50 protein-coding genes and 2 riboswitches (2 of these 52 cut by a window edge) are annotated in these 57,671 nt (G+C 58.2%); all 50 genes read right to left on the minus strand.

The window, feature by feature from the left end; all coding sequences use genetic code 11:
• Positions 1-226 carry the start of a glutamine--tRNA ligase/YqeY domain fusion protein gene (locus tag AXE86_RS01850; protein ID WP_061944059.1) on the minus strand. The gene continues 1,442 nt to the left of window position 1, outside the view, so the window shows 226 of its 1,668 coding nt (coding positions 1-226); it begins with the start codon at positions 224-226; its stop codon lies beyond the left edge, outside the window.
• A gap of 30 nt (positions 227-256) precedes the next feature.
• Positions 257-1,042: an HD domain-containing protein gene (locus tag AXE86_RS01855; RefSeq protein ID WP_061946913.1), complete on the minus strand. Its 786-nt coding sequence runs from the start codon at positions 1,040-1,042 to the stop codon at positions 257-259.
• Between the two features lie 32 nt (positions 1,043-1,074).
• Positions 1,075-2,055 carry a cell division protein FtsZ gene (locus tag AXE86_RS01860; protein ID WP_061944062.1) on the minus strand — a complete coding sequence of 327 codons (981 nt, stop codon included), beginning with the start codon at positions 2,053-2,055 and terminating at the stop codon, positions 1,075-1,077.
• An 11-nt stretch (positions 2,056-2,066) separates the two neighbouring features.
• Positions 2,067-2,945: a DMT family transporter gene (locus AXE86_RS01865; RefSeq protein WP_061944065.1), complete on the minus strand. Its 879-nt coding sequence runs from the start codon at positions 2,943-2,945 to the stop codon at positions 2,067-2,069.
• Position 2,946: 1 nt separating this feature from the next.
• Complete coding sequence (locus AXE86_RS01870; RefSeq protein ID WP_061944066.1) at positions 2,947-3,666, minus strand: amino acid ABC transporter ATP-binding protein; 720 nt, start codon at positions 3,664-3,666, stop codon at positions 2,947-2,949.
• The gene (locus tag AXE86_RS01875; RefSeq protein WP_198145302.1) at positions 3,659-4,318 is read right to left on the minus strand and encodes an amino acid ABC transporter permease; all 660 of its coding nucleotides are present in this window, start codon (positions 4,316-4,318) and stop codon (positions 3,659-3,661) included. The genes AXE86_RS01870 and AXE86_RS01875 overlap by 8 nt, the downstream gene beginning before the upstream one ends.
• Before the next feature lie 271 nt (positions 4,319-4,589).
• Positions 4,590-5,078, minus strand: a complete 489-nt coding sequence (locus tag AXE86_RS01880; RefSeq protein WP_061944069.1) for a GNAT family N-acetyltransferase — start codon at positions 5,076-5,078, stop codon at positions 4,590-4,592.
• A gap of 119 nt (positions 5,079-5,197) precedes the next feature.
• Positions 5,198-6,301 (minus strand): methyl-accepting chemotaxis protein, encoded by a 1,104-nt coding sequence (locus AXE86_RS01885; protein WP_061944072.1) that lies wholly within the window; start codon positions 6,299-6,301, stop codon positions 5,198-5,200.
• A 265-nt stretch (positions 6,302-6,566) separates the two neighbouring features.
• Positions 6,567-7,553: an ABC transporter substrate-binding protein gene (locus AXE86_RS01890; protein WP_442983640.1), complete on the minus strand. Its 987-nt coding sequence runs from the start codon at positions 7,551-7,553 to the stop codon at positions 6,567-6,569.
• A 151-nt stretch (positions 7,554-7,704) separates the two neighbouring features.
• Positions 7,705-9,627, minus strand: a complete 1,923-nt coding sequence (locus AXE86_RS01895) for a TonB-dependent receptor plug domain-containing protein (RefSeq protein ID WP_061944075.1) — start codon at positions 9,625-9,627, stop codon at positions 7,705-7,707.
• Positions 9,628-9,913: 286 nt separating this feature from the next.
• Positions 9,914-10,149: riboswitch (cobalamin riboswitch) on the minus strand.
• 159 nt (positions 10,150-10,308) lie between these two features.
• Complete coding sequence (locus AXE86_RS01900) at positions 10,309-11,280, minus strand: TIM barrel protein (protein ID WP_061944078.1); 972 nt, start codon at positions 11,278-11,280, stop codon at positions 10,309-10,311.
• A 2-nt stretch (positions 11,281-11,282) separates the two neighbouring features.
• A complete protein-coding gene (locus AXE86_RS01905) occupies positions 11,283-13,280 on the minus strand; it encodes a TonB-dependent receptor plug domain-containing protein (protein WP_198145279.1) in 1,998 nt (665 codons plus the stop codon).
• 166 nt (positions 13,281-13,446) lie between these two features.
• Positions 13,447-15,423 carry a TonB-dependent receptor plug domain-containing protein gene (locus AXE86_RS01910; protein WP_061944084.1) on the minus strand — a complete coding sequence of 659 codons (1,977 nt, stop codon included), beginning with the start codon at positions 15,421-15,423 and terminating at the stop codon, positions 13,447-13,449.
• Positions 15,424-15,468: 45 nt separating this feature from the next.
• Positions 15,469-16,194 (minus strand): energy transducer TonB, encoded by a 726-nt coding sequence (locus tag AXE86_RS01915; RefSeq protein WP_061944087.1) that lies wholly within the window; start codon positions 16,192-16,194, stop codon positions 15,469-15,471.
• A 1-nt stretch (position 16,195) separates the two neighbouring features.
• The gene (locus tag AXE86_RS01920) at positions 16,196-17,218 is read right to left on the minus strand and encodes a FecCD family ABC transporter permease (protein ID WP_061944090.1); all 1,023 of its coding nucleotides are present in this window, start codon (positions 17,216-17,218) and stop codon (positions 16,196-16,198) included.
• Entirely contained in the window at positions 17,215-18,069 is an 855-nt protein-coding gene (locus AXE86_RS01925; protein ID WP_061944093.1) for an ABC transporter ATP-binding protein, read from the minus strand. The genes AXE86_RS01920 and AXE86_RS01925 overlap by 4 nt, the downstream gene beginning before the upstream one ends.
• 15 nt (positions 18,070-18,084) lie before the next feature.
• Entirely contained in the window at positions 18,085-19,050 is a 966-nt protein-coding gene (locus tag AXE86_RS01930; protein ID WP_061944096.1) for an ABC transporter substrate-binding protein, read from the minus strand.
• 93 nt (positions 19,051-19,143) lie between these two features.
• Positions 19,144-20,421 carry a nitrogenase component 1 gene (locus tag AXE86_RS01935; protein WP_061944099.1) on the minus strand — a complete coding sequence of 426 codons (1,278 nt, stop codon included), beginning with the start codon at positions 20,419-20,421 and terminating at the stop codon, positions 19,144-19,146.
• The gene (locus AXE86_RS01940) at positions 20,414-21,718 is read right to left on the minus strand and encodes a nitrogenase component 1 (protein ID WP_061944102.1); all 1,305 of its coding nucleotides are present in this window, start codon (positions 21,716-21,718) and stop codon (positions 20,414-20,416) included. Before AXE86_RS01940 ends, AXE86_RS01935 begins: the two co-directional genes overlap by 8 nt.
• On the minus strand, positions 21,708-22,520 hold the full coding sequence (locus AXE86_RS01945; RefSeq protein ID WP_061944105.1) for a nucleotide-binding protein: 813 nt from the start codon (positions 22,518-22,520) through the stop codon (positions 21,708-21,710). The genes AXE86_RS01940 and AXE86_RS01945 overlap by 11 nt, the downstream gene beginning before the upstream one ends.
• Positions 22,521-22,524: 4 nt before the next feature.
• Complete coding sequence (gene cobN / locus AXE86_RS01950; RefSeq protein WP_061944108.1) at positions 22,525-26,223, minus strand: cobaltochelatase subunit CobN; 3,699 nt, start codon at positions 26,221-26,223, stop codon at positions 22,525-22,527.
• 18 nt (positions 26,224-26,241) lie between these two features.
• A complete protein-coding gene (locus AXE86_RS01955) occupies positions 26,242-28,149 on the minus strand; it encodes a VWA domain-containing protein (protein ID WP_061944111.1) in 1,908 nt (635 codons plus the stop codon).
• A 22-nt stretch (positions 28,150-28,171) separates the two neighbouring features.
• Positions 28,172-29,200, minus strand: coding sequence for an ATP-binding protein (locus AXE86_RS01960; protein ID WP_061944115.1), 1,029 nt, complete (start codon positions 29,198-29,200; stop codon positions 28,172-28,174).
• The gene (locus AXE86_RS01965) at positions 29,197-30,279 is read right to left on the minus strand and encodes a radical SAM/SPASM domain-containing protein (protein WP_061944118.1); all 1,083 of its coding nucleotides are present in this window, start codon (positions 30,277-30,279) and stop codon (positions 29,197-29,199) included. The genes AXE86_RS01960 and AXE86_RS01965 overlap by 4 nt, the downstream gene beginning before the upstream one ends.
• Positions 30,269-31,231: an ABC transporter substrate-binding protein gene (locus tag AXE86_RS01970; protein ID WP_061944121.1), complete on the minus strand. Its 963-nt coding sequence runs from the start codon at positions 31,229-31,231 to the stop codon at positions 30,269-30,271. The genes AXE86_RS01965 and AXE86_RS01970 overlap by 11 nt, the downstream gene beginning before the upstream one ends.
• A gap of 203 nt (positions 31,232-31,434) precedes the next feature.
• A riboswitch (cobalamin riboswitch) is annotated at positions 31,435-31,674 on the minus strand.
• A 102-nt stretch (positions 31,675-31,776) separates the two neighbouring features.
• Positions 31,777-32,895, minus strand: coding sequence for a peptide-methionine (R)-S-oxide reductase MsrB (msrB, locus tag AXE86_RS01975; RefSeq protein WP_061944123.1), 1,119 nt, complete (start codon positions 32,893-32,895; stop codon positions 31,777-31,779).
• 29 nt (positions 32,896-32,924) lie between these two features.
• Positions 32,925-33,620, minus strand: a complete 696-nt coding sequence (locus AXE86_RS01980) for a uracil-DNA glycosylase (protein WP_061944124.1) — start codon at positions 33,618-33,620, stop codon at positions 32,925-32,927.
• 1 nt (position 33,621) lies between these two features.
• Positions 33,622-34,590 (minus strand): 2-amino-4-hydroxy-6-hydroxymethyldihydropteridine diphosphokinase, encoded by a 969-nt coding sequence (gene folK, locus AXE86_RS01985; RefSeq protein ID WP_061944126.1) that lies wholly within the window; start codon positions 34,588-34,590, stop codon positions 33,622-33,624.
• Positions 34,590-34,955: a dihydroneopterin aldolase gene (gene folB / locus AXE86_RS01990; protein ID WP_009442827.1), complete on the minus strand. Its 366-nt coding sequence runs from the start codon at positions 34,953-34,955 to the stop codon at positions 34,590-34,592. The genes folK and folB overlap by 1 nt, the downstream gene beginning before the upstream one ends.
• 1 nt (position 34,956) lies before the next feature.
• Positions 34,957-35,805: a dihydropteroate synthase gene (gene folP, locus AXE86_RS01995; RefSeq protein ID WP_061944127.1), complete on the minus strand. Its 849-nt coding sequence runs from the start codon at positions 35,803-35,805 to the stop codon at positions 34,957-34,959.
• A complete protein-coding gene (gene folE, locus AXE86_RS02000; RefSeq protein WP_061944129.1) occupies positions 35,774-36,394 on the minus strand; it encodes a GTP cyclohydrolase I in 621 nt (206 codons plus the stop codon). The genes folP and folE overlap by 32 nt, the downstream gene beginning before the upstream one ends.
• Positions 36,342-37,340: a homocysteine S-methyltransferase gene (gene mmuM, locus AXE86_RS02005; RefSeq protein ID WP_061944131.1), complete on the minus strand. Its 999-nt coding sequence runs from the start codon at positions 37,338-37,340 to the stop codon at positions 36,342-36,344. The genes folE and mmuM overlap by 53 nt, the downstream gene beginning before the upstream one ends.
• A gap of 241 nt (positions 37,341-37,581) precedes the next feature.
• Positions 37,582-38,469, minus strand: coding sequence for a 4-hydroxy-tetrahydrodipicolinate synthase (gene dapA, locus AXE86_RS02010; RefSeq protein ID WP_061944132.1), 888 nt, complete (start codon positions 38,467-38,469; stop codon positions 37,582-37,584).
• Between the two features lie 76 nt (positions 38,470-38,545).
• Positions 38,546-41,467, minus strand: a complete 2,922-nt coding sequence (locus AXE86_RS02015; RefSeq protein ID WP_061944135.1) for an insulinase family protein — start codon at positions 41,465-41,467, stop codon at positions 38,546-38,548.
• Between the two features lie 205 nt (positions 41,468-41,672).
• Positions 41,673-42,545, minus strand: a complete 873-nt coding sequence (truB, locus tag AXE86_RS02020; RefSeq protein WP_061944137.1) for a tRNA pseudouridine(55) synthase TruB — start codon at positions 42,543-42,545, stop codon at positions 41,673-41,675.
• Positions 42,546-42,548: 3 nt separating this feature from the next.
• Complete coding sequence (locus AXE86_RS02025; RefSeq protein WP_061944140.1) at positions 42,549-43,496, minus strand: DHH family phosphoesterase; 948 nt, start codon at positions 43,494-43,496, stop codon at positions 42,549-42,551.
• Positions 43,493-43,864: a 30S ribosome-binding factor RbfA gene (gene rbfA / locus AXE86_RS02030; protein ID WP_050343159.1), complete on the minus strand. Its 372-nt coding sequence runs from the start codon at positions 43,862-43,864 to the stop codon at positions 43,493-43,495. The genes AXE86_RS02025 and rbfA overlap by 4 nt, the downstream gene beginning before the upstream one ends.
• Before the next feature lie 91 nt (positions 43,865-43,955).
• Entirely contained in the window at positions 43,956-46,541 is a 2,586-nt protein-coding gene (gene infB, locus AXE86_RS02035) for a translation initiation factor IF-2 (protein WP_061944143.1), read from the minus strand.
• Entirely contained in the window at positions 46,541-46,873 is a 333-nt protein-coding gene (locus AXE86_RS02040) for a L7Ae/L30e/S12e/Gadd45 family ribosomal protein (protein WP_061944145.1), read from the minus strand. Before AXE86_RS02040 ends, infB begins: the two co-directional genes overlap by 1 nt.
• Positions 46,857-47,147, minus strand: coding sequence for an RNase P modulator RnpM (gene rnpM / locus AXE86_RS02045; RefSeq protein ID WP_061944148.1), 291 nt, complete (start codon positions 47,145-47,147; stop codon positions 46,857-46,859). Before rnpM ends, AXE86_RS02040 begins: the two co-directional genes overlap by 17 nt.
• Positions 47,148-48,281 carry a transcription termination factor NusA gene (gene nusA / locus AXE86_RS02050; protein ID WP_061944150.1) on the minus strand — a complete coding sequence of 378 codons (1,134 nt, stop codon included), beginning with the start codon at positions 48,279-48,281 and terminating at the stop codon, positions 47,148-47,150. It lies immediately after the preceding gene.
• Positions 48,282-48,293: 12 nt separating this feature from the next.
• Positions 48,294-48,743, minus strand: coding sequence for a ribosome maturation factor RimP (rimP, locus tag AXE86_RS02055; RefSeq protein WP_050749694.1), 450 nt, complete (start codon positions 48,741-48,743; stop codon positions 48,294-48,296).
• A 123-nt stretch (positions 48,744-48,866) separates the two neighbouring features.
• Positions 48,867-49,628, minus strand: a complete 762-nt coding sequence (locus AXE86_RS02060) for a zinc ribbon domain-containing protein (protein ID WP_061944153.1) — start codon at positions 49,626-49,628, stop codon at positions 48,867-48,869.
• Between the two features lie 13 nt (positions 49,629-49,641).
• Positions 49,642-50,001, minus strand: a complete 360-nt coding sequence (locus AXE86_RS02065; RefSeq protein ID WP_061944156.1) for a hypothetical protein — start codon at positions 49,999-50,001, stop codon at positions 49,642-49,644.
• 14 nt (positions 50,002-50,015) lie between these two features.
• Positions 50,016-51,581, minus strand: a complete 1,566-nt coding sequence (locus AXE86_RS02070; RefSeq protein ID WP_061944158.1) for a hypothetical protein — start codon at positions 51,579-51,581, stop codon at positions 50,016-50,018.
• Positions 51,582-51,709: 128 nt separating this feature from the next.
• On the minus strand, positions 51,710-52,858 hold the full coding sequence (gene dnaJ / locus AXE86_RS02075; protein WP_061944162.1) for a molecular chaperone DnaJ: 1,149 nt from the start codon (positions 52,856-52,858) through the stop codon (positions 51,710-51,712).
• 9 nt (positions 52,859-52,867) lie between these two features.
• Positions 52,868-54,733: a molecular chaperone DnaK gene (gene dnaK / locus AXE86_RS02080; RefSeq protein ID WP_061944164.1), complete on the minus strand. Its 1,866-nt coding sequence runs from the start codon at positions 54,731-54,733 to the stop codon at positions 52,868-52,870.
• A gap of 37 nt (positions 54,734-54,770) precedes the next feature.
• On the minus strand, positions 54,771-55,361 hold the full coding sequence (gene grpE, locus AXE86_RS02085; RefSeq protein ID WP_009442846.1) for a nucleotide exchange factor GrpE: 591 nt from the start codon (positions 55,359-55,361) through the stop codon (positions 54,771-54,773).
• Positions 55,355-56,389, minus strand: coding sequence for a heat-inducible transcriptional repressor HrcA (hrcA, locus tag AXE86_RS02090; RefSeq protein ID WP_061944167.1), 1,035 nt, complete (start codon positions 56,387-56,389; stop codon positions 55,355-55,357). Before hrcA ends, grpE begins: the two co-directional genes overlap by 7 nt.
• A gap of 253 nt (positions 56,390-56,642) precedes the next feature.
• A protein-coding gene (locus AXE86_RS02095; RefSeq protein WP_061944170.1) for a filamentous hemagglutinin N-terminal domain-containing protein crosses the window boundary here: on the minus strand, positions 56,643-57,671 show its end. 11,838 nt of this gene lie beyond the right edge of the window; only the last 1,029 of its 12,867 coding nucleotides appear in the window; the start codon falls outside the window, past its right edge — the gene reads right to left on this strand; it ends in the stop codon at positions 56,643-56,645.

Genomic DNA, 57,671 nt, shown 5'->3' on the forward strand with positions numbered 1-57,671 from the left:
CGACGTCCTCCTTCGTCGGGTTCGTATCGTCAAAGCGCAGATTGCAGAGACCATTGTAGTCCTCAGCAACACCGAAGTTAAGGCAGATGGACTTTGCGTGTCCGATGTGCAGATAGCCGTTCGGCTCGGGCGGAAACCGCGTGTGAATTCCTGCCGTATGCCGGCCTTCGCGCAGATCTTCGTCGATGATATTTCGGATAAAATTCGATGTCTTTACGTCCGCCATGTTCCTATCCCTCTGTCCGTATAATTCCAATCAATCGTTCTGTGCGCAGCGTCGTTCGATATAGGCGCGCAGACGTGCGACCCCCTCGGCAATCCCCGCCTGCGCAGGAAGGCTCGCAATAAAAGTGTCCACATAGCCACGTTCTACAATGCGGCGCAGCGTCCACATAAAGTTGATATCGTAAATCCACATGAGACGTACGATCTTGCGGTCTCCATTCGTACGCAGACGGTAGTAGTCCGCCTGTCGTCCTGCGGCAAAGTCCGCCACGAAATCGGGGCTGACCTCCTGCGCTGCGTCCGACGGGACGAAGTTCGGTGCCTTCTCCGCGCCCTCCGGCGTGAGGAACGGGAGGAGAACGCGATAGATGTCAAGCTTGTCCGCATCACGGATCACCTTGGCAAAAAACAGCTTGCGCTCATCTCTGGTCGGAGCAATTTCCTTTTTGTTGTGATATTTGATCGCAAAACGCACTGCCTCTGCATCCACATCGCTAAGCGGCGCGAGGATATTCTCCTCTGCGAGTACCTTCAGTCCGAGTTCCGCATGATCCTCCGACGCAGCATCGTTGAACGTCCGATAGCGGGCATACTGCCGAAACCGTCCAACATCGTGAAAGAGTCCGATAATCTCAGCAATAGCCATATCGTGCGCATGGCATCCAAGATGCTTGGCAAGTGCGCGGGCATGTGCCGTCACATAGCCGGTATGAATCTCCTTGAGCTGAATGCCGCGCATGACCTCGGGGTCATTCGTTCGGAAGGAACGCATATAGGCATTCATCCATGTGTGCATTTCATGCAGGAGTTTTTCCATCTGCGTTCCTCCTTTCACGTACATCGCCCCGATCATCCCTCCTCGGGCGGAACATAGCTCTCGTCAAAGTCCGTCGCGACCAGCGTCGCCTGTACCTTGTCTGCCATGCTCTCCTGCACGACCAGTCCTGCAATGATATTCACGGCAGGATGTGCATGCCCATGGATATAGCGTACGGCCTCATCCACATCACGCAGACTCATCGCGGGACCTCCCGTAAGATTGAGGACGACGCCGCGTGCGCCCGCCGTACTGCGGTCGAGCAGCGGACTCTCCATCGCCTTTCGCACCGCCTTCTGCGGCGTCTCATCGGTACCGATGGCGAGCAGTGTTTCGCTCGATGCACTCTGGCGAAAGATCGTCGTCACATCGGCAAAATCAACATTGATGACCCCCGTGGTCAAAATCAGCTCTGCCACGCAGCCAACGGTCTGCCGCAGCACCTCATCGGCAAGGGCGAAAGCATCGACAAACGACATCTTGCGGTCGGGGGCAATCTTCAGAAGGTTGTCGTTGCGCATCGTGATGAAGGCATCCGTCATGCCCTGCATCCGTGCGATCCCCGCCTGCGCCGTCTGCATCTTGCGCGACATCTCGAAGTGAAAGGGCGTCGTCACCACGCCGATGGAGAGGATCCCCATATCGTGTGCGATCTCCGCCACAACAGGTGCCGCCCCTGTCCCGAGGCCACCACCCATCGTTGCCGTGATGATGACGAGATCCGTCCCCTCAAGCATCTGACGAATCGCCTTTTCCTCGCTGCGCGCTGCCTCCTCACCGACCTCGACTCTGCCGCCCGTGCCGCGCCCCTGCGTCAGTTTTTCGCCGATGGGCAACACGGTGATCCCCTGTTTTTCGAGTGCATGCAGCTGACGAAGATCCGAGTTGAGCCCAACGAGTGTCATATCGAGATTGTAGTTCTCACGCACACTGCGCAGGATATTTCCACCGCCGCCGCCAACGCCGACCACCTTGATGGCAATTTTCGCCTGAATAATCCCCTCCGTCGGCATATCGCGCCTCCTTATTCTCTACACGCTTTCGATGCCGTCTGTGCCATGACCGCGCCCGCGAGCAACAGCGCGCAGCCCAGCACCTGCACTGCGCTCATCGTCTCCCCTAGGACTGCCCAGCCTGCCATGGCGGCAAATACGGCCTCCATCGCCATGAGAATCGCCGCCTGTGTCGGCTCGACATGCGCCTGCCCCAAAATCTGACACGTATAGGCGACACCGCAGGAGAGAATGCCCGCATAGCCGATCGGGAGTGCGGCGGCCGAGAGTGCCGCCCACGTGCAGGTCTCAAAGCATACGGCGAGGAGGGTGCTGCCGAGCGTACAGATCAGCATCTCCATGAGGCAGAGCTCGATGGCGTCCACCATGCGGGCAAAGAGGTCAATGAGCAGAATCTGAGCCATCCAGAAGAATGCACAGATAAAAACAAGCACATCGCCTTGGTTCAGCGTCGTTTCCCCGTAGGCGGAAAGAAAGTACACCCCTAGAAAAGCAAGCAATGCCCCGCCCCACTGCAGCCGTCCGATACGGCGTCCGAGAAGGACGGCGGCAAGCGGCACGAGTACGATGTAGAGCGTCGTGATAAACGCCGTCTTACCCGCTGTTGTCGAGAGCAGCGCCACCTGCTGCAGCGTCACGCCAACGAACATCGCCAGCCCGACGGGAATCCCGGCGCGAAAGCCCGAATGGAACGTGCCCGCGCGCCGCTGCGCCTTACGCTGTCCGCGATAGAGCAGCCAGAGCGCCGTCATGAACAGTGTCCCGAGGGCAAAGCGCGCTGCTGCATAGGTATAGGGACCAAGCCCCTCCATCCCGAGAATCTGTGCGACGAACGTCGTCCCCCAGAAGAACGCTGCCGTCAGCAGCATCAAACTCCCGCGCAGACGCACCTCAGAGCACCTTCGACAGGAAGCTGCGCGTACGCTCCTCCTGCGGATGCTCGAACACCTCGCGCGGCGGCCCTGACTCAATGATGCGGCCCTCGTCCACGAAGAGCAGACGATCGCCGACCTCCCGGGCGAAGCCCATCTCATGTGTCACAATGACCATCGTCATCCCCTCATTGGCGAGGGCACGCATGACATCAAGCACCTCGCCGACCATCTCGGGATCGAGTGCCGACGTCGGCTCATCGAAGAGCATCACCTTCGGATGCATCGCGAGGGCACGTGCAATGGCAACACGCTGCTGCTGTCCACCCGAGAGATTGTCGGGATAGGCATCCGCCTTCTCCGCCAGCCCCACACGGGCAAGCAGCTCACACGCCGTTTTCTCAGCATCGGCGCGTGCGATATGCTTCACCTTCATCGGGGCGAGCATGATGTTATCGAGCACCGTCATGTGCGGGAACAGATTGAACCGCTGGAACACCATGCCGACCTCTTCGCGTACTTTATTGATATTTGCCTCGCCCGAAAGTGTGATGCCGTCGATGGTGACCTCACCCGCCGTCGGCTCCTCAAGATGATTCATGCAGCGTAAAAGCGTGCTCTTGCCTGACCCCGAGGGGCCGATGATGACAACGACCTCCTTCTCCGCAATGGAGAGATCAATCCCCTTCAGCACCTCATCCGCGCCGAACGACTTGCACAGTTCTTTAATCTCAATCATGGACGCGGCACCTCCGTTCCAGATACGCGACAAAGCGCGAGATCGTCAGCGTCATCACGAGGTAGATCACGGCGACGCTCATCCAGATTTCAAACGACCCGTAAGTCTTCGCGATGATGAGCTGACCGCGCCGCGTCAACTCCTCAAAGCCGATGACGGAGACAAGGGACGAATCCTTCAGCATCGCAATAAACTCGTTGCCGAGCGGCGGAATGACGCGCTTGAACGCCTGCGGCACAATGATGTAGCGCATGGTCTGCAGCCACGTCATACCAAGCGAGCGCCCAGCCTCCATCTGCCCCTCATCGACCGACTGTATCCCCGCACGAAAAATCTCCGCCACGTACGCGCCGGAGTTGATGCCGCAGGCGGAGATCGCTGCGATGAACGGATCGATGCGCTGCCCCGTGATCACAGGAAGGGCAAAGTAAAAGAGGAAAATCTGCACGAGCAGCGGCGTGCCGCGGAAGAACTCCACATAGACCTCCGCCAGCATCCGCAGCGGGCGCAGATGCGAGATGCGCGCCACGCCCACGATCAGACCGATCACAAAACCGATCGCTGTCGAGAGCACCGTGATCTGAATCGTCACTCCAGCACCGACAAGCAGGAGCGGGAACGAATTAACCACGAGATTCATATCGAAATTCATAAACTCATCCATTCCATAGCGTAGGGTGGCTGCATAAATAGCCGTCTTAAGAAAGTACTGATCAATTCAGCGCCATCATCTTGATGCATCTTTTTGCTTGCACTTCGGCGGGAAATTCTCCACAGAACACCATTCTGCCTCCGGTTTTCCACCTCGTTCGAACGAAAAATCTATGCTAATCTGACGAACTTCTTTTTTTCAGTGATTCCTTAATATTATATTTCAATCCCCCTGTGCTGTCAATAAATTCACGCTCTTTACAGCTGTTGTATTACGTTAATTCACATTCCCAAATCTCACGGCACATTTCTCTGTTTTTGTCCCATTCATTGTAAGGTTCACTCTTCGTTCGATGAAATCCAAATTTATCATAAAGATGGCGTGCAGGCTTTAAGAGATCGAGTGTCCCCAGAAAGAGCTGGCGGTAGCCTTTTCTGCGGCAAAAAGAAATCGCCTCCGCCAGCAGACGATTTCCAAGCCCATGTCCCTGCACATCCATATCTACGCCGAGCCAGCGCAGCTGCGCCCGATTCGCCCCCTTTTTGATGACTGCGATATCACCGACCATCTTCCCATCCAGTTCGGCAATCCACATCTGACTGCCCTCCACGTCATCGTAGAGCTCCGCCATCCCGCGCAGCATCTCCTGTTCATAAAATCCGTTAAAGCCATACTGACGCTTATAGAGCTCGTATTGAAAATAACAGACCTTGCTTGGATCTCCCGGCTGATAGGTACGAAGTATGATGTCACTTGGCATCTTCTCATCCCCTTTTTATTTGAATAGATAAACTAAATTTTCCCCATAAGCACACGAAAGATGCTGCTTATGGGGGACTGCGGTCGTTTACAAGTCAATATTGACCCATGGATATATGGTTACAGCTTCTTGGACAATGCCTCGATGTTGTCCGACATTGCCTTTGCCTCCTCAACCGAGGCACTGATCTCCTTCATGTTCGCCGCCTGATTCTCAATCAGTCCGTTGATGGACTTAATGCGCTCGGCGATATGACTTGCCGCCTTCTCCATGGATTCGAGTGCCTCGAAGATCTTGCTTGCGGCATCGCGGCTGCTGTCGGCAAGTTTTCTGACCTCCTCCGCCACAACGGAGAAGCCGCGCCCTGCCTCGCCTGCGCGTGCCGCCTCGATAGAGGCATTCAGTGAGAGAAGGTTCGTCTGTTTTGAGATCGTCATAACGAGCTCGGACATCTTGAGCGTGTTCTCCGTCTGTCCGCGCGTATCCTCTGCAGCCTTCGTGATCTCCTCCTGTACGTTTGAGATCTCCATCGTGCGCTCCATCGTCTGACTCACGCTCTCCGTGATCGTATCAATCGACGCATATAGGCTGCTGAGCATCGTCTCAAGCTCGCCGTAGAACTTTTCCTTCTTCTGTGCGGTCTGATCCAGCACCTCCGATTTCCGCTTTTCCTCGTCGATATCGACAAAGACACCGATGATCTCCTCCGGATGCCCGCTCTTGTCGCGTACAACATTGCCGGACGCATGGTACCAACGATAGCTGCCGTCATGAACCTTGAGACGATAGTCTGCATTGTACTGCGTATGACCCGTGAGATCCCGAATGCAGGCGTTGAAGGAGGAAAACGTTCCCTCCACATCGTCCGGGTGCAGACGCGAACTCCACGACTCGATTGTGTTTGGGAAGTCCGACGCGTCACGGAAGCCGATCATACGGCGGAACTCATCCGACCAGATGGCATAGGCAATGCTGAAATCCGGATTGATCTTCATGTACCACATACCGGATTTGATTACCTCGTTGACCGTACGCAGACGAAAGCGCTGATACTCAAGCTCCTCGTTCACACAGTCGATCAGTGCATTCAGCTCTGCGGCATATGGTTCGCTGTCATGCAGCTTTGAGAACAGCTCATTCTTCTCATGCCCTGCAATAATCCCCTGAATCTTCCCTGCAAAATTCTGTGTATCACCGGCAGCGGCACTATTCTTGTCCAACATTGCATTCCCTCCAAAAACATTTCTCAACCTTAGATTTATTGTACCATATCATCCTATATATGCAAGCAAAAAGGCTTCGGCCTGATGCACCGCCCTAAGTTAAAATGGCCGCCGATAAAATGACATTCGCCAGATCGGTGTCGTTTTTTCGTCTGAACGTGTGGTACTCCGAATGCAGCGTGGTGCTCTGTGGAGGATTTTCCGTCAAAGTACGAGCAGCAAAAACTACGTCACGGGGGTAGCATCGAATGTATCAGAACCTCCTTTACTCCACAGCCGTCAAAAACTCCTGTCGCGACAGTCGGAATTCATCGCCATAAAGAATCCATGCAGTCTCTTGTATGCCAAATACAATATCTTGAGAAATATTGTAGACATATCGTGCCCACGGATGTCCAATGTGCTTTTCCCGTATGCCCGTCATCTGCGCCAGCGAAGGGTCTTCTAAGTACTGCTTGCCAAACCCTTCTTCCCGCGACCCCGCGTTTTCATGGCTGGGGAAGAAGAGGTAGTCAGGATTCGCAGCAATGAGCTGCTCTTTTGTCATCTCCTGTCCCATATGATTCCCTGCGGCAGCCTTTGCATTGATGGACTCCGTATAACGACAGAGTTCATCAAAGGTAGACCCCGCGCCGCCATAATTTGGCATAATGGAAATAAGCGCAATACGCTTGTGTTTCTTCTCCTCCGGCACTAAGGCAATTTTCTCTTGGAGCTCAGCAAGTTTGTCTTCCATTTTCTTAATGAGCTTCTCCCCGCGCTCCGATTCTCCAACAGCCGCAGCAAGCAAGCGTATATTTTCATGGATATCGTCGATGGTGGCTGCTGACCTAAAGACAACAACAGGTATATTCAGGTCTCGTATTGCATCGACATTCTCTTTCGGCAGCCATTCCGGAACAGCAACGAGATCCGGCCGCAAAGCAGCGATTTCCTCCACTGATGGGTTGCGAGAAATAACGTTTGAGATTTTTTCACGTACCCATGGAATATTCGTATCCTCTGTATTGGCAAGAGTCTCATTGATGGCAGCCATGCGCTTCGACTCCACAAGGCCAAGCATCATCTCATCACTGCTCGCGCCAATCGTCAGGATCCGTTGGGGCTTATGCAAAATAGACACAACCGTCCCATCCGCATCAGTAACATTGTAGGTGTTCTGAGCCTGCCTGTCCGAAATACCACAGCCCGTCAAAGAGAATAACAGCATGAATATGCACGGCAGCATCACTGCACGCAGCCATCTGCTCATAGTTCCACAACCCCTTTTATCCCTCTCATGAAACTTGCCTCATTATTTTGTAAACTCCCCTCTCTACAGCGCAGAAAGGGGAGTTACTGTGTTATAAAGTTATGAAATACCTCGGCGGCGCACCACACGGGAACGCTGCCAGAGGGAAACGTTAGAAGCTCTGCTCCACGCCGATCATGAAGTTGCGTCCGGGTGCCGTCCACCACTGTCCGGGAGCGCCCCACTTTACATTCGAATGCTCGGCATAGAACTGGTTGAAAATGTTGTTCGCCTTGAGATATACCTTTGTTGCGTCGGCAATCTGATAGTTCATCGCAAGATCGACGACCCAGTAATTATCCGTCGGGAAAGCACCGCGTACCGGTCCCGGGCGTCCAACGATCCCGCGGGCAAGCAGCGACGCATCGAATGCACGGTTGCGGTAGTCGACACCGATGTTCCACTGATCCTCGGGCAGATAACCGTCTGCATTCACGCCTCTCTGCTCCGTCTTGCCGACATGCGTCCGTGTATAACCGAGGCGCGCGCGCAGATGCGAGTCAACGCGCTTCGCGAGCTGCAGCGACCAGCCATGGGCATCCTCATCGCCGACATTGATGTTCACGTATGTCACAGGATGGTAACCGATACGATCCTTCGAGTGGCGCTTGAAGTAGCTCGCCGTGAGGCTGAGACCTCTGCCAAAGTCACGGGCAATACCGATCTCCTTCGTGTTGCCGGACTCGGGCTTGAGGTTTGGATTGCCGTATGTCGGCGCATAAAGTTCATTCGGCGTCGGCGTGATGAAGTACGCACTGTAAGAAGCATAGGCGTGCGTCATCGGATCAATGTCATAGCCGAGGCTGACACTCGGGCTGTTGTGACTGCCAAAGGACGAGTTGCTGTCATGACGAATACCCGCTGTGAGTTTCAGCGTCGGAAGGATGCTCCACTGATCCTGCAAATAGAAGGAGCGGTTGATGAGCGTACGATCATCGATGCTCACAATGCCGCCGTTCTTGATCGTCGTATCATCCTTTATGAATTCGAAGCCAGCCGTCAGCAGATGGTTGCCGAGCTTCTTGTCGAATTGGTCGCTGAATCTCCATGTCGAATCACTAAAATCATAACTGGATCCCGCAGGAGTCCACATGCCATGGGTGAAAGTATCATAATCATATTTGCTGCGCGAGATACTCATTTGGTTCTTGGTCGTGTCATTGATTTTCACATTCCAAATCAAATCGCCATCCAAATAATCATAGTTCCCGCGATTGACATTGAGCCCCTGCTGCTTTTCATAGAGTGCCTGATAGCGATCCGAGTCCTTGTATGAGCGCAGATTGAAGGCAAGATAGGATGCCTTGCTCAGATCCTTGCCGAGGTGAAGATTGACCGAGTCCGCATCCAGATGAGACGGCACCGTATTGCCGTGCGCATCCGAAAAGTCTCCGCTCTTATCCTTCTGGTACTTGATGCGCCAGTCCCATCCGTGCTCACCGCCCGCATTCGCGATGCTGTACTGCTGACGTCCATAACTGCCGTAGCCGATGCCGAGCGTCGTCTTCATCCCCGATGCCTTCTTCGTGATGATGTTGATAACGCCGCCCTTCGCATCCGATCCATAGAGCGTTGACGCCGAGCCGTGCAGCACCTCGATGCGGTCGATGCCGCTAAGATCCTTCATCGCAGATGCCAAAGAGGCCGAAAAGCCCCCCGCATAGTTCTGGCGGACACCATCGATCAGAAAGACCACATGTTCCGACCCGTTGATGTAGAATTTGCTGCTGTTGTTATATCCCGCCGGTGCATACGCATTGACCGTAACGCCTGGCACATCGCGCAGCGCCTGCGTGAGGTCGGTGTAGTGGCGGCGCTCGATATCCTTGCCTGTAATCACCGTGATATTTGCATCCGTCTTGAGTTCCTTGTTCGGGGTTCTTGTCGCCGTGACGACCGTCTCCCCCAGAGCATGTTCATCTGCCGTATCACTCACATCGGCTGCGAATGCATGACCGCCCAGGGACAGCACGCTTACACTGAGGGCTGCTGTCAGAGCTGCTCCTAGCTTCTTCCTTGACCCCAATCTCTTCATCTCGTAATCTCCTCCTAAAACATTACACATTACTGCAGGGCAATACACCATCTATTCATCTGCTGCGAAGGGATGCACTTCGTCAGTCAGAGAAAAGTATATTCCGGAAGCACTGATAAATTCGGCACAAGCATCTTGACGCATCTTTTTGATGCATGGCATGAATCATGGAAATAAAAATCCCCTTCCTGCGATACAGAAAGGGGATAGACTCACGAAAAAATATGATTTGGGCGCACAATATACGCTCACGATAGAATCCCTTCCCCGTCACTCGCAGGTACAAGCAGTGATTCATAACTAGGCAGTTCTCCTGGCTCCAGGTCATCGTTCACCTGCTCCTTCCCAGAGGACATTCCTCCAGTGGCAAATCGGGGCGGCAGATCATCTCTGCACGCCCTGCAGGCTCGCTCGCTGATACAGTGGCGGGACCGCTTCGGCATCGGTCTGCATGGCATACTGCCATAGAGCCTTCACCGAATTCTCTATTAAGTCTTTGACACCTAATTCGATAATATTCAGTTTTCCAGCAATTCGACATATCGTACTATAATACGAATTTATTGTCCTGTCAAGCGCAAATATACTAACAACTCCAAACACCAATATAGAGCACTACGAATACATGACAAAGCAGTGCTCGATAAAAGGGAAAAGACACACCATGCAGTGAACCTGAATCTATCGGTCGTGCGCTGCGGCGCGCTGCTGTATGCGCAGCTTACTCGCCAGATCATCACGGGAACGATGCTGGAACTCGTGAACGAGATACATTGGCTGGACAGTCTCGACGATACGGCGTGCCGCATCGGTATGAAACGGCTGATGCTGATCGACATGCATGACGTAGTCCATCGCCGCCTGCCAGTCGAGCGATGTCTTCCATCCTACATGCCGACGCATCATCTCCCGCGTATATGCCCCTGAGAGGGATTGGTGCAGGTGAATGCCATAGACGCGCTTACCCAATGCTCCAAGCTCGTGGTAGACCTTTTGCACATATGCCGCACCCTCCGCCTCGCTCTGCAGATCCAAGTTCGTGTTCATCAGATGCCCCGTGTCGAGCATAAAGCCCGTGTCGGGATAGCTGACGCGCTCCAAGAGCTCAGCGGCGAGCTGCGGTTTTTGAAAGGTCAGTCCCGGCCACCAGAGATTTTCAAAAAGGAGTTTGCAGCCCCTCGGTATCTCGCCGGCAATCGCATTGACAAGCTCGATGGCCGCGCGAACGACGTCCTCATCCGTGACAGAAAACATGCGCGTATACATCTCCGATGTGCAGTTATGTGCAACGTGGAAGACGAGATACTGCGGCTGACACTCTGCCGCCCGCCGCAGATTCTCCCGCCAGCCCTCCACCCAGTCGGCAACATCCAACGAGCCGTAGTAGCCTCGGATATTGTCCTCACTGCCGAACTCCGCCATGAGTGCAAAATGGTCCCCACGCCAAAAGTCAACCCACGTCGGCCAAAACAGGAGATGTACCCCCTTGATGTACGCGGGTGGAAACAGCGTGCGATCCCATGGCGCACAGAGCATGAACTCGATGCCGTCAAGCCCCGGTTCCTGCAGGATGGCAGGAAGGGCACCAGCATCGCCGTGAAGGATATGCTCCACATCGCAGTCCGCATTAGAGAGATTGGTTAAGGTAAGCATGGTCAGAACTTGTAACTGTAGCTCAGGAGGCAGTTGATCGGTGCAACATAATATTTTGTCCCTGAGTGCCCCACTGTATCATCACGGTTGAGCACGTTGTCAATGCGCAGATTGATCTCGCTGTGCTCATCGGGTGCATAGGCTGTGTTCCATGTCGTGAGCAGATACGGTTTAGAACGAAATGCGGGCTTGCTGTTTGGCGTCTGTACACGATCAGCAAGATAAGAAGCAGTGAGCGCAGATGTCAATTTTCCTTTGTGGTAGTTCACGCCTCCTGTCAGCTGAACTTTTCCAAATGTACGCACCCATCCAAGGTTATTCTCAGTATTCTTTGTCATCGGATTCTGCCACGTTACACCCCAGTTGTAGGAGAAGCCATTTGCTCCCCGAATCTCATTGGAGAGCTCCACCCCAACGTTCCGCATCTCCTCATTCGTATAGTAGCGCACTGGATTTGACAGATCGTCAACGTGTGGCATGATATTATCCTTAACACGTATATGGAATATTGCAGCTTTCCATGTATGTCTATCATGATTCTGCTTCCAACCAATTTCATAATTGATGCCTTTCTGTGGGCGCAGATTCGGTGAAGGCAGCTGTGAAGCATTATCGTTATACATTTGTGCAAAGGTTGGCATGACGAAGGATTGGCTGATATTCAGGTATAGGCTGTTCTCACGATCGAGCTTGTGCAGCCACTGCCCAGATGCGCTGAGGTTGCTGTAGTTCTGACTGCGTGCAGCCCCCGTTGTCCACGTTCCACGCAATCCGAAAATACCAGTATTTCTCTTATCGAAGCGCTGCTCCCACTGTCCAAAGATCCCCCAGTTATTACGAGAATAACGTTCATTTCGAGTGCTGGCAGAGGTGGGAAGCGCCGCATACATTTCGTGCACAAGGTCAAAGCCCAATATCGCGGTGGATTTTGGACTCATCTTCCAAGTGCGCTGTACATCCATACCGTATGAACTGTTCTTTTCACGCGTATGGTACCAACTATTCCTTCTCTGCCATGAATTTGTGATATATGTAGGTCCCTCATATGCCAAATTCCCCGTATTATAGAACAAACTCCCCTTCCAATCGGCATCCTGATAATTCAATTGCGTAATATACTGTTTTGTTTCATATTTACGGGCTTGAATTACATCCCCCACACGCAAGCCTGAAGTGCCTCCCCGTGCCTGAGATACCTCACTCGTATATTTTCCCTCCGTTTCATAGTAACCAAAAAGGAAATTCAGTCTGGGGTTCACTTGATAAGAAAGCCCTACATTCTGTCTAATGATATCTCTGACATCCAGACGCGTCTCTCCTCTAAAACGAGCCGTCGATGCACTTGCATAGTTAAGGCCATCTCTGCTGCCCCATTTATCGTAGTTATAGTAGAAGCTAACGCGCTCATCCCCGACGCTGACACCGTAGCTGCGCTGTCCATAGTTGCCGAAGCCCACATGAACCTCGTTTGTACCCTTTTTCTTTGTGATGATATTGACAACACCGCTGACTGCCTCACTGCCGTAGAGGACAGACCCACTCCCTTTGACAATTTCAATACGTTCGATGCTGCTTGCAGGGATTTGGTCGAGGTTATACTTTCCGCGCCATGCAATCGGATTCCCGTTCATAAGAACGAGCGCGCCTCCCTTAATCCCACGCAGATTTACTTCATTCGTCATTGCCCCCATCGCTGCACCATTGGGGCCAAAGGACTTATAGGCGAAGCCGTCGACTTTCGCAAGCACATCCGACGCGTTTGCTGCCCCGCTGTCCTTGATTTCCTGCGCCGTGATAATCGTTGTCGCAGCAGGTACATCGAGATCCCGCTTCTTCGTCCGCGTCGCTGTCACCACGGTCTCACCGAGGGCATGTGTCGCGACCTCCTCACCAGCGGGCACATCGGCATCCGCCGTCTCCGCCGCATAGACCTGTCCCGTCGTTGCAGAAAGTGCAATCGCCGCTGCCAAAAGTCGTTTGTTCCACATTTGCATTACCATTCTCCTTCTTTAAGGAAACACTGATAAGCCACATCCATAAGATTGTGACTATATTTATGATCACTGCCCAAATCCATGGGCGAAGTGATTTCATGATTGTTGTATCTGTCTCCCGCTGTGCTGTTGCGCTGCCTGCACGCCGCTCCTACCATGGCGCGGTAGGGCATCAGAACTTGTAGCTGTAGCTCAGGAGGTAGTTGATCGGTGCCGTATAGTACTCCGACCCAGCATGGGACGTGCTGTCATGTCGATCCAGTACGTTGTCGATGCGCAGACGGATCTCACTGTTCTCATCGGGTGCATAGACCGTATTCCATGTGGTGAGCAGGTACGGCTTCGTCTCATAGGCAGCCTCTTTGGACGGCAGCTGGACGCGCTCTGCCAGATAGGACGCAGAGAGATCGGACGTCCACTTCCCACGCTGATAGGAGATACCGCCCGTGAGCTGAACTCGCCCGAAGCTTCGTTCCCAGCCGCGATTCTTCATGGTGTTCTTCACCTGAGGGTTCTGCAGTGTCACGCCCCAGCGATAGGAAAGCCCATTCTTGGCTTGGATGCGATCTGAGAGTTCAACCCCCGTATTGCGGAAGTCCTCATTGGTATACTGATACTGCCCCGACCTAAGTGCGCGTGCAGAGATATTGTCCGTGACGTCCATGTGAAACAGTGCCGCCTTCCACGCATGACCGCCGTGCGTCTTCTTCCAGCCGATCTCATAGTTGATCCCCTTCTGCGGCCGCAGATCGGGCGCTGCCTTCTGCCGGCCGTTATCCGTATACATCTGGGAGAACGTCGGCATGACAAAAGACTGCGTGATGTTCAGATAGGCACTGCTCTTCGCGTCGAGCTTATGCAGCCACTGTGCTGAGGCGCTGAGATTGCTGTAGTTCTGGCCGCGTGCCGCCCCTGTCGTCCACGTCTCGCGCAGACCGATGATCCCCGTATTGCGTGCATCAAAACGCTGCTCCCACTGACCGAACAGTCCCCAGTTATTGCGTGCGTACCGCTTGTCCTCCCTGTTGGCAGATGTCGGCAGCTTCGCATAGATCTCATGTACGAGATCCATGCCGACGACCGCCGTGGCTCTCGGATGAATCTCCCACGTACGCTGCGCATCGACCCCGTAAGACGTATTCTTTTCACGCGTATGATAGAGTTGATTTGGTGTGGCACTGGAAAATGCCTCAGGGAAATGAACGACACCGGCATAATCCAGCGTCCCCGTGTTGAAGAACAGATTCGCCTTCCATACATGGTCGTGATAGTTCAGCTGCGTGATGTACTGCTTCGTCTCGTACTTGCGCCGATTCATCGGATCACCCACATGGATGTGATAGGTGTTATGCGCCGGATCAACAGCGGTAAAGGTACGCGCATACATCCCCTCTGTCTCGTAATAGCCGAGCTGGAAATCCAAGCGCGGATTGATGCGGTAGGTCAGTCCCGTATTGCGCTTGATGACGTTGCTGATGTCCGTCCGCGATGCCCCATGAAAGTGCGTGACGGCATAGTCTGTATTGGTGACGCCGCTCTGCCGTCCCCACTTATCGTAGTTATAGTAGAAACCGAATTTCTCATCGCCGACGCTCACGCCATAGCTGCGCTGCCCATAGTTGCCGACGCCGACATGCACCTCGTTGGGCATTGTTTTTTTCGTGATGATGTTGACGACACCGCTCACTGCATCACTGCCGTAGAGAACGGATCCGCTGCCCTTGACGACCTCGACGCGCTCGATCGTGCTCGCAGGGATCTGATCCAGATTGTACTTGCCGCGCCATGCAATCGGATTGCCGTTCATGAGAACGAGCGCACCGCCCTTCAGGCCGCGGATGTTCAGCTCGTTTGTCATGCTGGCCATCGCCGCACCGTTCGGTCCAAAGGAGGTATACGTAAACCCATCCGCCTTTGCCAGCACATCCGATGCCGTTGCCGCGCCGCTCCGTGCAATCTCCTCTGCCGTAATGGTGGCCGTCGCAGCCGGCACATCGACATCACGCTTCGTCGTCCGCGTCGCCGTGACAATGGTCTCGCCGAGCGTGTGATCGTCTGTCGCCGCTGCGGGCTCTTCCGCATAGACCTGCCCTGTCAGTGCGGAGAGCAGGACTGCCGTCGTCAGTATTTTCTTTTTCCACCGTCTCATGATAATATCTCCCCCAAAAAGATAGCAATTCTCATATTCCAGTCCTTATTCCAAACGGAAGTAAAATGTCCACGGAAAAACCCCCTTGCGTCCATTGTCCCCCGGGTTGAACTGAAAGCGATAGCCCGCCGCGATCGCCGCGCGATCCATCGCACTGTAGCCGGAGGAGGAGACGAGCTTGACAGACTCGACCGAGCCGTCTGCGGCAACGAGAATCTTGACCGTCACCGAGCCCTCGACATCATCCTCGATGAGTTCTTGCGGGTACTCAGGTGTTGCCTCTGCCCGCAGGCTCGCCGCAACGCGCTCTGCCGGCGGAGCGGGAGGTGCGGCGGGAGCTGCATCTCCGCCGCCCGATGTGCCGGACGTTCCGCCCTTCGTCCCTGTCCCCGCTGTGTCACCGCCGCCGCTGCTGCCCGTCGTCCCCGTCTGTGTGCCGTCTGACGGTTTTGACGGCGCGGCGGCAGACGTTTGGGGATTGCTCGTCTGCTCCGGTGTCTCCTGCGGCGTTTCGGGCGGCAATGTCTTATCGACGATCACGACGTCGCTCACCGCACTCACTGCCGGAGCCGGTGCTGCATCACCTGCGGCAGCCGCAGCGGGCGATCCCGCATCGTAGAGTGTGACCTCCACGGGCGTATCCCCCGTCTGCGGCACGGCGATCGAGAACAGACCCAATGCCCCCGCCGCCAAGAGGAGGATCACATGCAGAGCCAGTGACAGGCTGAGCGCGGTGTATGTCCCCCGTTTTTCCTCCATTACCGTATCCATTTCACCCCTCCAGTTTCACACGACGCCGCAGCAGATACAGGAAGTACGGCGTACCGATAAATGCCGTCATGATGCCGACGCGTATCTCCATCCCGTGAAGAAGGATCCGCCCGATGGAGTCGCAGAGCACGAGAAATACCGCACCCGCAAGAAGGCTCGCAGGAAGCAGGCGCCGATGATCGGGTCCGACGAGCAAGCGCATCATGTGCGGGACAACCAGTCCGACGAATCCGATGTTGCCGCTGATGCAGACCCCCGTCGCCGTGGTGAGTGCCGCAAGCACGAGGAACAGCAGGCGGAACGGCGTCACAGACATCCCCGCCGTGCGCGCCTCCACCTCGCCGAAGGCGAGGAGATTCAGATGGCGCGCGAGGAGCAGCATCACCGACGCGCCGACTCCAATTGGCCCAATCCCCAAGAGAACATGATCCCAGCGGCGATAGTCGAGCCCGCCGATCGTCCAGAAGAGGTACTGCTGCATCTTCTGTTCGTTGAGAACCGTGAGGATGGCCGCCGTACACGCGGCGAGGAACATCCCCACCACAACGCCCGAGAGGAGCAGTGTCATGACCGGGATTCGTCCGTGGCGCATGGAGAGTGATACGGTCAGCCCCACGGCGAGCATCGCTCCGACAAAGGCAAAGGCAGGGAGCAGGAGCACGCTCGATGCACCGACACCGAGACCGATGGCGAGCACGGCACCGACCGATGCCCCGCTCGACACGCCGATGATGCCGGGATCGGCGAGTGGATTGCTGAAAATCCCCTGGAGCACCGCCCCCGATATGCCCAGCCCGGCGCCGACCATCAGGCCGACGAGCGTGCGCGGCAGACGGATGTGCAGAAGAACGGCCTCCTGTTCCGGTGTGAGAACGATATGCGGAAGGATGGGCAGTCCCACGGCATGAGCGAAGTACGCGACGATGTACTCCGCACTGATGTCATACTGTCCCGAGCACAGAGACAGAACGACAACCGCAGCGAGTGCTCCAACGAGCCCCGCGAAAAAAACACGCTGTTTCATTGTGCCGTCTCCCCCTCTGCCGAAGTCCCAAGGATCACGCGGAGGAGTGCCTCTTTCTCCGCGCGGTTTTCATCTGCCTCCGTATAGACCTCCATGTGATGCGTCAGCGGATTTTCGGCGACCCGTACAGGCGCACCGTACGCATGGGTCAAGAGCGCGTCCGTCAGTACGTCCTGCGGCCGCCCGTCCGCGAGCAGCCCGCCGCCCCCGATGAGAAGGAGGCGCGAGCAGAACCGCGCCGCGAGGCTCAGCTCATGTGCAACGAGAAGCACGGTCTTGCCCGCTGCGCAAAGCTCACGGCAAAAGCGGAAGATTTCCTCCTGATAGATCACATCCAGCCCCGTTGCCGGCTCGTCGAGAAAGAGCACGGGGGTCTGCTGTGCGAGCACCTTTGCGAGCAAGACGCGCTGGCGCTGTCCGCCCGACATGGCGTGGAGGGGCTTGTCAGCAAGTTCCGAGACCCCCGTATAGGCCATACACGCTGCCGCAATGGCGCGATCCGATTCCGTTTCCTGCTGCCACCACGAAAGGTAGGGATAGCGCCCCGCCAACACGACATCCAGCGCCGTGTAGTCAAAGGCAATCTCTCCGCCCTGGCGGAGGTATGCCGCACGCTGCGCAAAGTCACGCGGCGAGAGCAGCTGTATCGGCAGGCCCATCAGCGTCACCTGCCCCGCGAGTGGCGGCAGGATGCCGCGCAGTGTCTTGAGCAGCGTGCTCTTTCCTGCGCCGTTCGGTCCGATCAGGCCGATGATCTCCCCCGCCCCCACGGAGAAGGATACATCCTCGAGGATCACCTTGCCATGATAGCCGGCATAGAGTTTTTCAACGCGAATGATTTCCTCCAACATCGTCCCCCCTCGTACTCAGTCCACGGCCGAAAGATGCTCATCCGCAGGCTGCCGAAACGCGTCGCCATAGACGCGGTAGGCAATCTCCTGCACGCCGAAGACAAAATCCTGCGAGCAGTTGTAGATATACCCCTCGAACGGTTCGGCAAACGCCTGGTTCCGAATCGCCTTCATCGTCTGCAGGGAGGGATCCCCCAGATACTCCCTGCGGAACTTGTCCACATCATAGTTCCCGTGATCGTTGTACGTTGGCAGGAAGAGGATGTCGGGATTGATCGCGACAAGCTGCTCTTTCGTCATCACCTGTCCATCACGTATGCCGAATGCAGCGCGCCCGTTCGTAACGCCTGCGAGAGAACAGGCCTCGTCAAAGCTGCTGCCGATGCCGCCGTAGGCACTCATGAGTGAGATGAGGACGACGCTCTTGCGCTGCTCCGGAGGAATCTGCTGCACCTTTGCCTCAATCTCCGCCAGTTTTTCATCCATCATGGACTGCAGCCGTACGCCGCGCTCCTCTTCGCCCGCCGCTGCCGCAAGCAGCGCGATCGTCTCACGGATTTCTGTGAGATTCTTTGCCCCTTTGCAGACAACCACCTTCACCCCCGCCTCGCGCAGAGACGGCACGATGGAGAGATCCCCCCAGTCCGGTACAACGACGAGATCGGGCTGCAGTGCCATGATCTCCTCCACGGTCGGATTTCCGATGCGGTGCGGGATCGCTTTTACGAGCGCTGTCACATTGGAGCTCACAGGATCGTCAAGGAGTCCATTCACCGCCGCCATGCGCTCCGGCTCGACCAGCCCCAGCATCACCTCATCCGTGCTCATCGACAATGTGATGATGCGTTTGGGCGGCGCGGGAAACGCTGTAACCGTCCCCTCCGTATCTGTCACCTGATATGCGACAGGCTCTGACGAACGGGATCCCGACGGACTGCACGCCGCGAGCAGAAGACTCAGCACGCAGAGGAGGAATGCCATGTATTTTCTCGACAATATAGTCTCCTTCCCTTCAGACGCAAATATGAATTATAGCATAATTTTCTATCGTTTTGGTTGTTCTTTGTTTTATTTTTATCGAATCATTTGCTTGCGCCGCAAAATATTTCCATTCCACAGCAGTTCCTCGATATGACGTGCGCCGCGCAGTCCCATGAATGGGCTTTCCGACAAGCACAGCGCATCCTGCACGGGATAGGCAACGGGAAGATACTGCGTCCCCAGCGGATCAATATGGGCAGATTCGTTGCTGCTCCCGAGCAGCAGCCCGCCCTCCATCTCAGCAAGGAGTTCCCGTATCCGCACAGCATCCGTCTCGCCCAGTATCTCATCCGCGAGAGGCAGGGCCTCCCGTGCCCCTGCCGCATCTGCCGCAACCGCGAGATGGCAGGCATCTGCCCACTCCGTCCGAAGTGCCTGAGCAAGCCCCCATGCAACGGAACGCGGAGCACGGATCAGCACCGTGTCATAGCAGAGCTCCCCCCAGAGGCTCTTGCATTCGTTGATGCGCAGAAAGTCCTCGCGCATCACGCGCGCAATCTCAGCCTCTGCCGCGTCTCCATGTAGGGGCGGCAGCACACGGGCGATCTCCTGCAGCCAGTGCTGCGTCCCTGCACGCCCATACGGCGGCAGCATTGCGAGATAGGGGGTGCCGCAGAGTTCATTGAGCAGGCGGGCGATCCCCAGTCCGAGCTCATCGTGCACGACGATATTCAGTGCCGCACGCGACAGTGTGCCCATTCCCGCAGCGGACAGATCGCTGCCGAGGACGGCATTCACATGATAGCCCGCCATCTCAAGCAGGCGCATGAGTTCACACACATCGTTGCCGCCATTACAGTAGGTACTCGTCATGCCGATCAAATTGACCGTATGCGCCTGTGTCTCCTGTCGTCCTGCCAGAAGCAGCGGCAGTGCGGTGCACGCTGCCTTGTCCCAGCCATCGGCAAAGCTGCCGGTAAGCCCGCTCGTATCGAGGGCGACGATCGGGCAATTGATCCCCGCGCCGCGCGCAATCGCCTCAACATCGTCGCCGATGAGCCCTGCCGCACAGCTGCTGACAATCGCAAGCAGTGCGGGCGGCTGCTCCACATAGGGAGCAAGGGCCTCGTGCAGATACTCCTCCGCACCGAAGACAATCGCATCATTGTCAAGCTGCGTACAGAGCATACGATGGGAGATCGTCGCCTGACTGTGCTCAATGTGACGCATGGCAAAGAAATGACACCAGAGGGGACCGTTGACGACGATCACCGCATCCTTGATCCCAGCAAAAAATGCCGCTGCCCCTGCCAGCGCACAGGTATCCGTGCACATACAGACATCGTCGAAGGATTTTTCACGATCATCCATAGATCAGCCCTCCCCTGCTCTCGTGCCGATGCAGAATCCGCCGCATATCGTCCAGCAGACGACGCTCCATCGACCAGCCGACCGACGGCAGGAGCGCAAGGAAGAGCTGGCGCAGCTTCGTATCGACGAGTTCATGTGTCGTGAGGACAAAATCCACACGGTGCAGCAGCTCCTCTGCCGCAGCATCCCCCTCATGATGAATGGGGACATCGGTTTGTCTCTGCAGTTCCTCCTCCATCACCGCACGCCGCTCGGGCATGAAGCAGTCCAATAGAACGATACCGTTCAGTTCAATCCCCGCCTTGTCCAAGAGCCGCAAAACGATCTCCGGCTGGAACCATGTGAGGTCGCGGCCGATGGCAAGTGCACATCTACGCCCCGCAAGATCATTGCGTGCCTTTTCCACAGCAGCGACAAAGGAAGCCTCCTCCGCCGTAATGGCGCGTTCCGCCGCCTCCTCGCGATGACAGAGCTGACCGACGCACCGCAGCCACCGCGCCATCTCCTCCGCCCCCACGGCGTAGACATCGGCAAGATAGGGCGTCCCGAGGCGCTCTCTGATATGCGCGGCGAGTGCCGCCAGCTGCGCCTGCTTTTCGTCGTCCATGCGACGGCCGAGGAGGATGACGAGCTCCGCCTCCGGCACCGCCTGCAGTTCATCGAGCGCAAGATAGGACGGGAACTGTCCCGTCACGCGCAGATCGAGCAGGGAGAGCAGCCGCTGCAGTTCCTTGACATATTCTCCGTGCATCCCCCCGCAGTCGCCGAGGAGCACCACGGTTCCGTCCTGGCGTTTGGCGGGCTGCATAAAGCGATCCACGAGTGCCCGTGCAGCATCGAGGTAGCCCGCATAGTACTCCCCGTCGAGAAAGCCGTGTGCCGAGACTGCCGTGACCGGGAGCCCCAGTTCCTCCTCCATCTCTGCCGCGATCGCCTGCGTATCGTCGCCGATCACACCACTGACACAGGAATTTGCGATAAATACCGCCTGCGGATGATATTTCTGTGCAGCAAAGCGAACGCACTCCCGCAGACGCTCCTCACCGCCAAAGACTGCCTCGTTCTCGCTAAGACCGCTCGTCAGGAGCGGCACAGGAGAGAGCCGCACCGATGTACCCGCCGCCGTCAGCCGATGGAAGCTGCTCACATCCATCCCGTGCGCGATGTGGGCGCATGGACGCGGACTGTGAAAGACGACGAGCGCACCGCGCACGAATGAGAGCGCACGCCAGACACCGGGCATGCTGCAGCTGCAGTTCGTGCGGCGCACACCGACGCGTTTAACCTCAATCCCCATAGCTTTCCACCAGTTCCTCGAGTTCCTCGAACGCCATCGGCGTCGGCACGGTCAGCATTTCGTTTGTATCAATCGCACGCGCGAGTGCCTTGTAGTGCTGCGCCTGCTCTGACTCCGGTGCGTAGGCAATGAGCGTCTGCCGATGGATCTCCGCCTCGTGCACGGCGCGCGAACGCGGGATATAGGTGATGAGCTGCGTCCCGATACGCGCGGCAAACGCCGCAAGGAGTTCGCGCTCGTTGTGCACGTCGCGCCCGTTGCCGATGATGCCGCCGAGCTTTACCGCACCGCGCGCAGCAAAGCGACACACGCCCTTTGCAATATTGTTCGCTGCATACAGCGACATGAGCTCGCCCGAGGAGACAATGTAGATCTCCTCGGCGTATCCCTCGCGAATGGGAACGGCAAATCCGCCGCAGACCACATCGCCGAGGACATCGTAGAGTACGACATCCAGATCGTCAAAGGCATGAAGTGCCTTCAGGCGCTCAAGTGCTACAATGATCCCGCGTCCGGCGCAGCCAACCCCCGGATCGGGACCGCCCGCTTCGATGCAGCGCACGCCGCCGGCACCCTCGTGCATGATTTCGTCAAGTGTGAGTGCCGCCCCCTTCTTCTCACGCTCGAGATCGAGGATCGTGGACGGGGCAATACGACCGAGCAGCAGACGGGTCGAGTCGTTTTTCGGATCGCAGCCGATCTGACAGACACGCCGCCCCATCTGGGCAAATGCCGCAGACACATTCGCGGCTGTCGTGGATTTGCCGATGCCGCCCTTGCCATAGAACGCAATTTTTTTCATAATCTCACCCTATTCCAGCTCGTATACGCCCCTCCGCCCGTTCTTCCAAATCTCCCTCAATGGAGAGGTAGAGGCTGCGCAGCTCGTCCAGCGTTTCCTGTGAGGCATTCCACAGGCCGCGCTGCTGTGCCTCAAGCAGCGTCTCTGCCATGCGGTGGAGTGCCCACGGATTGACCTCCTGCATCCACTCCTGCATCCCCGCATCGAGGACATATTTGCGTGCGTAACCCTCGTACATCCAGTCCTTCATCACGGCACTCGTCGCGTCCCACTGATAGCTGTGCGCCAGATAGTTGGCGAGATCGGAGGCACCCTTGTAGCCGTGCTGTTTCATCCCCTCGATGAACTTTGGATTCATCGCCTCCCCGCGGAACAGACGCGCCGCTTCCTCCGCAACGCTGCGCAGGACAATGCGCTGCCGGTCGCTCGAATCGCCCGTATAGGAGCGCGGTGCCTTGCCCGTCAGTGCCCGCACGGTCGCAATCATACCGCCGTGGTAGGCGTTGTAGTCATCCGAGCTGAACATGTGCGTCTCACGCGTATCCTCATTTTTTACCGTGACGTCCAGCCCCGCCATGCGCCGCTGAAAGACCTCCGGATCATACGCGCGTGCCATTCCGTCGCCGCCGTATGCCGTTCCGGAGAAGCGCGTATAGACGGCGGCAAGATCATCGATGGACTCCCATTCCTTTGACTCAAGCAGATCGGCGACACCTGCGCCATACACCCCCGGCGGATCGCCAAAGATGCGTACACAGGCGCGTTCCCATGCTCTCTCCCGTGTCTCACCCTGCTCCTCGAGCCATGTCGTATCGGAGAGGATGTGCTTGCGCACATAGTTCTCCGCATCGCTCTCCTCGAGGTCGCACACCATACGCACCGCCTGATCCACCCAGCGTATGGCGTTCGGCACTGCATCACGGAACAGCCCGCTGATGCGTGCCGTCACGTCGATACGCGGCCGCTGGAGCTCTGCGAGGGGGATGATCTCAAGACCGCAGACACGCTGCGACGGACGCCGCCAGACAGGACGCACGCCCATGAGATAGAAGAGCTCGGCGATGCACTGTCCATGACTGCGCATATTCGAGCCCGCCCAGAAGACGATGCCGACCGCCTCCGGATAGCGCCCCTCATCGTTGATATACTGCTCTATGAGGGCATCACCCAGTTGTTTTCCGTACGCCCATGCAGCGGGCGTCGGCATACAGCGCGGATCTAGGCCGTAGAAATTGCGCCCCGTCGGCAGTACATCCACACCGTTTGTCGTCGGTGCGCCCGCAGGGCTCGGCTCGATGTAACGCCCCGTGAGAGCACGCAGCGTCTCCGTGATCTCCCCCTCCGTGCGGCGCAGGCGCGGCACCATATCCCCCACAACCTCATGCAGCGCATGGGCAAAGGCGGTGCGCATCTCCTCCGAGGCACCGGCCATCACGGGCAGCTCCATCGCCCGCGCGACAGCCTCCGGTGCATAGTCATGCGCCGCAAGGAATGAGATGAGCGCACGCATCTCCTTCTCGACCATATCCAGCTTTCGCCCGTAGGTCATCCCGTCTGCCGTTATGCGCTCGCTGTGTGTGAGCAGCTCCTCATAGTCGTACCCCGACTGCTCGGCAACGAGACGGACGAGGGATTTCTCCCCACCATGCTCCATGCGCACGAGCGCGCACAGAAAATCGATCAGCGCCTCGCCCGCAGGCGCACGTCCGAGGATGTGCAGCCCCGTGCGAATCTGCATATTCTTGAGGTCGGTCACATAGTTGTGGAGGGCATCGGCATAGTCGTCAAAGGAATCGCCTTCGTCGATTTCCCCCTCGAAATGACAGGCGGCAGCTTTCTCACGGACAAGCTCCTGCGCCGCCTCGATGTTGTCCGGCTGTGCTGCACGAAAATGGACGTACTCATCAAGAGCCTGCTCCAGTTCCTCGATCTCCTCAAACTCCCCCGCGAGTTCCATCGGCGGCGAGAGGTGACTGATGAGGCACGCCGCACCGCGCCGCTTTGCCTGAATCCCCTCCCCGACAATCGTGATCCAGTAAGGATAGATATCCGGCAGATCGCCCAGCGACACATCCGGCCAGCAGCGGTTCGAGAGCGCCGTGCTCTTGCCCGGCAGCCACTCGAGAGAGCCGTGCGTCCCGACGTGAATGACCGCATCCGCCTGCCAGATGTCGCGGAGCCAGTGATAGTAGCCGATGTAGTGGTGTGTGGGAGCGGCGTCCGGCGAGTGGAGCAGCTTGCCGGGATCCTCGCCAAACCCGCGCGGCGGCTGCACCGTGATAAAGAGATTCCCGTTCAGCGTGCCCGGGATGAGCAGTGTTCCGTCGTAATTGAATACATCACCGGGCGCATCGCCCCAGTCTCGCACGAGCTGCATTCGCACCTGCTCGGGCAGTTCCGTAAAAAACGCACCATACTGCTCTGCCGTCAGCTGTCCGTCGGCAGACGCTGCCTGCGCCGCACTCATAAAGCGGCGGTCATTCGTCGCGTGATCCGTCAGCAGATTCATGAACGCCTTGCCGCTCTCCGGGATCTCATCCATGACATAGCCTGCCGCCTGCATTGCTCGCAGCAAAGAGAGCACGCTCTCGGGCGAGTCCAGCCCCGCCGCGCTGCCGATGTTCGCATTCGTTGCCGGGTAGTTGTGGAATACAATCGCAATTTTCTTCTCCGCATTCGGCTTATGACGCAGAGCCGCCCACTTTCGCGCCTTTCGGGCAATCCGCTCCATGCGCTCATCCAGTGCCGCATAGCTGACCTCACCGCTCTCGTCACGCACCTTCGCCGCAATCGGAACGGCGTGGATCACACCATCAAACTCCGGCATGGCGACGCTCATCGAGATCTCCATCGGATCGAGCCCCGCCGGTGACTGCTCCCACTCCTCTTTGGGCGCGAGCACCGTATATGCCTCCAGAACGGGCACACCGAGCGCATAGAGATCCTCGGGACGCGTACCGCCCGCCTTGAGAGAGAACTTCATCGTGCTGATGATGACATCGACGTAGGGCTTTCCATCCCTGCAAAAATATTTTTTGATTGCTTCCATTAGGGTCAGAGATTCCACACGCGCATCACGATAGGCATTCGAGAACACGGCGACCGCGTTCATCCCCTCCGCCTCGATCGCACGGATAAGCGCCGTATGATAAGTAAAGTCCCCCGTAATCCACTCCGAGCGATAGAAGAGCACACCGACTGTCGGTCGTCCCTCCACGTAATACGCGCCAAGATAGCCCGCGATATCCTCAGGATCTCCCGCCCATGCCGGATGATAGACACCGTTCCATGCGAGCGGGGCGGGCTGCTCCGGCGTGCAGGGAATCCCCCTGAACGCTCCGCCGAGCCAGCGGAAGAGATTTCGCATATTCGCCTCGCCGTCATAGCGAAAATATGCCCACGTCGTATGGATCTGCTCCGCTGAGAAGCCGTACGTCACCTTGTCATGCTCCGCATGATCCACGACGATCAGATGCAAAATCCGATGCTTCTGCAAATCGCGCGACGCCTGCTTCAGGAAATCATTGTCCAGCCCCGTACCCATCCAGAGAAAGAGATGGAGATCCGCCGCCGCACGCCTTTCCTCCCAGCGATCCATACCGTTGACAGCACACACGCGTACCTCCGGCTCTTCCAGATACGCAGCACAGCGACGCGCGAGCACACGCACGCGCAGGATGTTGGTGTAGACTGCAATCTTCATATCGTACCGCTCCTGATTCTATCGCCTGCGGGATGCGCGGACAATCTCAAGCACGCCCTCCGTCGAGAGCTGCTCCAAGGTGTAATATCGTGCGTCCATGCGGCGGGCGAGCTCCGGCGCAATACCGACGCGCGGGACGGCGCGCTCCGTATCAAGGACAAGACTGAGCGCCTGTGTCCCTGCGACCTCCTCCGCCGCCCGCAGGGCGCGCTGTACGCCAGCGTCCCCCTCTTTGGCGTTCGCCCGACCATCCGTGACCAGCACGAGAACATTTTTTCCTCCGCCCCTGCGCTCCAATTCATGCAGCATCTGCAGTGCGTGGGCAAGCCCCTCGGCGAGTGGCGTTCGTCCGCCCGTCGGCAGCTCACGCAGCTGCTTTTCCGCCAGTTCCACGCTGCGCGTCATCGGCAGGAGTGTCTCCGCATGATCGCGCCGAAAGGCAATGAGCCCCACACAGTCCCGCTTCTGATACGCCTCCTGCAAGAGGGAAAGAATCGCGCCCTTCACCATGCGCATACGCTCACGTGCGCCCATCGAGCCGCTGGCATCAACGAGGAAGAGAATGTTCGCTGCTGTGCGCTTTGCCCGTACCCAGACGCGCACATCCTCGGGTCGAATGACAACCGCCGGACTGCCCTGACGGACGTGCTGATGGGGCGCGGCTGCGCGCAGTGTCGCAGAGAGTGCGAGATCGGGGCGGCTGCCTACACGCGGCATCTTCGTTCGCAGCCCGCGCCCATCCGCTGTATGCGTTTGGAGGATGTCACGCTTGCCGCTCTTTCCGCCCTGTGCACGCATCGTCATGGAGAGAAGCGAGAGCCGCGCCATAACGCCTTCGAGCGGGGCGGCAATGCAATCCTCCGCGTCGCCGCTGGAAGTATCCTCCTCCGAGGGCGGTGCATCATCCGTCTCATCCTGCGAGGCGTTCTGCTGTTCATTGCCCTGCATGGGCTCCTGCCGCTCATCCGCTGCGCCCTCATCCTGCGGTGGAAGCGGATCCTGCGCGTCATCCGGCACATCGCTATTGCCCTGCTCCGGCACATTCGCGTTGTCAGGCGGTGGCTGCTGTTCCTCCTGCGGGCGGTTCATCCGATGCACGAGTACGAACTCCGCCGCCTCCTCCACATCCACGGGCATAACGAATGCCCTGCCCGCGAGTGCTGCAAGCGCACGCGCTGCCTCGATGAGATAGATCTCCGCATGGTTTCCGACACAGTGCGCACGCAGGACGCAGGCGGCCGCAAAGTGCAGAATAGCAGACGGCACTGCCACGCGCGGCAGGAGGCCACGTGCACGGCAAATCGAGGCTGCAAAATCCTCCTCCTGTGCGGCATAGGACGCACGAAACGCCGCCGGGTCACGCTCAAAGGTGAGTACCCGTGCGGCGATCTCCCTGCGTTGTGCAGGGTCAGTCACATCCTCCATCGACACAAAAAGCCCGAAGGCATCCAGCAGGGTGGGGCGGAGCGTCCCCTCGGCGGGATCCATCGTGCCGACAGGCGTATAGGAAACTTCTTCGGTAAATGAAAGCCCATCCCGCTCAAGGCGAAAGAATCGATCCTCGGCACATTTCAGAACCGTGGACAGAATGTCCTCGCGCAGGAGATTCACCTCGTCCATATAGAGGAAGGTATTACGCGCACGATGAAGAAGCCCATGCCGCAGACGCCGTTCTCCCTGCTGCAGGGCAGCCTCTATGTCGATCGTGCCGAAGATCATATCCTCCGACGCACCGAGCGGCAGTTCCGCCATGCGTCCCGTCACCGTAAAGGGGGCTGCCGCACGGACAAGAACGGATTTTGCCGTTCCGCTCGTACCGGAGATCAGGAGGGCGCCGGCAAGCGGGTTCACCAGTACAGCCGCAAGTGCGCGTTTCGCGTGCTCCTGCCCGACCACAGCAGTCAGTGGATAATGCGGGGTGTTCAAGCTCTTTCCTCCGAAATGCAGTTTACGCAGATGCTCCCAAGATCGCATCCACCGCGCTCCAGTCGACCGCCTCTTCCTCGAAGGGACGGCGGCGCATACGGTGTGCGAGGACAAGTCGGCTGACGCGCAGCAAGTCCTCTGCGTTGACAGCAGTTCGTCCTGCAAGTGCCGCGTGTGCAATCCCTGCCTTGATGAGGGTAATATCGGCACGATGCCCGTCAACGCCGAGCGTCAACGAGACCTGCGCCGCCAGCCCAAGGATGTCGTCGGGCACTGCCACATTGGCAACGCGCTGACGTGCTGCGACAATCTGCGTGTGCAGCTGCTCCTGCTCTGCCGCGTATGTCGCGGCAAAGGCATCTGCATCCCGCTCGTAGGCAATCCGACGACGGATCACCTCAACGCGGCTTTCGGCATCCTGCTCCCCCGCAACGGTCACTGAGAGCGCAAAACGGTCGAGAAGCTGTGGACGGATATCCCCCTCCTCCGGATTCATCGTACCGATGAGGACAAAACGTGCAGGGTGTGCATAGGAAATCCCCTCGCGTTCAACGGTGTTGACACCCATTGCAGCCGAGTCGAGCAGGATATCGACGATATGATCCTCAAGCAGGTTGATCTCATCCACATAGAGGATATTGCGGTTCGCGGCCGCCAGAATGCCGGGCTCGAACGCCTTGCGTCCATGCTGGATCGCGGTCTCCATGTCGAGCGTCCCGACCACGCGGTCCTCCGTCGCACTGACGGGCAGCTCCACCACGCACATCGGAACTTCTTCCTGCGGCAGTTTCCCCTCTGCGCTTCTCTCTTGACAGGCATCACAGTAGAGCTCGGGGCGTGCGGGATCACAGTGACAGGCACAGCCGCGCACGGCGTGCAGATCCGGCAGGAGCGCAGCGGCAGCGCGTACGGCAGTGGATTTTGCCGTTCCCTTCTCTCCCTTGATGAGCACACCGCCGAGAGAGGGCATGACTATACTGAGGAGAAGAGCCGTCTTCATCTCTTCCTGCCCAACGATTGCAGTAAACGGGTAAACTGTTCTATGTTTCATTGACCTGTCCTCTTATTGCATTGTACAACTACGTTCAGCGACTCCTTCATCGCCGCACGCTTCAGTGCACATTCGGCAGTGGAGGCGGCGGGATGTCCCTGCCCAGCCCTGCGTGCATAGCACGCGCCGCCGCAGGCGGAAAAATCCACACACGTCCTGCAGAACGCCATAGCATTCTGCATCTCCTGCGCCACCTCTTTCTGGCGCTGCACATCAATGCCACGTTCCACATCGCCGAGCAGAAAGTGCGCATCGCCGACAAAGGAGGAACAGGCGTAGATATTTCCAAGCGCGTCAACGTGTACCCCCGCCCCGTTCATCGCATGGCAGTGGGAAAATCCACTGCCTGTGCGCTGGGCAAGACACGCCGCCTGCTCCATCTGGCTAATCGCCATAGAGTGGCCGATCATTCGCCCGAGTTTGCGGTTCAGCGCAAAAACCGCTTCCATCGCCTGCGCCATGTCCTCGGCCCGTGCGCTGCGAACGGCAGAGCCACGCCCCTGTGGCCGCAGGAGATCAAAGCCCACACGGCGCACATTGCCGAGATAGTATGCCATCTCGACAACACCGGAAAGCTCTGTAACATTGTCCGCTGTGACGACTGTGGTCAGGCCGATCTCCATGCCGCACTGCGCAAGCTGACGAATCCCTGCGACAACATCCGCTGCCGTACCTCTGCCGTCAGGATAACAGCGAAGTGCATCGTGCACAGCAGGTCTACCGTCAAGGCTGACGCCGATCCCAATGCGCGCACGACGCAGAAAAGTCGCCGTCTCCTCGGTCAGCAATGTTCCGTTGGTCTGCAAATCCATGCGTGCCGGGATACGCTTGCTGCGCACGTAGTCTGCCATCTGACGCAGCAGCGGCAGTGCAAGGAGGGGTTCTCCCCCCGAGAACTGCAGGATAAAGGGCATTTTGCCCGTCGCCGCAAGGTCGATGGCACGCCGCGCCGTCTCCCATGTCATCGTGCGTCTGTCCTGCGCTGCGGCATAGCAGTAGCGACACGCAAGGTTACAACTTCCGGTAAGGCTCATGACGAGCATGCGCAGCGGTACTGCCCCGATGCCCTTACTTTTCATCGGCAAAGCGCTCCGGATAGACAGCGCGTGCCAATGCGTAGACAGCATCTGCCGCATTCTGTGAAGTATTGTAACGATACCGATCCGGAACCACATAGAGGTGATTTTCCTGCACGGCCTTCACATGGATAAACAAGGGGTCTCTGCAGAGTTTTTCGCGAAATTCCTCCGTCGTTTTCCCCTCTGTACTCCACGTCGGCAGGAGAAATACGTCGGGGTTGAGTGCCACCACCTGCTCCATCGAGACCGCAGTCGTCGCCGTCAGCCCCGCCATCGCCACACCATTGCGCAGGGAGGCACGGCGGCACATATCGTCAAAGAGCCCATCCTTGCGTCCAAACACACCGCTGAACGCAAATGCAACGACGATGGGGCGCTCCTCCTCCGGGATGTCTCCAACGCGCCGCTCCACATCAGCGAGAAGGGCACGTTTTTCGGCGATGCGTGCGGCGGCATTTTCCTCCTGTCCAATCAGGCGTCCAACCGTCTCAATGCGCGCAAAGATGTCCTCGAGGTTATTCGGCGTACGTGAGACAAAGACGGGAATCCCCAAATCGCGCAGGCTGTCCACCAGCTCCTTCGGTATGCCGTCAATCGCAAGGACAAGGTCTGGATCCAGTGCCGCAACGCGCTCCGGACTTCTGTCCTTGAGTTTGACGGATACGGCGCGTGCCTCTTCCGTCATGCAGGATATTCCCGGATCATCCACCGTGGAGGTGAGCCCCGCGATCTGCTCCGGCGGAGCAATCCCAAGGAGAATCTCATCCATCCCTCGTCCCAGCGACACGATCCGATGCGGTCTTTCCGTGACAACGACCTCCGCCCCGGTATCATCCGTTCCGCGATAGAACGCATCCCCATCCGACTCCACCCGCGTCCCGTTTCCACAGCCAGTGAGAAGGAGAAGACAGCCCGCGACAAGGAGCGCATAGAGCAGCCAATTATAAGGCATGGGTATATGCGTATTGCAGTTTCTTTGCATGCTTCATTCTTCGTCACCTTTCTTCATCCTGCACCGATGAACCTGCATGCAAAAGAGAAGATGTGCATAAAAAGACCCCTCCTGCATACACAGAAGGGGTTTTTCACACAACAAAGGATCACGCTGTATCCGCAGACACACTGGAATCCCCATCCCTATCACTCGCAGGTCAAACGGCGATTGTCAATCAGGCAGTTCTCCTGGCTCCAGTTCCTCGCGCACCTGCGCCTTCCCGAGGGAAATCCCTCAGTGGCGGAGACAATGTCCCCATGCAGGTTTGCTCACTGCTACAGTGGCGTGACCGCTCCGGCTTGATGGGAAAATACGTTTCCTTACCGGATTCTCTATTATATCTCTGCAAACTGTCAAACGACCTGGCAGTTCGCGCCGATACCTGATCCACTTCATATAAAGTTTTCATAAAACGCATTTATAGTAACATTGGAAGAATCGCTTGTCAATACGACAAAGGGATATTTTACGAATCATCTCAATACGCTGGGATCTTTCCGAGTCTATTTTTCCAGCAAATAGAGATAGTCCCCATAGCCCTCCTCCTCCATGTCCTCCTTCGGGATGAACCGCAGGGACGCACTGTTGATGCAGTAGCGCAGCCCACCCGTTGCGGCGGGGCCATCGTCAAATACGTGTCCGAGATGCGCGCCGCTGTTCGTCGCCGTAACCTCGGTACGCACCATGCCGTGCGAGCGATCTTCCTGCTCTGCAATCAGTGCCGCATCGATTGGACGTGAGAACGCCGGCCAGCCGCAGCCCGAGTCATATTTATCCGTGGAGACAAAAAGCGGCTCGCCCGTCGTGATGTCACAGTAGATACCCGCACGAAACTCGTGATCGTATTCGTTGCGGAAGGGCGGCTCTGTCGCCTTCTCCTGGGTAACGGCGTACTGCAGATCCGTGAGACGTTCTCTGAGTTCAGCCTTTGTCGGCTTTTCATCATGACGCACGTTTTTCTTCTCCCCCATCGGTTCGGCTTCCGCACGTTTCTCACGCATCGCAGCGATGAGCGCAGGGGAGATATGGCAGTAACCGTTGGGATGCTTCTCGAGATACTCCTGATGATCGTCTTCTGCACGATAAAAGTTCACGATCGGTCCCATCTCGACAGCCGTCTTCTGACCGAGACGATTCTGCAGTGCGTCCAACGACGCACGGATGATCGATGCATCCTTGCCGCCGTCTGCCTTCACATAGTAAATGCCTGAACGATACTGCCGCCCGACGTCGTTGCCCTGCCGATCGACTGCCGTCGGGTCGATGGAGTCGTAAAATGCGGTTAGAAGCTGATCGAGCGAAATGATGTGCGGGTCATAGATAACGTGAACCGCCTCCGCATGCCCGCTCCCGCTGCATACCTCCGCATAGGAAGGATGGGCACTCATACCGTTTGCATAGCCGCACTCTGCAGAGACAACGCCCGGCACCAGACTGAGGTAGAGTTCCGTCCCCCAGAAGCAGCCGCCGGCGAGATAGATCTCCTTCTGTCCTGCGGCAGCTTGGTTCTCCTGCACGATCTCATGCGGCATCTCACTCGACGACGATGCGGGTGCACCGCAGCCGCCGATGCAGCTGAGCAGGCCGAGGGCACAGATACCGCGCAATAGTAATGCATTCATGATAATCTCCTTTCAGCAAGAATCAAAGATTACGGCTTGATCTCACTTGCCGGAGGGAGCTGCCAGTCGATGGGCATCTCCCCCACACGCGTGAGGAAGTCGTTGACACGCGAGAATGGATGACTGCCGAAGAAGCCGCGGTGCGCCGAGAGCGGGCTCGGATGCGGCGACTCGACGATGAGATGGCGCGGATTCGTGATGAGGCTGCGTTTCTTCCGTGCAGGACTGCCCCAGAGGATGAAGGCGAGCGGTTTCTCACGTGCTCCGAGGAGGCGAATGATGGTATCAGTGAACCGCTCCCACCCGTGTCCCGCGTGCGATGCCGCCGCATGAGCGCGCACGGTAAGAACGGTGTTGAGGAGGAGCACGCCCTGCCGCGCCCACGGGATGAGACAGCCGTGATCGGGCGGAACGATCCCGATATCGTCCTGCATCTCCTTGTAGATATTCAGCAGTGACGGCGGCGGGTCAACGCCGACCTGCACGGAAAATGACAGCCCATGCGCCTGTCCGTCTCCATGGTAGGGATCCTGACCAAGAATGACGACCTTCGTATCAGCAAAGCTTGTGTAGTGCAGTGCATTAAAGATCGAATACATATCGGGGTACACACGCCGTGTACGGTACTCCTCAATGAGGAATGCGCGCAGCTCACGATAGTAGGGCTGCGCCATCTCATCCGCAAGGAGTTCCTGCCAATCGTTTTGGAAAATTGCCTTTGCCATGCTAAACTCTCTCGTAAACTTCAAATATACAGTCTTGCCCTGTGCTGCTGCTCGTCATGGAAAATCCATCCAGCGAAGGAAAAAAGGCATCTGCATCGTAGCTGCCCGAAAGACGTGTCACATACGCCCGCCATACATACGGCAAAAGGAGATGGTAGCATTCTGCGCCGCCGATCACAAAGATCGGACGCGCCTCCTCCGCCGTCAGGCGCCCCAGAAGACGCCAGAGTGCCAAGATGTCGGCTGCTGCATAGAATCCGTCTATCTTCTGCATCGTTCGTGAGAGGACGATATTCGCACGCCCCACGAGCGGACGCCTCCCCGGCAGACTCTCCATTGTACGCCGTCCCATGACGACGATGCTGCCCATCGTCATACGGCGAAAATGTGCCATATCCTCGGGGCAGTCGGTGAGCAGATGCCCCGCCCGTCCGATCCCGCCCGCATCATCCACTGCCGCGATGAGTTCGAGCGGGTACGGGGCAGATACTTCGGGGGCACGCACAATCCCAGACGCATCCGCCTCCTCCCGCCATGCGGAAATTGGTCTGCCGTCAACGCAGAGCGTCGGTGCGATCTCCGCCAGCGGAACGAGCACAAAGGCACGCTCCGTCAGATAGGGGTGCGGCAGAGTCAGCCGCTTCTGTGCAGACGTGACGCCGTCCACATGGAGCAGATCGAGATCTATCGTACGTGCGCCCCAATGCTCATGCCGCACGCGTCCGAGTTCCCGTTCGATGCACTGCATCGCCGCGAGCAGTTCCTCGGGCGTACGGTCAAACGTGATGCGCGCGGCGGCATTCAAAAAAGGCGGCTGATCTGTCTTGCCCCACGGCGGCGTCTCATAAAATGCAGAGACACGCTCCACACGAATGCCGTCCTGTTCCGACAGCCGCCGCAGTGCCGCGCGCATCGTCTCACCGCGTTCGCCGAGATTTGCCCCAAGCCCGATATACGCTGTCCGTGCCATCACTGTCCCCTGTCCCGCGTGATGGAGATTCCGACATCCGCAAAGATACCCGCGATCGGCGCAGCAGGTTTATGCACGGTGAGCGTAATGGAATGGACCCGAGGGAATGCCGCAAGAATCTGTGCCGCAGCATCCTCCGCAATGGTCTCAAGCAACGCCTTCGGTGCTCCCTCGATCACCCGACGTATCAGCTCATAGACCTCAGCGTAGTTCACGGTGTTCCGAAGATCGTCCGTCTCCCCTGCCGCACGCAGATCAAGCCCCAGCTCCACATCCGCCTCGAACGACTGCGGCACTTCCCGCTCATGAGGAAGGACACCATGACAAGCCATAAAGCGCATACCGTGCAGAAAAATACGATCCATCCTACGCCCCCAGTATTGCATCCGTCATGCGGCACATCCGCGCAATTGGCTTCACATCATGCACGCGCACAATGGATGCACCGCGCAATATCCCAAGGACGCACGCCGCCCCCGTCGCTTCCATGCGTTCCGTGACGGGCAGACCAAGCGCCGCCCCGATAAAGCTTTTGCGGCTCGCACCGAGCAGCACGGGATAGTCTGTTCCGTCATAGGAGATAAGCTCGTCCATGCGCCGAAGAACGTGCATATTCTGCTCTGCCGTCTTGCCGAAGCCGATGCCGGGGTCGAGGATGAGATTGTCCCGTGCCAGTCCTGCCGCATCCGCCGCTGCAAAGGAACGCGCGAAAAAATCCCGCATTGCGTTGATGATGTCTCCCGCGTATACCGTTCCGTTCTGATTGTGCATCACGACGACGGGCGCATGCATCTCTGCCGCCGCATGCGCCATCGCCCCCGGCTCCTCGGCGTACTGAAGCCCCCATATATCATTCAGGAGATGCGCACCTGCGCGCAGCGCCGCGCGCGCCGTCTCCGCCTTGAACGTATCCACGGAAACGGGCACGGGGCATGCGGGCAAAACGGCTTCGAGGAACGGCAGCAGCCGCTCCGTCTCCTCCGCCGCGCTCATCGGCACAAAGCCGGGACGGCTGGACTCCGCCCCGACGTCGATGATGTCCGCCCCGTCCCGCACCATCTCCTCCATGTGGCGGAGCGCATCGTCGCGCGTGTTCCACTTGCCGCCGTCAGAAAACGAGTCCGGCGTCACGTTCAGAATCCCCATGACAAGCGTTCGCCCGCCAAGGGTCAGTTCCTTCCCGTCAGCAAAGCGATAGTGTCGATTCGCTGTCATCCTGTGCTCCTCTCTCCATCCCAAGCATCGTCCATGCCTGCATCCGTGATGCTGCATCCGTGCGAAATATGCCGCAGGACGCCGACGTCGTTGTCCGTGCACCGTGTGCTCGTGCGCCGCGCATCATCATGCAGAGCTGCTGCGCATCGAGAACGACAAGCACGCCTTCCGCCCCAAGTCCGCACTCGATCTCACGCGCGATGTCACCCGTCAGCCGTTCCTGCAGCTGAGGACGGCGCGCCATCGACGCGACCAGCCGTGCAAATACGCCAAAGCCCGCCACGCGGCCCGCATGGGGCTGGTAGACGATGTGCGCCGTGCCGAAGAACGGCAGCAAATGATGCTCACACATCGAATAAAACGGAATGGCACGTACGGCAACGAGACCGTCCATCTCCTCCGTCAGGACATCCGCCCAAAGTTCCGCCGTATCTTCATGCAGCCCCGCAAAGAGCTCCGCATAGAGCTGTGCGGCACGCAGCGGCGTCTCCTCCATCCCCTGCGCCGCAGTGTCTACGCCAAGTGCTGCGAGAAATTCACGCATGGCGCGTACGGCGCGCGGAAGATCCGCCGCGTACTCTGTCTCCATCTCCGTCCCCCCGTTTCCTGCCGGCCTTTACCCACGCCGCAATCGACGCCGTATCGTGCGGCGTCGTACGGCAGCAGCCGCCGATGATGCGAGCCCCCGCCGCTGCGTATTCCCGCGACCGTGCGCCAAAATCCTCCGCCGTACCGCGCCACACTCGTGCCGCCGCATCATAGTACTCACCGGAGTTCGGATAGACGACGATGGGCTTATCGGTCTCCTGCCGAATCATTCGGATCAGACCGCTCACATACTGCGGTGCTGTGCAGTTCACACCGATTGCTGCTGCCTCGGGCACGGCATCGAGCACACGAGCACATTCCGCAATCTCCGTCCCGTCGCTGATGTGCGCACCGTCCCGGCAGGAGAACGAGAAATACGCGGGGATGCGGATCCCCTCAGCCCGCAGTGCGCGGACGATGGCGCATGCCTCATGGAGGCACGGCAGGGTCTCACAGGCGAGAAGATCGGGCGCAGCGGAGGCGAGAATCCGCATCCGCTGTGCATGAAACGCTGTAAGCGTGTCCTCATCCACGTCATAGTCGCCGCGATACTCCGAACCGTCGGCAAGATACGCTCCGTACGGTCCGACGGACGCCGCCACGAGCGACACAGCGGCATCTCCGCCGCACTCTGCACGATAGAGGCCGCGCGCCTCCTGCGCCAGCCGCACGGAGCGGCGCAGCAGCTCTGCTGCCTCCTCCGCTGTAAAACCGCGCCGCATAAAGCCGTCGACGGTCGCCTGATAGCTTGCACTCGTCAGAACATCTGCGCCCGCACGCAGATAATCCAGATGAATCTCACGCACGAGGTCAGGGCGTTCAAAGAGAGCCTTTGCCGACCAGAGCGGATCGTCCACAGAAAAGCCTCGCGCCTCCAGCTCCGTTGCCAGTGCTCCGTCAAGGACGAGCACATCCTGCACAGCAAGCCGCGCCTCTAAGACATTCATCCCATCCCTCCATGTTAAGGAAGCACTGATAAATTCGGCACAGCCATCTTGACGTATCTTTTTCGCCCGCTTTTCGTTAGCAAATCCTCCACATAGCCCTCGCTATGCGTCCGGTTTGCTGCCTCAATCGGACAAAAAATCTACGCCAATCTGGCTGACCTCATTTTATCAGCGATTCCTTAAAAAAACGCCCCCCTGCACACGGAACACAGTTCATGCGGCAGGAGAGCGAGAGATGGTGTCACTGCAGCAGGCCATGCTTACGCAGTGCCGCATCGAGCTGTGCCGCATGGACCGGCTCCATCTCCGAAAGCGGCATGCGCAGAGGCCCCGCATCATAGCCGAGGCGACGCATCGCCGTTTTGACGGGGATGGGGTTGACCTCACAGAAGAGTGCATCGATGAGATCTGCATAGTCGATCTGCATCTTTGCCGCCGTGCGCACATCACCATCAAAATAATGCTGACATATATCGTGTGCCGCGCGCGGCGCAACATTCGACAGCACGGAGATCACACCCGAACCGCCGAGCGACAGAATCGGCACAATCTGGTCATCGTTGCCGGAGTAGACCGCAAAATCATCGCCCGTCGCGGCGCGCAGACGCAGGATCGCCGTGAGATCGCCGCTCGCCTCCTTCACGCCGACGATGCGGGGATGCTGCGAAAGCTTTGCATACGTTTCCGTCTTAATACCGACACCCGTACGCGACGGCACATTGTAGAGAATCGCCGGAATGCCGACGCTGTCCGCAATCTTCGTATAGTGGGCAACGAGACCATTCTGCGTGCATTTATTGTAGTACGGCGTGACGAGGAGGAGCGCATCGGCACCGACCTTTTCGGCATACTGCGACAGCTCGATCGCGTAGGACGTCTCATTCGAGCCCGTACCTGCAACAACGGGAATGCGCCCGCCCACCTTCTCCACAGTATAGCGAATTGCCTCGCGATGCTCTGCATCTGTCATCGTCGCGGACTCGCCTGTCGTCCCCGTGATGACGATGGCATCCGTCCCGCCCGCAATCTGATCCTCAATGATGCGTCCAAGCTCGTTGTAGTTGACCCCAGTCTCCGTAAACGGCGTAATAATGGCAACGCCCGCACCGCGAAAAATCTCTTTTCTCATGGCAAGCTCCCCCTTTATTTATTCTGTCATCATTATCCCACGTGCCGCGCGAAAAGTCAAAAGCTTTGTTGATCTGTCACATCCGCAGCGCAGGCCGCACCGCATCAAAGAGAACGGCATTTTCGCGGATCTTCTCCTCTCCGCCGAGCACACAGCGCACATTCGCCTGCATCGCATCCGCAACAAGCGGTGCAAGCGCACGGATGTCCGCCTGCTGTGCTGTGAGGATCTCATCGCGCGCACGCTGGCGATCCTCCTGCGTGATGCCGCGCAAATGGAACGTTGCGGCAATATCCCCCTTCATCTGCGGCGTCATCGGCGCATCCACGCCGCTCATCGTGCCGATGATGAATTTATCCATCTCACGGTCGGACACATCAAATGTGCGCACATAGTCCGCCGTCTCATCGAGCACATCCAGCGTCTCGGCGAGGTTCGGGTCACGGTAGGAAGAAAACACCATGAAACCGTTGCGGTTGAACTGCGTCATCGCACCGTAGGCTCCGCCCTGCACACGGATGCGTGTCCAGAAATAGTCGTAGCGGAGCAGTGTTTCGAGCACGCGCATCGTCCCCGTGTAGCGATAGCCCAGCTTGAGGAAATTCGCCCCCTTTGCCACGTACTGCACGCGGCTCTGCGTCGTCAGTCCCTCGTTGCGTGCGCAGATGTTCCACGTGTACGGCGCAGGCGGGAACACTGCCGCAGAGAGCGTGTCCCTGAACGCGGCGAGCTGCTCTGCCGTCTCATCATATATGGAGGCGGGTGCCGTCACACTAAGGATCAGATCATTGCGGTTAAAGATCTGCGGCAGGATGCGTGCAAATGCCGCCTGCATCTTCGCATGATCCGCGTCAAAGTTCTCCTTGAATGCAGAGAGAAAATCGTGGAACGGCAGTCCGCCTACCTCCGCATAGGCGCCCGCCGGTGTCAGGTAGGCAGCAATGCGTGAGGCGACAACCTGATTTGCCGCACGCTGGAGCGAGAGCTCCATGCCCGTCTTCTCCTCATCGACCAGCTCGCGGATACGCTTGCTGCCCGAGAAGTCGCTCGTGCCGATGATCTCCGTGAGGAGCTCAAACAGGCGCGGCAGATTCCCGCGCAGCACCTTGGCGCGCAGCTTGAAACGCGGCATGAGTGAGTCCGCCTCACCCGCACGCGTATAGGCGACAATGTCCGCTCCGATGCCGCCCGTATAGAGACTGCGCAGCATGGCAAGCTCCGCATAGCCGTGCGCCGCCGTATCGACCGCACCAAACATCTCTGCGAGCAGATACGCATACGGCAGATCCTCCTGTGCAACCGCCGCCATCGGGAAGTAGAAATTCAGATAGACAATGCCGTTCGTCTCGAGATCCGAAAAGAGCACCTTCGTCCCCGCGAGATCGCGCACCTCGAGCGGCAGACGCTCCGCATCCTTGCGAATGTCCGACCGTGCAAGGATAGGGATCGAGCGCAGTGCCTCCTCCGTGTCGGGAACCTCCTGCGCCGCCTTCAGCGCCGCACAGGAGCGCATGACCTCCGCGACTTCGTCCGCACTCATCGCAGCCTTCTTCTCCGCCAGCTCCGCCGCCTGGGCTGCCGCCCGTTCCGCACCGAGCGTACGGCTCGGCGCGAGTGTCACGAGAGCGGCGTGCGGATTGTCGAGGAACGCCTCGCGAATCAGCTGCTCGAAGTAGCCGTCCTTGAGTCCCTTTTTGAGCGCGGCAAGAGCATCCTCATAGCGCAGATAGTTCTCAGGCGCACCGCCGTAGAGCCACGTCTTCATCAGGCGAATCCCGTAGATCAGCCCCTTGGGCGACGAGCCGAAGTCCGACTCACGCAGGCGGAACTCAAGCGTATTGAGCGATGCCTGTACGAGCTGATGATTGAGTCCCCCATCCGCGAGCTGCGTCAGCGTCTCCCGCACGACCCGTGCGAACTCCTCCGCGCGCGCCGTCTCCGACTTGCTGACCACGATGCTGAAGAACGGCTGAAGGATATCGCTCTCGTAGTTCGAATCCACATCGCGGCCAAGCCCCGCGTCGATGAGCGCCTGCCGCAGCGGCGCGCCCTGCATCCGCAGCAGCGCATGGTCGAGAATCTGCAGTGCCATGACACGCTTCATATCCGACGTATCGCCGATCACCCAGCTGAGCGAAAGAAAGGCATTCTCTGCAAGCGGCTCCTCCGCGCCGATGGGATAGAAATGATCCTTGCGGACGCACGCCGGGAATGCAGACTGACGATCAATGCGCGACGGCACGGGAATGCAGTCAAAATGCGAGAGGTAGGCACGGTCGAGATACGCCAGCTTCTCCTCGATGTCGAGATTTCCATAGAGATAGATATAGCTGTTGGACGGATGATAATAGCGCGCATGAAACGCGAGGAACTGCTCCTGCGTCAGCGCGGGAATCGCCTCGGGATCGCCGCCCGACTCATAGCCGTATGTCGTATCGGGATAGAGTGCCGCCATGATGCGGCTGCCGAGGAGATCATCCGGCGCGGAGAGCGCGCCCTTCATCTCATTGTAGACCACTCCGCTGTACGTCAGCGGCGCATCTGCATTTTCAAGCTCGTAGTGCCACCCCTCCTGCATGAGCACCTGCGGATTCTCACGCATTGCCGGGTAAAACACTGCATCCAGATAGACATCCATCAGGTTTTGGAAATCGCGGTCGTTGCGGCTTGCCACAGGGTACATCGTCTTATCGGGGAACGTCATCGCATTGAGGAACGTATTGAGCGAGCCCTTCACGAGCTCAACGAACGGCTCCTTCAGCGGATACTTGCGCGAGCCGCAGAGTACGGAGTGCTCCACGATATGTGCCACCCCCGTATCATCGACCGGCGGCGTACGGAAGCTGATCGAAAACACCTTGTTGTCGTCCGCCGTCTCTAAAAAAAACAGCTGCGCTCCCGTCTTCTCATGCACAAACGTGTGTGCCGTTCCCTCTGCCTCTGCAATCTGCTCCGAGCGAAGCAGACGAAACCCGTGAATCACATCATCTATTTTCATCAAGCGTATCCTCCTTATCGTTACGCCTGCCATTATACCATAGAGAGGGAGATTCTCAAAACAAAAGGACTGTCGATACGACAGCCCAACGAGAGAAATAGGAATAAATTCTCCTAAGGAATCGCTGATAAAATGAGGTATGTCAGATTGGCGTAGATTTTTTGTCCGATTGAGGCAGCAAACCGGACGCATGCTTCCCTAAATCTCAAACCGGCGGAAACGCCTTCTCTGGGTACATCTCCTGTGCATTGGCATCATAGCGTCCGATACCGAGAAAAACGCCGTCCGCATAGACACGATAAAGCCCTGCAGTGAGAGGGCGCCGTTCCGTGGTTGAGAGCCCGCTGTAGAACGCCTTGACACGCTGCTGGGCCAGCTCGTAGCAGGGGAGCGAGAGGGCGCGGTCTGCCGCGCAGACCGCATCCTCCCCCGCCTCCGCGAGTTCCTCGGGCGTATAGGCATCCGCGAGGGTAAACGCACCGACGCGGCTGCGCAGAAGGAAGCGCATCGTCGCGGGCAGATGCAGTCCCGCACCGATGTCGGCGCAGAGGGACCGGATATAGGTCCCCTTGGAGCAGTCCACGTCGATGCGGATGCGCTGCCGCACGGCATCGATGTGCAGGAGCTCCAATCGGTGAATAGTGACCTTGCGCGTCGGGATATCCACTGCTCGTCCCTGCCGCACAAGATCGGCGGCACGCTTCCCGCCGACCTTGATTGCTGAGTAGGCGGGCGGGCGCTGCGTGATGCACCCGCGAAAGCGTGCGAGCACCGCCTCAATCTCCTCCGCCGACGGCAGAACGGGGTGCTCTGCACGCTCCGTTACCGTCCCGTAGACATCCCCTGTGTCCGTCGCATAGCCAAAGGCGATCTCGGCACGGTAGGACTTATCCGCCCCCTCAAGGTACTCCACGAGCCGTGCAGCGCGCCCAAGGGCAATGGGGAGAATCCCAGCCGCCGCGGGATCGAGCGTCCCCGCATGACCGACACGTTTCTGGTGAAAGATGCGCCGCACGACATCGATGACATCGTGCGAGGACATCCCCGTCGGCTTCAGTACATTGATGAATCCATCCACGATTTACGCGTTCAGCTCCTCCCCGATGGCATCGAGAATCGCCGTACGAGCCTCGGCAAACGGCGCGTGGATCGTGCATCCCGCTGCACGGATATGTCCGCCGCCGTCGAATTTCTGCGCGATGCGCGAGACGTTCGTCCCCTTTGAGCGCATACTGATGCGGTAGGTATCCTTTTCCAGCCACTTCATAAAGAATACAATCTGTGTCCCCTCGATCACGCGCAGCTCGTCGAGCAGTCCCTCCGTCGTCGTGACCCCGCGTGCCCGCTCCTCGTCGATAAAGACAGCGGCAACCCTGCCGTCAAAGAACATCTCGAGGTTTCGGATGGCTCTGACCTGTGCCATCACTTCATCGTATGACTTCATCTCCATCGCTGCGGAAACGATATTCGGCTTCACGCCGATCTCGAGGAGATCCGCCGCCGCGCGCATCGTATGCGGCGTCGTATTGGAGAATCGGAAAAAGCCCGTATCCGTCGCCATCCCCGTATAAAGGCAAACCGCCGCATCGAGCATCGGCATGATGCCGAGGATGCGTACAAGGTCATAAACTATCTCACAGGTAGCGGCGGCTTTCGGGTTCAGGCAGAGATGCTCCGCCTTCTCATCATTCGTCACATGGTGATCAATATTAAGCAGATGAACGGCATCCACAGCGGATACCGACGCCCCCGTCCTGCCGAGTTCAACATCGCAGACGACAAGCAGGTCAGCGGTATAACGCTGACTCTCTATGGGACGCTCAATTTGGTCAACGCCCGGCAGAATGCTGAAAATTCGGGGAATCTCATCGTCAATCAGGATACGAACTTCTTTCCCCTGTGCACGCAGGACGTGCATGAGACCGAGCGTCGAGCCGATGGCATCCCCATCGGGGCGAATGTGTGAGGTGAGAATGATGGTCTGTGCATCGCGGAGCATCTGCGCCGCATCGTCCATAGTGATCTTCATACGTCCTCCTTCTTCCCATTCGGCTGCTCCTCATGGATCTCGTTGAGCAGACGCTGGATGTGGTCGCTGTAATTCAGTGATGTATCGAGCGCAAAGCTGATCTCGGGCGTAAAGCGCAGACGGATACGCTTCCCGATCTCGCGCCGTACAAAGCCGAGCGAGCTATTTAGTCCGTTCAGCGTATCACGCGCCTTCTTCTCATCCCCCATGACGCTGACGTAGATCTTCGCCTCACGCAGATCCTCTGTACACGCAACGGAGGTGACCGTCACGAAGCCGATGCGGGGGTCTTTTAACTCATTGAAAATAATATCGCTGACTTCCTGTTTCATCAGCTCCTGAACCTTTTCTACGCGAACCTTGCTCAAGGTGCGCCTCCTCTCCGGTGATATGCAGGGACAATCCATACAAAGACAGCCCGCTGTCCGCCATCATCGGCGGGCAGCAGACTGCCGGTTATTATTCTTCTTCGGCGTGCTCTTCTGCCTTTGCCGCAGCCGCAGCAGCCTGTTCCTCACGCTTCTGCTCCGCCGCCTTATTCGCCTCGGCAATGGAGGTCTCGATCTCCTCCATCGTATACGCCTCGATGATATCGCCCTCGGCAAAGTCGCGGAAATCGACAATCGAGATACCGCACTCATAACCGGCGGCGACCTCCTTCACCTCATCCTTGAAGCGGCGCAGGGAGTCGATCTCCCCGTCGAACAGCTCGACATTGTCGCGCAGGATACGGATCTTGGAGTTGCTCTTGATCTTGCCCTCTAGAACGTATGAGCCCGCGACCAGTGCCTTGGAAAAGCGCATGACCTGACGGATCTCGACCCGTCCCTGGATCACTTCCTTATACTTCGGCTTCAGCATGCCGCTCATCGCATCCTTGACATCGTTGAGCGCATCGTAGATGACGCGGTAGGTGCGGATGTCCACGTTCTCCGTATCGGCAAGGCGGCGTGCGTTTGCATCGGGACGCACGTTGAACGCGATGACGATTGCCTGTGATGCGGAGGCGAGCATGATGTCGGACTCGCTGACCGCACCGACGCCCGAATGCACGATGCTCACGCGCACTTCGTCGTTCTTGTTGAGCCCGAGGAGGGCCGAGTTCAGTGCCTCGACCGAGCCCTGCACGTCCGCCTTGACAAGGATGTTGAGATCCTTGATGTCGCCTTCCTGAATCTGCTGGAAGAGCGCATCGAGCGAAACGCTCTTCGATTTGATGAGGTCACGGCGCTGATTTCCAAGGCGTGCCTCGGCGATGGAGCGTGCCTGCTTCTCATCGACGGCGGCAAGGATGTCACCTGCCGAGGGCACATCGTTGAGGCCGAGGATCTCGACCGGCATCGACGGCCCCGCCTTCTTGACGTTGTCGCCGCGGTCGTTGATCATCGCGCGGACATGTCCGTACGCCGTACCGACGACGATAGAGTCTCCGATGCGCAGCGTACCGCTCTGAACGAGCACCGTCGCCACGGAGCCGCGGCCCTTGTCGAGCTTTGCCTCGATGATGACGCCGCGCGCCTCGCGGTTCGGGTTTGCCTTCAGCTCCTCGACTTCAGCGACAAGCAGGATGTTCTCAAGCAGATCGTCAATGCCCGTGTGCTGCTTTGCCGAGACGGGCACCATGATGGTGTCTCCGCCGTACTCCTCGGCGACGAGCCCGTACTCCATCAGCTCCTGCTTGACGCGCTCGGGATTTGCCCCGGGCTTATCGATCTTGTTGATGGCGATGATGATCGGCACATTCGCCGACTTCGCGTGGTCGATTGCCTCGACCGTCTGCGGCATCACGCCGTCATCCGCCGCGACCACGAGGATCGCAACGTCCGTGATCTGCGCACCGCGCGCACGCATTGCTGTAAACGCCTCATGTCCCGGCGTATCGAGGAAGACAATCTTCTTCCCCTTGCAGACGACCTGATAGGCACCAATGTGCTGCGTAATGCCGCCCGCCTCATGCGTGCTGACCGAGGTATTGCGGATGGCGTCGAGCAGCGACGTCTTGCCGTGATCGACGTGACCCATAACCGTAACGACGGGCGGACGCTCCTTCAGCGTCTTCGGATCATCCACGATCTCGGGGATCAGCGTCGGATCGATATCCGGCGGCAGTTCCTCAGTGGTGACACCGAACTCCCCTGCCACAAGCGTTGCCGTATCAAAGTCAATCTCCTGATTGATGCTCGCCATGACGCCCATGAGCATAAGCTTTTTGATGATGTCCGATGCGGTGTAGCTCATCTTGGATGCGAGATCCTTGACGGCAATCGTCTCCGGCAGCTTGATGTGCTTCGGCCGTGCGATCTCCACCTTTGCTGCGGGAGCAGACGTCGCTGTGCCGCGTCCCCCCTTGCGTCCCTTGCGTGCGCCGCCGCGGCTGCGGTCGTTCTGACGCAGATCGCTGCGCTCCTCACGATCGCGTCGCGCGCCGCCACGCCCGCCGCGTCCGCGATCCGAGCCCGCACCGCCTTCATTGCTGCGACCGCCGCCGCGTCTGCGGCTCTCACCGCGTCCCTCCGTCGGCGGCATCGCAGGCATTGCCGGCGCTGCCGGGCGTGCACCGCCGGGGCGCCCTGCCGGACGGGAGCTGCGGCTCGCAGAGCTGCCTGCTGCCCCTGTACCGCTCCGACGCTGCGGCGTCTCGGCCGCAGTCTTGGCAGGTGCCTGCCGAACGATGACGATGCCGGGCGCCTTCGTGCGCGCACGAAGAACAGGGCGCTCCTTCTCCTCAGCGGGCGCACTCGGCGCCTTTACCTCCGGCTGTTCTGCCGACTTTTCCGCGTCGTCAGCCTTCTCCGCAGGCTTCTTGGGCGCAGTCGTCTTCGGTGCCGCAGATTTCGCTGCTGCCTTGCTCGGCAGCGCCTCCTTACGCACGGGCTTCGCCGTACGTCCGAGCTCCGCCTTGACGGCTGCGCGCTCCTCCTCACCGACGGCACTGAACATATTTTTTACTTTGTAGTTCTTGCTCTTCAGGATGTCAATAATGGTACCTTTGTCCATCTTAAATTCCTTCGCCAAATCGGTGATTCTGTATTTCGCTTCTGACATCAATCCACCCCCGTCGGTATATCATGCAAGCAGGCGGCGAGCCTCTTTGCAAATCCTCTATCTATCAGCAGTGCAACAGCACGGTATTCCTTGCCAAGACAGTGTCCCAGCTGCTGCATCGTCAGCAGTTCCGCCGCCGGCACGTCCATCTGTGCCGCCATGCGGGTAAATTTATCCTTCGTCTCCTCCGACGCATCCCGCGCGAGCAGGAGATAGGCGCCGCGCTTCTTCCGCAGCATCTCCTCCGCCATGAATGCTCCCGAGACAATACGCCGCGCGCGTGTCGCCATACTGAGGAGATTCTGTACGCGCGTTTCAGTCGCTGCGTCCATGAGCACACTCCTCTCCGGAGACCGCCGCCTCCGCCGCATCGTAAACCGCAGGTGCAACGCGGCCTTTCAGTGACCACGAAAGACCGCCATGACGCCGTGCCTCCTGCACACAGGCGACAGAGCGACAGAGATAGGCCCCCCGTCCCGGGCTCTTTCCGGTCGGATCAATACCGACGGTTCCATCCGCATGACGCACAACACGCAGCAGTTTGTCCTTGGGATGCAGCATTCGACAGCCGACACACAGCCGCTCGGGCTGTTTCGCCCGCCCCATTTAGGCCTCCTCTGGCGCCGCTTGGTCTTCGGACGGCGCATCTGTAGGCGCACCATCGGCCTGCTCTGTTTCCCGTGCCTGCGTCTCACTCTTGATGTCGATCTTCCATCCCGTGAGTTTTGCGGCAAGGCGGGCATTCTGCCCCTCCTTGCCGATGGCAAGCGAGAGCTGGTAGTCGGGCACCACAACGCGGGAGATTTTTTCCGCCTCGTTCACCGCGACCGAGATCACCTTGGCGGGGTTCAGCGAGTTGGCGATATAGGTCGCGGGATCGTCACTCCATTTGACAATGTCGATCTTCTCCCCCGCCAGTTCATCGACAACCGCCTGTACGCGCATATAGTGCGGGCCCACGCAGGCGCCAATGGGATCGACGCGCTCCTCGGACGACCAGACCGCCACCTTGGAGCGGCTGCCCGCCTCACGCGCGATGGAGCGAATCTCGACGACCCCCTCCTGAATCTCCGGCACCTGCAGTTCAAAGAGTTTCTTGAGCAGTCCCGGATGCGTCCGTGAGAGCATGATCTGCGGGCCGCGGCTCGTACGCTTGACCTCGATGATGTAGGCGCGCACCGTGTCGCCGTAGTTGTACGTCTCATTCGGCAGTTGCTCTGTCGCCATGAGCACTGCCTCGGCGCGCCCGATGTCCACGAACACATTATGCCCCTCGACGCGCTGGACGATCCCCGTGACGATCTCCGAGGAGCGGTTCATGTACTCCTCGTAGACGATGCCGCGCTCTGCCTCACGCAGTCGCTGCATGACGACCTGCTTCGCCGTCTGTGCGGCAATACGTCCGAAGTTCGCCGGCGTCATCTCGATCTCGACCACGTCGCCGACCACATAATCCGGATTGATGGCTCTGGCCTGTGCAAGTCCAATCTCCGTGACATCGCTCTCCACCTCATCCACCACCGTCTTAATGGCGAAAACATGGAACGCACCCGTCTCACGTGACAGGGAAATGCGGACATTCTGTGCCGCACCGAAGTTACGGCGGTACGCCGAGATCAGTGCCGCCTCGATCGTCTCAAAGAGGAGCTCCTCATCGATGCCCTTCTCGTACGCCAGCTCCTTCAGCGTCTGCAAAAATTCCTTGCCGCTGTCCTTCTCCTTGGTATTTTTTCTTGCCAACCCCAAAGCCTCCTAAAAATCGATATGCAGGCGCACCTGTGAGACCTGCTGCATGGGAATCCGTATCCCATCATCCAGTGTCAACGTCTCACCGTCATACCCCGCGAGCGTCCCGGTCCACTGTTTCTTTCCCTCAAACGGAGCATAGAGCGTCACATCGACGACGCGTCCATGCTCACGTACAAAGTCGCGTTCCTTGCGTAGGACACGGTCAAGCCCCGGTGACGAAACCTCCAGAGTGTATGCGTCGGGAATAACGTCCTCCCGATCGAGAATCTCCTCCAGGCGCTCACTGAGACGCTGGCAGTCGTCGATGTCGATGCCGCCCGCCTTGTCGATGTAGACGCGCAGATAGTAGTCACGCTCCTTCACGTACTCGACATCCACTAGCTCGATGGCGGGCGAATCCGTCAGCAGTCCGCGCACCATCTCCTCGACGCGCTCCTCGATCTTCGCGCTCATGCTCTCCCTCTTCTCATACGTAATGAAAGAGTGGGCTTCCACCCACTCTTTCTGAAACTTAAATGAATTTCTTGAAGTATAGCATAGGATTAGACTCTTGTAAAGCCCCCGCGGCGATTTTCCTCAGTGTATCATGCGGTTCATCCCGGACTGTGAGAAAAGCAGAACAAGCAGAATGCCGATGACCAGGGAGTAGATCCACGCCGGTACCTCGATCGACGCGAGCTTCACCTTCGCACGCACCAATTCCTTCCACGTGCGGAAGAGGACATCACCCGTCAGTGCGCCGCCCTGCGGCAGCAGCTGATCGGTCACATACAGCAGAACGCTCACCGCACACAGATTGATCGCTCCGACAAAGAAAAACATCGCGCCCCAATCAATCGAGATTGCTGATCCTGCCATTGCCCCAAAGAACGTCTTCTTCAGTTCTGAAATTGCACTTTGATAGCGGATAAATGCGATAACAGCGAAAATGAGCAGTGCGTGCCCCATCGCTGCAGCTAAAACATAATTCTTCTTTTTCAGAAGTGCATGTGCGGAAGCCGCCGCGACAAAGATGATGGCGAGCATCAGCCCTTTGCTGATGTCCATGATCGTCACATCAATCATTTTCCCAAGAGAAATCCACGGCATAAACACCGAAACAGCAACGGCTCCGGCACTGATATAAGAAGTAACGACCAGATTTTCACGCAGCTTGCTGCGTTTCTTCACATTCTCCTCTGCCTCTGACGTCAGCGCCGGCTGCTGCACATCTCCCGCATCCTCCGGCTTCACAGCGTCTTCCTGTGCAGCCGCCGCCTGTTCCTGGGGTGCTCCGCAGAGGGGACAGAACTTGACTTTTTCATCAATGGAGGCACCGCATTTTTCACATGATTTCATTGGATCCGCCTTTCTATCTTCCATACAGCCGCCGCACGATCCAGGACATCACCTTGTTCGGACCGATGAGCCGGAGGACCGTTCCTGCGATCAGAACAGCCACGAGAATCATGGCAATTGCGGGCAGCGCGACAAAGAAGAACGCTACAAGGAGCACCGCAAACACAGCCGCCCATACAATGCTCGAAAACAGCGAGCGGCGTGGTATCCCGGTCCCGATGCGGATATAGCGCACAGAACCGCGCCCGCCGCCATAGGCAGAGCCGTGCCGTGCCTCATCCTGCGGCTCCGCGCCGCTCTCATCCACCGTCACGCCGCGATAGGCGGCATTCTCCTCCGGACTCATCGGCCGGATACGAGGATCCTGTTCCATGGGGTCTCCTCCCTTCACGACTCTGTTTTCTCATCCACCTTGCGCATCGCCGCACCGCACAGCATCGTCACGAACCCTTCCTCGCTCAGATAGCGCGGGTCGAACGGAACACAGCCGAGCGTCTCCCGCATACGGCGATACGCGGCATTGACACTCCGCTTATTCGAACCGAGCACATGATACAGCTCCGTGAGCGACGTGAGATCAATGCCATTGATCTCGGCAAAGAGGAAAATCGCTGCCGTCAGCATCTCCGGCGTCTGCGCTCGCTTCAGATCAAACTGCGCGTAGTCAAAGAACATCGTCCCGAGCAAATCCCGCGCATGGTGGCTGAATCCGAGTGCCTCCGATACGACAGCGAGTGCACTGAACTCCTCCGCACACGTATGCTGCGAGAGCGTCCATTTCGGACGCCTCGGCGGCAGCGCATGCTGCGGCAGGACATTCAGCCGTGCATGCGACGCGAGCATGTGAATCGTATGACGCACGAGCGCCGCCTCACGTGCGAGAAAATCATTCATATCCGCCTTGGGCGACTGATAGAGAAAGAGCTCATACTCCTGCTGAATCGTATCCTTGATGCGCCGCTGCAGCGGTCTGCTCGCGGGCACGGCCGTGATATAGTTGAGCATCATCATGCCCTCATCACAGATGTGTCCGAACAGAATGTTCTTCTCAAGAGCCCCCGGGATGTCAGGCCGCGGCAGAACAACCTCCTCCTCACGCAGAAGATCGCTGCAGACAATGTGATCCTCATATGTCTCCTCCACCGTCAGCACAGCGAACCGTGCCGCGAGGAGATCGCGCAGAATCTCGCGTTCATCCTGCCGCAGTGTCTTATCCTCCTTCGCACAGAAATGCTCGATCGGTGCCTCATCCGTACTGATCAGATGGTAATCAAAGAAGAAATAGTCCCAGAACCGCAGCCAGAACGCCTCTTTTTCCTCATCAGAGGACTGCTCGTAGGCACTCGCGTCGTAGAGATTGCCCGTATAGATCATCGCCGCGCGCCCGATCTCCCGCTGGTACATGGGGCGACGGAAATACTCGCCGATCTCGTGAAGGAGCTCATTGAGCTGCAGATTCAGCTCCTCCATCTCGATGCGTTCATCCTCCTCGATATCCTCAAGGGTCAGCCCTTCGATCTCCTCCCACGCCACACGCTCCGGCAGGCGAAAACGCCCCGTAAGGTAGAACATCTCCAAATCGGCATCCAGCTCACCGAAATCGATCTCATACTTCCCCGTCTCATCCAGATATGTGAGGAAGTCATTCATGCGTTTAAAATAGTCCTCCGCATGGCGTTTCAGCGGACGACGATCGATATGCGCGTCAGCAAAGCGGAAAAAGAGCGCAAGGTAGTCGATATGGATCAAAAGCCGTGCGAGCGAATCATCGCGCCGCATGATGACCGTGAGAAAGTCCTCAATGCAGTACCAGTCCGTACACAGCCCCTCAGCACTCTCGCCCCGCCACGCCGCCTCACGCAGATACCGCTCCGTCAGTGTGCGCGGAACAAAAATCTGTGCGCGTCCATGCGCCAAGTAAAAGCGCTTGACCAACGCGTAGACATTTTCCATGAACCCTCCCGATGCCATGCGCCCTCAATACAAATTTCAATTCCTTTTATCCTAACAAAAGTAGGAAACAATGTCAATGCACAGCGAGGCGGCCGCAGCAAACGCTGCAGCCGCCTCGCTGAAATAGATCAGGTAAACAGATCCTTGAACTTCTCCGTAAAGCTCTTTTGCTCCGGATTCACCGCATCGCCACTCAGCTCCGCGAACTCCTTGAGGAGCTCCTTTTGCCTTGCTGAGAGCTTCTGCGGCGTTGTGACCTTGACGCGGACATGCTCGTCACCGCGTCCCGTGCCGCGCAGGCTGGGGATTCCCTTGCCCTTGACGCGCAGCACCGTCCCCGTCTGGATCCCCGCCGGGATCTTGAGATCGACCGCCCCGTCGAGCGTCGGCACCTGCACAACTGCGCCGAGCGATGCCTGCACAAATGTGATCGGGATCTCGATGATGACATCGTTGCCGCGCCGCTGGAACAGCTTGTGCGGCCGGATGAAGATGTAGACGTAGAGGTCGCCGTTCGCCCCGCCGCGTACACCCGCCTCGCCGCTGCCCGTCACACGGACGCGCTGGCCGTCGTCCACGCCGCGCGGAATGTTGACCTTGATCGTCTTCGTCACGCGCTTGCGACCCGTACCATGACAGTCGGGACACGGCGTCTTGATGATCTTGCCCGTGCCGTGGCACTGGCTACACGTATGTGCACTCATCATATTGCCGAACATCGTTCGCTGCATGACCTGTTCCTGTCCCGTGCCGTGGCACGTCGGGCAGGTCTCCGCCTCCGAGCCTTTTGCCGCACCGGAGCCGCCGCAGTTCGGACAGTTCTCCTCGCGCGGAATGGAGAGCTCTACCTCCTTGCCGAATGCCGCTTCCTCAAACGAAATCTCCAGATCGTAACGCAGATCAGCCCCGCGCTCGGGGCCCTGTCTGCGTGCACGGCGACCGCCGCCGCCCATGCCGAACATATCGAAGATATCGTTCATATCGAAGCCTTCGAATCCGCCGCCGAAGGGGCTGCCCCCTCCGGCCCCCGCACCGCCGCGGCGCGGGTCAAAGGCATCGTGACCGAACTGGTCATACGTCGCCTTCTTCTTCGGATCCTTCAGCACATCGTACGCCTCGTTGACCTCCTTGAATTTCTCCTCAGCGGTCTTCGGGTCGTCACGGTTGAGGTCGGGGTGATACTTGCGCGCGAGTTTCTTGTATGCTTTTTTGATCTCGTCGTCCGAGGCTCCCTTTTTGAGCCCCAGGATTTGGTAGTAATCGCGTTTCTCGCTCACGATACCACCTTACTTCTTATCATCCTTGACTTCGGTGAACTCCGCATCGACGACGTTGTCGTCCTGCGGCGCTCCCTGCGCACCTGCGCCGGCATTTGCCTCCGCGCCCGGCGCTGCACCGGCGGCACCCGCCGCCTGCTGTGCCTGCTGATAGGCAGCGGCAGAAAGCTCATAGAGCGGCTGGCGGGCTTCCTCCGTCGCGGACTTGATTGCCTCGATGTCAGAGCCCTTGAGCGCCTCTTTCAGCTTATCAATGCCTGCCTGTACCTTGGAGACGAGCGCCTTGTCCGCATTCTCGCCGAGATCCTTGATCGCCTTCTCCGCCTGATAGACAAGGGAGTCGCCCGTGTTGCGCGCATCGACGGCTTCCTTCTGCGCCTTATCCTCGGCAGCGTGTGCCTCGGCCTCCTTGACCATGCGGTCGATGTCCTCTTTGCTCATGCCGCTGTCGGACTGAATCGTGATTTTCTGCTCCTTGCCCGTGCCGAGATCCTTTGCCGACACATTGACGATGCCGTTTGCATCGATGTCGAACTTGACTTCGATCTGGGGTACGCCGCGCGGTGCGGGCGGGATGTCCGTCAGCTGGAAACGGCCGAGGGTCTTGTTGCCCGCTGCCATTTCGCGCTCGCCCTGCAGGACATGGATCTCAACGCCCGGCTGATTGTCCGCCGCCGTCGAGAACACCTGGCTCTTCGAGGTCGGGATCGTCGTGTTACGCTCGATGATCTTCGTGCAGACGCCACCGAGGGTCTCGATGCCGAGCGAAAGCGGGGTAACGTCGAGGAGCAGGACATCCTTGACCTCACCGACGAGGACACCGCCCTGGATCGCGGCGCCGATGGAGACGCACTCATCCGGGTTGACGCCCTTCGAGGGCTCTTTGCCAAGGATCTTGCGGATGGCTTCCTGTACCGCAGGGATACGGGACGAGCCGCCGACGAGAATGATCTTGTCGATGTCGCTGCCCGAGAGCCCCGCATCCTCCATAGCCTTGCGCGTCGGCACCATCGTGCGTTCCACGAGGTCAGCTGTCAGCTCATCGAACTTCGCACGCGAGAGCGTCAGATCGAGATGCTTCGGGCCCGTGGCATCTGCCGTGATGAACGGCAGGTTGATGTTCGTCTGGCTCATGCTCGAGAGTTCGATCTTCGCCTTTTCAGCCGCCTCGATGAGACGCTGTGCGCTCATCTTGTCCTGCGAGAGGTCGATGCCGTTCTCCTTCTTGAACTCCTCGACCATCCAGTCCATGATCTTCTTATCGAAATCGTCGCCGCCGAGCACCGTGTCGCCGTTCGTCGCCTTGACTTCGAACACGCCCTCGCTCAGCTCAAGAATGGAGACATCGAATGTGCCGCCGCCAAGGTCGAAGACGAGCACCGTCTCATCCTGATCCTTATCCAAGCCATAGGCGAGTGCCGCCGCCGTCGGCTCGTTGATGATACGCAGCACCTCAAGGCCTGCGATCTTACCCGCATCCTTCGTCGCCTGACGCTGGCTGTCATTGAAGTACGCCGGCACCGTGATGACCGCCTGCGAGACCGTCTCGCCGAGATATGCCTCTGCATCACTCTTGAGCTTCTGCAGAATCATTGCTGAGATCTCGGGCGGCGTGTAGCTCTTTCCATCAATCGTGACATGATAGTTCGGATCACCCATGTGACGCTTGATCGACGAGATCGTGCGGTCAGGATTCGACACCGCCTGATTCTTCGCGAGGCGGCCGACGAGACGCTGGCCGTCCTTCGTAAAACCGACAACAGACGGCGTGATGCGGCTGCCCTCAGGATTCGTAATAACGACCGGCTCGCCGCCCTCCATCACGGAGACAACCGAGTTCGTCGTACCAAGATCAATACCAATTACTTTAGCCATGTTATATTCCCCCAAAAATCATAAAGATATTATTTCGTTAGTTACCGGCGACCTGCACCATCGCGGGGCGGATCACACGTCCTTTTGCCTGGTAGCCCTTCTGGAGCACCTGTGTGATCGTTCCGTCCTCTGCATCCGCATCCTCCACGCGCATCACCGCCTGGTGAAAATTCGGATCGAAGGGCTGGCCCTCTGCCTCGATGGCCTCAAGGCCGTGCTTCTGCATGACCTCACGCAGCTGCGTGTGAATCATCTCGACGCCCTTCTGGAACGCCTCGACATCCGTCTGCTCCACGGCGAGTGCCCGCTCAAAATTATCGAGGAGCGGCAACAGATCGCCGAGCATATTCTGCGTAATGACGGCGGCGAGTTCTTCTTTTTCCTTCGCCGTGCGGCGGCGGAAATTTTCAAAATCCGCCTGCAGGCGCAGGACACGATCACTCTTTTCCTTCAGCTCCGCCTCGAGTGCGGCAATTTTATCCGCCTCGGTCGGGGCGCTGTCCTCCTCCCCTGCGGGTGTGTCCGCCGCATCCGTCTCAGTCACAGCATCCGCAGCAGCCTCAGGCTGCCCCTCTGCCGTGTCCTGTACCTTCTCTTCTTCCTGCAAGCCGTTCACCTCTCCTACCACTTTAATTGATAGATCATTTCTGTCAAGTTCGTATTGACATAGTCAAGGATGCGCATTGCTTTCGCATATTCCATCCGCGTCGGCCCGAGCACGGCAATCGTTCCGAGCAGCTTTCCGTCGACATGATAGGTCGCCGTGATGAAGCTGCTGTCCCAAAACGTACTGCTCTCGTTCTCTCGCCCGATCGTGACTGTCAGGCCCTCTCCCGCATGGGTATGCAGGATATCCTTCACAAGATCCTCGCGCTCAAGGACGAGCAGCATCGCGCGTACGCGATCGAGATCCTGAAACTCGGGATTGCTGAGGAGCTGCGCTGTCCCACCAAGATAGAGACGACCATCCTCACGCCCTTCGAGCGCGCGGTGCATCACCTCCACCGCCGCAACAAAGATCGACTCATCGCCGATCGCATCACGTACGCGGCGCATATCCTGCTTTGTCACAGCACGGAGTGCCTTGCCCGAGAGCGTCTGATTCACCGCGCCCGCCATCCGCTGGAAGTCTGCGAACGTCGCACCGTCTGGAATCTCGACGATACGGTTTTCGACGAACCCTGCATCCGTCATGAGGACGGCAATCGCGTGACCGAGGTCAAGCGGCAGGAACTGCAGCATACGGAACGTGGACTGTGCCGCCTGCGGCGCAAGTACAAGCGAAACATTGTGCGTCACATCGGCGATGAGGCGCGCCGTTTCCTGAAACACCTCATCGAGCCGCCGCACGCGCCCTTTGTACCAATCATGAATCTTTGTCTTCTCGGCATCCGTCACCGGAGCGATAGGCTGCAGCCCATCGACGTAGAAACGATAGCCTTTCGAAGACGGAATACGCCCAGCGGACGTATGGGGATGCTCCAGATAGCCGAGCATCTCCAGATCTGCCATTTCGTTGCGAATGGTGGCAGGGCTGATGCCGAGATTGTACTTCTGCGCAAGCGTCCGTGACCCGACCGGCTCCGCCGATGCAATGTAGTCATCGACGACCGCCCATAGGATTTGGCTCTTGCGCTCATCCAGATCGTTCGACATTCACCCCTCTCCTTTCAATTCTGTTAGCACTCTATTGGTCTGAGTGCTAATCAAAATCTATAAAGAATATACAGCGTAAAAAACAAAAAGTCAATAGCAAAATGACAAAAAGTCAAATTTTTTATTGCGGATATCTCTTTTAGCGTCCCCTGCCATCCAAAAGATCGCAGGATTCCTTACCGTGACAGGACACAAGAAAAGAGCGACACGAAAACAAACTGTCCCGTACCGCTCCATAGGATGGAATAAACTACTACGCAGTCGGTTTATCCGCAAAGGCCTTGAAGATGTAGACCGCGCGGATCTCTACCGGCGTTACGCCGAGATTCTCAATTGCTGTGAGAAGTCCCGATGCCAGCACGGCGCGTTCCGCCTTGCGGTCTGAACTCGTCACAATCGTAAGTGCCGGTTCATCCTTCGGATAAAGCGTCACAATGCCGTTGCCAAACGTCACCTCATAGGCTCCGTTTGCTGTCTGATAGAGGAAGTTGAGCCTCTGCTCAGACATATTGCGGATTTCCTTCGGATCCGGAATGTCCACCTTCTTTGAGGCAGGCTTGATCGTCAGACGTACGGGACTATAGTTGATCGTATAGATGCCGTCGAGATCGCGCGAGCCGCCGTCCGTAAAGAGGACGGGGATTGCCTCAGCCGTGCTGTTGGGGATCTCCTCGTGGTGCACACCACGAATCCCGCGTGTCTTCCCGAGGTCAAAGCCGAACGAGCCGTCCGAGCCCTCAACATAGTCATGTGTCTCAGGGTTGTTCCCCATCGTGACAATGACCTTGTCGCTGGTCGGCACCTGCGTCGACCCCTGCGGCGTATTCGTCTCGGAGCCGCCTGTCGACGTGCCCGAACTGGAAGAAGATCCACCCGAGCTAGACGAGCCGCCGCCCGAGGAGGAGCTTCCGCCGCTTGTGGACGATCCACCCGTGCTGGTCGAAGAGCCGCCTGTCGTGGTAGACGAGCCACCCGTTGTGGTCGACGTTCCGCCCGTGCCCGTGGTCGAGCCCGTCGTTCTGCCTGTTGTCGTTCCCGGCGTTGTGCCACCGGTTGTTGTGCCCGTGCTGGGGGTTGCCCCGCCTGTGGTCGTTCCTGCACTCGGCGTAGAGCCCGTCGAACCGCCCGGAGTTGTCCCCGTGCCGCCCGTGGATGTACCTGTGCTCGGTGTCGAACCACCAGTAAGTCCACCTGTGCTAGGTGTCGAACCGCCGGTCAGGCCGCCGCCGCCAAGGCTGACACCGCCGCCCGAGCTGCCGCCCGGAATCGTCGTGCCGCCCGT

The sequence above is a fragment of the Selenomonas sp. oral taxon 136 genome (assembly GCF_001554015.1).
Classification (GTDB): Bacteria; Bacillota; Negativicutes; order Selenomonadales; family Selenomonadaceae; genus Centipeda; species Centipeda felix.

Coding starts and splice junctions, on each gene's coding strand:
- AXE86_RS01855 (WP_061946913.1), bottom strand. CDS start 1,042: ATGGAAAAACTCCTGCATGAAATGCACACATGGATGAATGCCTATATG.
- AXE86_RS01860 (WP_061944062.1), bottom strand. CDS start 2,055: ATGCCGACGGAGGGGATTATTCAGGCGAAAATTGCCATCAAGGTGGTC.
- AXE86_RS01870 (WP_061944066.1), bottom strand. CDS start 3,666: ATGATTGAGATTAAAGAACTGTGCAAGTCGTTCGGCGCGGATGAGGTG.
- AXE86_RS01875 (WP_198145302.1), bottom strand. CDS start 4,318: ATGAATTTCGATATGAATCTCGTGGTTAATTCGTTCCCGCTCCTGCTT.
- AXE86_RS01880 (WP_061944069.1), bottom strand. CDS start 5,078: ATGCCAAGTGACATCATACTTCGTACCTATCAGCCGGGAGATCCAAGC.
- AXE86_RS01885 (WP_061944072.1), bottom strand. CDS start 6,301: ATGTTGGACAAGAATAGTGCCGCTGCCGGTGATACACAGAATTTTGCA.
- AXE86_RS01890 (WP_442983640.1), bottom strand. CDS start 7,553: ATGAGCAGATGGCTGCGTGCAGTGATGCTGCCGTGCATATTCATGCTG.
- AXE86_RS01895 (WP_061944075.1), bottom strand. CDS start 9,627: ATGAAGAGATTGGGGTCAAGGAAGAAGCTAGGAGCAGCTCTGACAGCA.
- AXE86_RS01900 (WP_061944078.1), bottom strand. CDS start 11,280: ATGCTTACCTTAACCAATCTCTCTAATGCGGACTGCGATGTGGAGCAT.
- AXE86_RS01905 (WP_198145279.1), bottom strand. CDS start 13,280: ATGGTAATGCAAATGTGGAACAAACGACTTTTGGCAGCGGCGATTGCA.
- AXE86_RS01910 (WP_061944084.1), bottom strand. CDS start 15,423: ATGAGACGGTGGAAAAAGAAAATACTGACGACGGCAGTCCTGCTCTCC.
- AXE86_RS01915 (WP_061944087.1), bottom strand. CDS start 16,194: ATGGATACGGTAATGGAGGAAAAACGGGGGACATACACCGCGCTCAGC.
- AXE86_RS01920 (WP_061944090.1), bottom strand. CDS start 17,218: ATGAAACAGCGTGTTTTTTTCGCGGGGCTCGTTGGAGCACTCGCTGCG.
- AXE86_RS01925 (WP_061944093.1), bottom strand. CDS start 18,069: ATGTTGGAGGAAATCATTCGCGTTGAAAAACTCTATGCCGGCTATCAT.
- AXE86_RS01930 (WP_061944096.1), bottom strand. CDS start 19,050: ATGGCATTCCTCCTCTGCGTGCTGAGTCTTCTGCTCGCGGCGTGCAGT.
- AXE86_RS01935 (WP_061944099.1), bottom strand. CDS start 20,421: ATGGATGATCGTGAAAAATCCTTCGACGATGTCTGTATGTGCACGGAT.
- AXE86_RS01940 (WP_061944102.1), bottom strand. CDS start 21,718: ATGGGGATTGAGGTTAAACGCGTCGGTGTGCGCCGCACGAACTGCAGC.
- AXE86_RS01945 (WP_061944105.1), bottom strand. CDS start 22,520: ATGAAAAAAATTGCGTTCTATGGCAAGGGCGGCATCGGCAAATCCACG.
- cobN (WP_061944108.1), bottom strand. CDS start 26,223: ATGAAGATTGCAGTCTACACCAACATCCTGCGCGTGCGTGTGCTCGCG.
- AXE86_RS01960 (WP_061944115.1), bottom strand. CDS start 29,200: ATGAAACATAGAACAGTTTACCCGTTTACTGCAATCGTTGGGCAGGAA.
- AXE86_RS01965 (WP_061944118.1), bottom strand. CDS start 30,279: ATGAAAAGTAAGGGCATCGGGGCAGTACCGCTGCGCATGCTCGTCATG.
- AXE86_RS01970 (WP_061944121.1), bottom strand. CDS start 31,231: ATGCCTTATAATTGGCTGCTCTATGCGCTCCTTGTCGCGGGCTGTCTT.
- msrB (WP_061944123.1), bottom strand. CDS start 32,895: ATGAATGCATTACTATTGCGCGGTATCTGTGCCCTCGGCCTGCTCAGC.
- AXE86_RS01980 (WP_061944124.1), bottom strand. CDS start 33,620: ATGGCAAAGGCAATTTTCCAAAACGATTGGCAGGAACTCCTTGCGGAT.
- folK (WP_061944126.1), bottom strand. CDS start 34,590: ATGGCACGGACAGCGTATATCGGGCTTGGGGCAAATCTCGGCGAACGC.
- folB (WP_009442827.1), bottom strand. CDS start 34,955: ATGGATCGTATTTTTCTGCACGGTATGCGCTTTATGGCTTGTCATGGT.
- folP (WP_061944127.1), bottom strand. CDS start 35,805: ATGACAGCGAATCGACACTATCGCTTTGCTGACGGGAAGGAACTGACC.
- folE (WP_061944129.1), bottom strand. CDS start 36,394: ATGGAGACAGAGTACGCGGCGGATCTTCCGCGCGCCGTACGCGCCATG.
- mmuM (WP_061944131.1), bottom strand. CDS start 37,340: ATGAATGTCTTAGAGGCGCGGCTTGCTGTGCAGGATGTGCTCGTCCTT.
- dapA (WP_061944132.1), bottom strand. CDS start 38,469: ATGAGAAAAGAGATTTTTCGCGGTGCGGGCGTTGCCATTATTACGCCG.
- AXE86_RS02015 (WP_061944135.1), bottom strand. CDS start 41,467: ATGAAAATAGATGATGTGATTCACGGGTTTCGTCTGCTTCGCTCGGAG.
- AXE86_RS02025 (WP_061944140.1), bottom strand. CDS start 43,496: ATGAAGATCACTATGGACGATGCGGCGCAGATGCTCCGCGATGCACAG.
- infB (WP_061944143.1), bottom strand. CDS start 46,541: ATGTCAGAAGCGAAATACAGAATCACCGATTTGGCGAAGGAATTTAAG.
- AXE86_RS02040 (WP_061944145.1), bottom strand. CDS start 46,873: ATGGACGCAGCGACTGAAACGCGCGTACAGAATCTCCTCAGTATGGCG.
- rnpM (WP_061944148.1), bottom strand. CDS start 47,147: ATGGGGCGGGCGAAACAGCCCGAGCGGCTGTGTGTCGGCTGTCGAATG.
- rimP (WP_050749694.1), bottom strand. CDS start 48,743: ATGAGCGCGAAGATCGAGGAGCGCGTCGAGGAGATGGTGCGCGGACTG.
- AXE86_RS02060 (WP_061944153.1), bottom strand. CDS start 49,628: ATGAAATCATGTGAAAAATGCGGTGCCTCCATTGATGAAAAAGTCAAG.
- AXE86_RS02065 (WP_061944156.1), bottom strand. CDS start 50,001: ATGGAACAGGATCCTCGTATCCGGCCGATGAGTCCGGAGGAGAATGCC.
- AXE86_RS02070 (WP_061944158.1), bottom strand. CDS start 51,581: ATGGAAAATGTCTACGCGTTGGTCAAGCGCTTTTACTTGGCGCATGGA.
- dnaK (WP_061944164.1), bottom strand. CDS start 54,733: ATGGCTAAAGTAATTGGTATTGATCTTGGTACGACGAACTCGGTTGTC.
- hrcA (WP_061944167.1), bottom strand. CDS start 56,389: ATGTCGAACGATCTGGATGAGCGCAAGAGCCAAATCCTATGGGCGGTC.